We start from the raw sequence: 55,204 nt of genomic DNA, 5'->3' as shown, positions 1-55,204 counted from the left end.
GCCGCCGGCTCGCTGCTGGCGGGCACGACGGCGCTGATTCCGGCCTCGCTGGTGCTCGAGCAGCCCTGGACGCTGTCGCCCTCGCTGAGCTCGGTCCTGGCGCTGCTGGCGCTCGCGGTATTCTCGACGGCAGCCGCCTTCGCGATCTATTTCCGCCTGATCCAGACCCTCGGTTCGGTCGGCACCACCGCCCAGGCTTATTTGCGCGTCCCGATCGGGGTCGCCATCAGCGTCGCCTTCCTCGGCGAAAGCCTGAGCCGGACAGCCTGGATTGGCCTTGCTTGCGTCGTTGTCGGCGTTGCCGCCATGACGATCCCGGCGCGGCGGGCGGCCGTCGCTAAACCATCATGAAAAACAGGCTGTTCCGGCCGGTTGAGGCATGTTCCCCCGGAGGGGCGATACAGCGTATATTGGAGGGGTATGGAGTCCGGTTCCGCCCCTATGACTGTCGAAACGCCACCGAATCCGCCGCCGAAGCGATCATTTTCGCTGTCGATCGGCCAGATGACGTATGGCAGCTTCATTCTCGTCCTGGCGGTGATCATCGTCACCTCGACGGCCAGCGTGATCGCGATCCGGCATATCGACGCCACCTTCGCCGAGCTTCAGCGGCTGCAAAGCGTCGGCGATCTCGCTGAAGATATCGACCGCCGCATGAACGATTTGCGGCTCGCCGCGCGTGATTTCGTCACCGATCCCGGCGCGGGCATCCAGTTCAAGCAGGTCGGCGAGGCCGCCTCGACCCTGAGCGACATCCTCAAGAAGACCCGCATCGAGCTTGCCCCCGAGCAGCAGGACATGATCGACGGCGTCTCCGTGCGGCTCGCGACCTATCGCAGCGGGCTGGATCGGATTTCGACCCTGATCGATCGCCGCGCGCAATTGCTTGCCGGGCTGCCGCCGCTACGCGACCAGTTCGACGCGGCGGTCTCCGAAAGCGGCGACCGTGATCTAGCCGCGCGGCTGTCCGAAGCCCAAAGTCGGATCGCGCTTGGGCTGCTCGCGCGCAATCCCTCCGCGGCCGAACAGGCCGCGCAAGGCATGCGGACGATGATGATTGCCGATGGCAAGCTGAAGACGGCAGTGAACAATTACGCCGATGCCATCATCGCGGTCGCCGTGCGCGAACGGCAGATTGCCGATATCGACCGCGAGGTATTGGGCACCGAGGGCCGGCTGATCGGCCGTGTCACCGAACTGCTGCGCGACGTCAGTGACCGCCGCGGCCATGTGCTGTCGCGCGACTTTGCCCGGACGCTGGCGGAGGCGCGCTGGCAGAGCATCGTGCTCGGCAGCATGGGCGTGTTGATCGGTATTCTCGCCGCCGTCTTCGTGGTCGGGCGGACGGTGCGACCGCTGGCCCAGATCGCACGCTCCATCCGGGCGCTTGCGGCGGGCGAGAAAAGGACCTCGATTCCCTCTGCCGATCTCAACAATGAGATCGGCGACATCGCACGCGCCGCAGAGGTGTTCCGCCGCGCGCTGGAGGAGGCCGACACCGCGCGAGAAGCGGCGGTGCGCGCGCTCACCGAGCAGCGGCTGGCTGAAGAGAGCTACCGCAAGCTGTTCGAGGGTTCGGTCGACGGCATCTACGTGACGACGCCGTCAGGGGATCTCCTCAACGCCAATCCGGCCTTGGCGCGGATGATGGGCTATGACAGCCCGCAGCACCTGATCGACAGCATCAACGACATCGCCCACACGATCTACGTCCATCCCGAGGCGCGCGCGGAATACCAGCGGTTGATGCATCGCGACGGCATGGTGCGCGAGTTCGAGTACCAGGTGCGCCAGCGTAGCGGCAACATCCTCTGGCTCTCCGACAGCGCGACCGGCGTGCGCGACGAGCAGGGTACCATCCTCCGCTACGAAGGCACGTTACGCGACATCACCGACCAGAAGCGGGCGGAAGATGCCATCGCCGAAGGCCGGCGCCTGCTGCAACAGGTCATCGACACCGTGCCCGCCGTCATCAACGTCAAGGATCGCGATCTCCGTTACGTGCTGATGAACCGCTACATGGCGGGCATCTTCGGCATCGAACCCGGCGACGCGCTCGGTCGTACTACCGCCGATCTGATGTCGCGCTATGGCGCCGCCAAGACCGACGAGAACGACAAGCGCGTGCTCAGCCAGCGCAAGGGCCTCGGCTTCTACGAGGAAGAGTACAAGGACGCCTCAGGCCACATGCGGCAATGGCTGGTCAACAAGCTGCCGCTGCTCGATGCCGAGGGCGAGATCGAGCGGATCGTCACCGTGGCGCTCGACATCGGCGAGCGCAAGCGCGGCGAGCAGGAGATGCGGAAGGCCAAGGACGCCGCCGAAACCGCGTTGCGCAATCTGCGCGAGACCCAGGCCTCGCTGATCGAGGCGGAGAAGCTCGCCGCACTCGGACGCCTGGTCGCCGGCGTCGCGCACGAGGTCAACAATCCCGTCGGCATCAGCCTGACGGTCGCCTCTGCGCTGGAGCGCAAGACGGCGATTTTCAGCGCCGAGGTCGAGCGTGGTGAGCTTCGCCGCTCGACGCTCAACGATTATCTCAGCACCAGTCGCGATGCGTCCTCGCAGCTCGTCTCCAACCTGAACCGTGCGGCGGAGCTGATCCAGTCGTTCAAGCAGGTCGCGGCCGACCGCAACTATTCGGACCAGCGCAGCTTCGACCTTGCCGACCTCACCGAGCAGGTGGTGATGAGCCTGCGCCCGGGCCTGCGCAAGCAAAACCTGACGCTCAACGTGGAGTGCCAGCCCAACCTCACCATGAACAGCTATCCCGGTCCGTACGGCCAGGTGCTGACCAATCTGTTCCTGAATTCGGTGGCGCACGCCTTCCCGGACGGACGGCCCGGGATCATCGACATCCAGGTGCGCGAGTCCGGCAAGGACAATGTCGAGGTCATCGTCTCCGACAATGGCTGCGGGATGAGCCTCGACGTGCGGCGCCGCGCCTTCGATCCGTTTTTCACCACGCGGCGCGACCAGGGCGGTACCGGTCTCGGACTGCACATCGTCTACAGCATCGTCACCAACCGGCTCGGCGGCCGGCTCGACCTCGATTCCGAGCCTGGCGGCGGCACGCGGATCCAGATGATCCTGCCGCGCACGGCACCGCTGGAGCAGGCCGCGGAATAGGTCGCGTTAATCGACGTCGACGAGCTTGTGCAGGGTGGCACCGAAGATCAGGCTGGCCTTGCCGACCAGCGCCGTGCCCGTCATCTCCGCGCGGGTATCGGTGTAGGTCCCGCTGACGCCGATGCCGACCGGGGCAGGGCCACCGAATAGCGGGTTGTCATTGCCGCGCGGCGAGGTGTGCCGCTGCACGAGCACCTCGCCCTTGAAGGTGCTGGCGTCCTTCACGACGTAGCTGCCCGTGTAAAACAGGTAGGCATCGCCGCCAAGGATCTTGCCGTCACGAAAAAGAATCACGCCGCTGCCCTTGCCGACTCGACCATCGAGCAGGCTCACGTGAATCGAATAAAGGCCGTTCTTCATAACGTCCCATCGGCCGGCCACCATCGCCCAATGGCGTCACCGGTGGAGCTTTTATGCCAAAGCGCAACCGCTCGCGCAACGCGGCAGTTTTGCCTGCGAGGGTGTCCCGTGCGGGCACGCAGACCGTAGTCGTCCCGGCTTGCCTGTGACGCTGATATGACGGTCTCATCATGCAGCGAGGCCAGTCGCAACGAATCAGAGTTGGCCCGCGAAATGCATAACCATTGTTGCACTGGCCGCGGGGTGCTGGAGCAAGACGAACGTGAGCAACTGGATCGATTCCGGCGGCGACGAGCCGCGTCTGTACAGTGCGCGTCCCACGATTTGCGAAACGCAGCGGCGGCGGATCGGCCGTCCGACACGGTGGCTAAGCGCTGCAAGCCTCGCTTGCGCGCTGACGCTGGTGGCGCTGCTTGCCCCGCTCGGGCACGCGCGCGACCGTGGCCAGTTCGTCAACACCAGCGCCGAGTTGAAGGCCTGGTTCGACGGCTTGCGCAGCGGCAAGGGGCCCTGCTGCTCCGATGCCGACGGCTCGGCGATCTCGGACTCCGATTGGGAGAGCAAGGACGGGCATTATCGCGTCCGCATCCCGCGCCTCGGCTACGTGATCGAGGGCAGGGAGCAGGAACTCGTCTGGGTCGACGTGCCGGAGGAGGCCGTGATCTCAGAGCCCAATCGGGTTGGACGAACCATGGTGTGGCCGATCTACGGCTACATGGGCGTCACCATCCGCTGCTTTATGCCCGGTAGCATGACCTAGCTGGCCGGGCAGCGACTCGCCTGCCGCGTCACGTATATTTCTTGTCGCGCTCGAGCAGCTCAACGGAGATGCCTTCGGGACCGCGGATGAAGCAGATGCGCACGCCGGGCCGGATCGTGGTCGGCTCGCGCGTGAATGTCACGCCCTTGGCCTTGATCTCGGCGGCGACGGCGTCGATGTCCTTCACGGTAAGGCCGAAATGATCGAGGCCCTGGTGGGGATGCGGAGGCGGCGGACTAACGGCGTTCTCGCCTTCCAGCGGCGCAATGAAGATCTTGGCGCCGCCGAGATTCACATCGATTCGTCCCGGTGCGTGCACGATCTCGCCGCCGAGGATGTCGCGCAGCCAAGCCGCGGTCGCTTCCGGATCGGGGCTGCGAAGATGGACGTGATCCCAGGTGACAACAACCGGCATTTCATTCCTCCAGATAGGCGCTTTGAGACGTTGCTGCGCATGTTAGCGATCCCCATGGAGGATCGCCACCATGGCTACGTGAGATTCGCCTGGCTGCGGGAACCTCAATTCGCCTCACGAATTGAAGGAGGAGCGAGCAACGCACCCATGAAATCAGGGTTTGGCCGGATCGGACTGGGACGTTTCGTCGGGATCGGCGAGGGACGGCAACGGGTCCAGCCGGCCGCCGGCGTTTGGTTGAAACGAGGCCTGTTGTGGCTTCTGGCCGCGAGCGTGGTCGGGGTTGCCTCTTGGCTCTTGATCCCTCCCTCCGAAGGCGATGTCGCTCAAACCGAACCGGTGAAATTGGCGCTGGCAAGCGTCGATTCTGCTACGTCAGCGTCAGCATCAGATACCTCCGCGGCGGAGGCCGCCGGGCTCGACCGGATGAAGATCTCGTCCCAGACCTGGCGCCGCGGAGGGCTCGGCTCGAAGGCGCTGGTGACGTTCACCGTGCGAAATGACAATGACTATGCCGTAAAGGATCTCGAGATCGTCTGCGCGTTCATGCGGCGCGACGGCAGTCATTTGACGGACCGCAGCCGCGTGCTGGCCGATACGGTCAGCATGAAGAGCCGCAGGACTTTTGCGCGCGTTCCCGTCGGATTCGTCAACGTGAACGCCGATCAGGCGAAGTGTTCGCTGGTGACGGCGCGGCGGGCTTAAAGGCCCACGCATTCCGCTAGCGGAAAAGTTACCGTCCTTGCCCCTTGGCGAGAAATCTTGGAGTTGCCACTTGAACCAAAGGCTGGGCGCAGGAACCAATTGAGAGATCGCCGGTTGAGGCGAAGGACCCACGCGGGGTGCGGGGGCGGAGCGCGGTCGATGCCCATCTTTCGGTATTTCATGTTTGTCGGTGGAGCACTGCTCGCACTGTTGTTTGCGGCAGATTTTATTTGGCCGACTGCACCGGTTGCGCAGACCGTCGGGGTTGCAAGCTACGACCAGCCGCCGATCCGGATCCGGTCCGACCGTCATTTGCCTGACCGGGTCGTGCTCGATACCAACCAGCCGACCATTGCAGCGCCCGTGGTGAAGACGGCCGCCGTCGCGGCGCCTCAGCCGACCGCGCAGGCAGATCCATTGGCCGACCTGTCGGCCAAATCGCGGGTGCGCGAGACCTTCGCCCAGTTGATGCCGAAGGCTGACGCCAAGGCTCAGGCTCCAGCCCAGCCCAAGCGCAAGGTCGTCCGGGCGCGTCCGGCGCCGCAGCGCGGCCAGCCGATGATGCTGGTGGCACAGCAGCCGCATTTCGGGCTGTTCAATACCACTTGGTGAGAGCCCCTCTGACCCACCTCGAAACGAGGCGGGGAGGGCTTTTTATTCTTCGGCCTCTCTGCTAATTCGAACCCATCCCGAACGCCGTCGGTGTGCTGGCCGGCCAGCATATGACCGCGACGCTTTGGCTGGTGGCCCAATACTCGGGCTCAGGCGCTCGTAGCTCAGCTGGATAGAGCATCGGATTTCGATTCCGAGGGTCGGAGGTTCGAATCCTTCCGAGCGCGCCATTGGTCAGCCTGAAGCCGTCGCGGCAGGCCATCCCAATCGGTAGATCCATCACGCGAGCCCGGGCAGCCGACGTGCGGCGCTCCGGTCAGTTCGCGGAAAGACCAGCCTGCCGGGCCCGCGCCTGCGTATCCGAGGGCGCTTCGTGGAAGGTCGCGCGATAGGCCGCGGCAAACTCGCCGAGGTGATGGAAGCCCTGGGCGCGCGCGCAAGCAGCGACTGAGGCACCCCGGCTTCTGAGGAGTTGGGTGCGGGTGGCCCAAAGCCGCTTGAGGCGGATGTATTGATGCAGGCTCATGCCGCGCACCTTGGCTACCGCACCCCCGAGGGTTCGGATCGAGACGCCGAATTGATCGGCGAGGTCGGCCGTATAGATCGGAGCGGTTGGATAGGCTCGGACGTAGTCGTCGATCTGCTGCACGAGTCTGGCAGAGCGCACGCCCGATATTGGGGCGCAGCGATCTGACAGCGGGTTCATTCGAAACAGGTCATCGAAGGCGAGCAGCAGGCCCTCCTGAAGGTGGGCGGCGACCTCCGTGGTCTCGAACATCTGTGGCTGGACCGACGCGGTCCGCAGGATGTCTTGCACAAGCTGCCGTGCGTAGAGATGTGCGGTGGGGTCCGCAATGCGAACCCACAAGGCATCGGCACGATCGAACCAGCCGCGGTCCCGAAGTGCGGGCGAGAACATGATCAGCGCGTGATGATTGGTCTGGGGCTCGACGAAATGGCAATGGTGGTTGCCGCGCAAGCCGATGAAGAAGCGTGAATCGATATCCATTCCGCTCGAACTGGCGCGCAGATCATCGCTCATTGGCAGGATCACCATGCCGCCCGGCGCGCGGTAGGTGGTCTCGAGGATGCGCGCGAACGACCTTGCGACGATGATCCGGCATGCCGGCAGGTTCACGATTGCTCGCGCTGCGGCGAAATTGGCGACGTCGAGGGGAATGCTCCGGGAATCTTCCAGGGCCTCGGCCGGTCGGAATGCGTCCACGTCGGTAAACCGGGTTACCTGGAGCGCGGAGGAGGGGGCGAGAGCGTCGAAGAGCATGCGTCTGGCCGGATGCTGCAATGTGACAAAAAAATGAACGTTGTTACGTGGCCATCAATGGCGAAACATGGCGATTCAGTAAACTGGATTTCCGGCCGTAGTATTGCGGACATAATGCCACGACGACCCCAGGACCGATGTCGTCAACGGTCGCGGCTCATCGGCTGACCGGTGGCGAGGTCGATGAAATGAAGCCTTGTACAGGCGGGGCAGGTAAAGGATTCAAACCTCCGACCCTCGCTCTCCTGCCGCTTTTCGAGATGGGTCTGCACATTCATGCCCGTTTGCGGGCATCGGAAAACAATCAAATCGGCCATCGATACAAAATGACGGCACGGCAAATTTCATCTTTGATCTAGATCAGTTTTGGAATTGCTCCAGGCTGATGGGCCGCAGCGATCGCGTGGTCTCGCAAAAGCGAAGGGGCCCAGAGGGCCCCTGCAAATCTTACCAGCGGCGATAGCCGTAATAGCCATAGTAGCGTGGTCGATAATAACGCGGGCCGTAATAGCGCGGTCCATAATATCCGTATCCTGGGCCGTAATAGACGTTCGGCTGCCACCAGCAGCGTCCCCAGGCGTTGCAGACCATGCGGACCTGCTGGATGTCCGAGACCTGCGGGGTCGCAGGCGCGGGCGCAACTGGCATGGCCGACGCCGTCGACGATGCCGCAAGGGCGCCGAACAGGGACGCGGCGACGAAGCCGATCTTGAGATTCATGATGTATTCCTCCGCTTACGCACGACAGGATATCGAAGTTTGTTCTGATCAAATTGTGGCAGAGCCGAAATGTAATGCTGATGAACAAATCTCCAGCGCGCCCGCCGCGCGCCTGACCTTCGCTTCGCCCGGGCGACCTCGACGGCTCACTCCGTCATCGCCACCCCCTCGTTGATCCTGCGCAATTCGCCCGTGCCGCTTTGCTCCTAGTCTTGTCATTGTGGGCCGTCCTTCGCCGCATTCGAAGGACAGGCGCACAGATGGCTTGGAGCAGTGCGATGAACAAGATGAGAATCGACAAGGGCGACTGGCTCGTCGTGTGCGACGGACGCAAGGCGCTCATCCTGGAAAATCTAGGCGACGACATGTTTCCGAACCTTCACACCAAGGAGGTTCGCGAGCAGTCCAATCCGTCGACGGCCGCGCAAGGGACCGATGCGCCTGGCAGGCTCCATGCATCGGTCGGCGGTGCCCGCAGCTCGGCGGAGCAGACCGATTGGCACGACGAGGCCGAACGCACCTTCCTGCGCAGTCTTGCCGAACGGCTCGACACCGCGCTCAGCGCCGGCGAGACCTCGGGCCTGACCATGGTGGCTTCGCCGCGCGCGCTGGGCATGATCCGCACCGATTATTCGGACGCGGTGCGCAAGGCGCTCCGGGGCGAGGTCGGCAAGGATCTCGTCAAGTTACCGGTCTATGAGATCGAGAAGCAGTTGCTGCTGTCGGGAGCCGCCGCCGGTTAGGGCGGCTTTGCCAAGAGGACGCGCCCGGCGCCGCCTCAGTAGCAGGGGTGCCGCCGGCGGTCCTGGCCGACATAGGCGGCCGCGCTCTGGTAGCAATGGTTGGTCGACGGGCCGTCGTAGAAGGCGAAGGTGCCGGGATCGATACCGGGGCCGTAATTGTGCAGATAGCTGATCGGGTAGGGCAGCGGGTGGGCGTAATGGCGGTGGTACCGGTGATGCACCCGTGCCTCCGCGAGGCCAGGGGCTAGGACTGCCGCCGACAGGGCAATCGCGGCTACAAGCTTCAACTTGCTCATCTCGATTCTCCGGAACCCGCGCAAATAAGTCAGCCATCTATAGCCATTTCGGGCCGCCGGGGCACCCGTCCGGGAGGCCGAAATCGGGGCTGATCCCGCGGATTCCCTGATGGGTGTGACAGAATTGCCGGGATTGGGGTCAAAGCCTGCCCATTTTTGGCCTTTTCGGGATGCTTAACGAATTCCCCACACAAGTGTGGCCAAAGAGAATCCGGTCAAAGATTTCTCCTGCCGGGCTCCTTTGAGTCTTCACTGGGGTGCTCTTCGGGGCCGGTACGTTTCCTTGCAAGGTTTTCGCCGTCAAGCTGCCATGCGCATCACGCTCCTCAGCCTGCTGTTGCTCCTCGTCGCTGCTGTCGCGCCCGCGCGGGCTCAGCTGCATATCACCCGCGACCACGGCGGCTATGTCGAGGAGTACAAGGCCAAGTACAAGCGCGTCCGCGCCACCGGCGAGCGTGTGATCATCGACGGCATCTGCAATTCGGCATGTACGCTGGTTCTCGGCATCGTGCCGCTAAACAAGATCTGTGTGACCCCCAAGGCGAGCCTCGGCTTCCACCAGGCCTACTACGACAAGGCTTTCACCTTCGGCATCAAGGTCACCAGCTCGGAGGGGACGTCCGACCTGATGTCCTACTACCCTGACACGGTGAAGGACTGGATCCGCCGCAATGGCGGGCTCACCACCGACATGAAGAAGATCAAGAATGGGGTCGAGCTCTGGAAGATCATCGATCCCTGTCCGGAAGAATGGTGATCGTCTGATCCGGGCTACCCGCGTCCGTCGCAGCGCAGCATCGTAAAATTCGCATTGCCGCACCGCCCTTCGCTCGGGCAATGAGGGGGCAATGAATCATAATCAAGATCAATTGGCCGCACGGGCGGCGCCGGTGCTGTTCGTGCTGCTCTGGAGCACCGGTTTCATCGGCACCAAATACGTCATCAACAATGCCGATCCGTTGACCTATCTCGCCATTCGCATGGCGGTGGTGGTCGGCCTGATGGCCATCATCGCAGGCATTGCGCGGCCAAAATGGCCCGACCGCGCCGGCATCGCGCATAGCGCGGTGGCCGGCATCCTGGTCCATGGCTTTTATCTCGGCGGTACGGCGATTGCGATCGCGCATTCAATTCCGGCGGGGCTCTCTGCACTCATTCCGGGCCTGCAACCGATCCTGACCTCGACCATCGCCAACCGCTGGCTCGGCGAGAAGGTGACGCCGCTGCAATGGGGCGGCCTGCTGCTGGGGCTCGGGGGCGTGGCGCTGATCCTGCACAATCGTCCGATGACCGGAGAGGCCGGGCTCGGCTGGATCGCTTCGGTGGTTTCGCTGATCAGCATCACGCTGGGTACGCTGTATCAACGCCGCTACTGCAACCACATCGACTGGCGCGCCGGCAATCTCGTGCAGTACGTGGCGGTGACGATCTTCTTCACATTTGGCGCGTTCCTGTTCGAGGACCGCGTGGTGCACTGGACGCGGGAATTTGTGCTTGCGTTGGCCTGGCTTGCGGTCGCGCTCTCAATCGGGTCGATCGGGCTGCTGTATTGGCTGATCCGCCATGCCGCAGCGACCTCGGTCGCGAGCCTGTTCTACCTGGTGCCTGCCGTGACGGCGCTGATGGCCTATCTGCTGTTTGGCGAGAAGCTCGATGCGGTGGCGATCACCGGAATGGCGATGTGCGCTGGCGCCGTGTTCGTGGTCAACCGACGTTTCGGCACGTAGACGGGCCTGCCGGAATACATCCCTGGCGTGCAGCGTCCTGCGTGGTAGGCTGAGCGCATTTCAGCGGTCCATTCACACGGTGATTGCCATGAAGAAGGCGAAGCGCGCACTGCTCGGCAGGTCGATGAAGCCGGTTCGGATTGCCTGCATCAACTACGCCGGAGAGGCGATCGACGACCGGATGATGCGTAAGCTGACCGCGGCGCTGCAGAAATGCTACGACAAGCACTTCCTTCCGATTTGGGGCTATCCGGTTGATCTCTACGTCACGCGCAAGCCGAAGCGGACGGATTGGCAACTCGTCTATTTCGACGATGCCTCCCACAAGAACATGCTCGGACGCCACGAGCTGACGCATCGGGGGCAGCCGATCTCGAAGATCTTCGTCAAATCGCTCGGCGACGAGCCGGTCAGCGTGGCGGCCTCGCACGAGCTGTTCGAGATGGTGCTCGACCCCATGGCTAATCTCTGGGCTGACGCCAACCGCAACACCCAATATGCCTATGAGGTCTGCGACGCCGTGGAGGAGGACGCCTTCGTCGTCGGCGGCTTCCCCATGTCGAACTTTGTCTATCCGTCCTGGTTCGAGCCGTTCAAGCATCCCCGCGGCACCAAGTTCGACCACAACGGAACGCTGAAGGCGCCGTTCTCGATGACCGAGGGTGGTTACGTCATCAAGAAGGTCAACGGCAGGAAGGTGATCAGGGCGTTCGGCTCACCTGCGAAGCGGCGGCGCTTCAATGCCGAAGATCGGCGCGGCCATCGCAGCGAATTTCGCGATCCGAAAGGACAGCACCATCCGGGTCGGAGCGTCGCGAAGCGGCGCGGATAGAAGAAAAGCCTCCGGGCGCGCCCGCCCCCGGAGGGTGGTTTTGCGCTGCAATCAGCGCTTGGCCTTCTTGGCCTTCTTTTTCGACTTGGCAGCCTTCTTCGCCGTTTTCTTGGCGGCTTTCTTCGCCGACTTCTTGGCCGCTTTCTTAGCTGACTTCTTCGCGGCCTTCTTCTTCGAAGCCTTCTTTGCCTTCTTGGGCGCGGCTTTCTTCGCGACCTTCTTGGCGGCTTTCTTCACCTTCTTGACTGCGGCGACGGCGGCGTCCTTGGTCGCTTCCACGGCACTCGTCATCGTCTCCATCACCTGCTCGGTGATCGGCTTCTCGTCGTCCATATCGTGTCCCCCACGGTTTGCATGGAGTGATGACGATAGCGGGTTTCATAATTGTGTCAAAGCAACGCTCAACCTTTGCGGATCTTTGCGTAACCTGCGAGCGCACGCTCGCGTCCCTTGGCGTGATCGATGAGCGGTTGCGGATAGGTCTTTCCGAGCGTGACGCCTGCGCTCGCAAGCTCGATCGGTGTCGCCTGCCACGGCTGATGGATCAGCTTCGCCGGTACGTCCTTCAGCTCGGGCACCCAGCGCCGGACATAGGTTCCATCGGGATCGAACTTCTCGCCCTGGAGCACCGGGTTGAACACGCGGAAATAAGGTGCGGCGTCGGCGCCGCAGCCGGCGACCCACTGCCAATTGGCCGGATTGCTGCCGGCATCCGCGTCGACCAGCGTGTCCCAGAACCAAGCTTCGCCGTGGCGCCAATCGATCAGCAGGTGCTTGACCAGGAACGAGGCGACCACCATCCGGACCCGGTTGTGCATCACACCGGTGTGCCAGAGCTCGCGCATTCCGGCATCGACGATCGGGTAGCCGGTGCTGCCGCGCTGCCAGGCGGCGAGCGTCTTGTTATCAATCTTCCAAGGGAAGTCGTCGAAGTTGGTTTGCAGGTTCTCGGTGGCGAGGTTCGGGTGATCGTGCAGCAGGTGGCGGCAGAATTCACGCCAGCCGAGCTCGCTCAGGAACTTTTCGGTGCCGGATGCGATCGCCGGATTCTCTTCGGCGGCAAAGCGCGCGGCATGCCAGACTTGGCGCGGGCTGATCTCGCCAAACCGCAAATGCGGCGACAGGCCTGACGTACCCTCGCGGTCGGGCCGGTCGCGGTCGCCGGCATAGCTGTGCGCGGCGTGCTTGAGGAAGTCGCGCAGGCGAGCCCGGGCTGATGCCTCGCCCGGTGTCCAGCTCTCGCGCAGGCCGCCGGCCCAGTCGGGTTTAGCCGGCTCGAGCTGCCAGCTCTGAAGCGTTTCGCTCGCGATCTGCGCCGCCGGACGCAGCTCCTTCGGTGCGGGCAGCGGCTTGGGCGGATCGCCAAGCGACAGCACGCGCCGCCAGAAAGGCGTGAATACGCGCAAGCCGCGGCCTTCCTTGTTGCGGATCGCAGAGGGCGTAACCAGAAGGTCGCCGGGAAACCTTTGCGAATCCACGCCAAGCTTTGCCAGTACAGCTTCGAGCTGCTTCTCCACGGCCTGATGCGGCGCCTGAGCAACCGTATTCCAATAGACGGCGGCAGCGCCGCTTGCGCGCGCCAGCTCAGGGATCACCCTGGCCGCCTGGCCTTTGCGCAAGATGAGCGAGCCGCCGCGCGCTGCGATGTCCGCGCCGAGCGCGCGCAGCGACTGGGCGAGCCACCAGCGCGCCGCCCCACCAGGGGCCCGTCCGGCCGCATCGTCGAGGACGTAAAGGCAAATCACGGGCGCGCCGGATTTGGCGGCGGCGTGCAACGCGGGGTGGTCGGACAGGCGAAGGTCGTCGCGGAACCAGACGATGACAGGCGGTGGGCTTGGCGGGGTCAGGGCGCGTCCTCGTTTACGCTTTGGAGAGCATGTCGCAGGTAGGTGTGAACCGTCGTTAATGGGGCCGTAAGCGAATTGCATGAATATGCAGGAATTCCGGGGGTAGTTCCATTCATGACCAACTCATTAACGGCGAAGTTCGTGCCGCAATTCAAGCTTGGGACCAAGGCTGTCTTGTGTGCCGTCCTGCTGATTGCGATGAATACCGCATTGGTGGTGGGCTCCGGCTACTGGTCGCTCACCTCTGCCTTCAAAGAGCGCGCGCTGCGCGACGTCGAAGTCAATCTGCGCACGCTGGCGCTGGCCTTTGCCGAGATCGTTCCCGACGCGAAGATCTCGATGCGGGATGGCGCGGTGGCGCGGGCCGAGATCGCCAAGATGCCCGATTTCAAGGATCACGCCATCGTTGATCGTGTGACGTCCTATGTCGGGGGGAGTGCCACCCTGTTCGTGTTCGACGATGCGAGTGGGCAGTTTGTCCGCCGCTCGACCAACCTGAAGAAGGAAAATGGCGAGCGTGCCGTCGGCACACAGCTTGCTGCCGATCATCCGGCGCAAGCCGTGCTGCGGCGGGGCGAAGCCTACAAGGGGCCGGCCACGCTGTTCGGCAAGTCCTTCATGACGGCTTATTTCCCGATTCAGGATGGAGCCGGCAAGGTCGTCGGCATCCTCTATGTCGGCATCCCCATGGCGCAGTATGAGGCCATGCTGACCCAGGCGATGTCGAGCATGGCGATTGCGGCCGGCATCGCCGCGCTGCTGGTCCTGGTGCTGACCATGCTGGTCGTCCGCCGCGTCACCCGACCGCTGACTTCGGTCACGCGCTCGCTGACCGCGCTCGCCAATGGCAAGAATGACGTCGCGATCGATTGCGAGGACCGCGCCGACGAGATCGGCGAGATCGCGCGCACCGTTGCGGTGTTCAAGAGTAATTCGCTGGAGCGGTCGCGGATGCGCAGCGAGCAGGCGGAAGCTGCGGCTGCCGCCGTCGAACAACGCAAGGCCGACCTTCGCAACTTCGTGGCCGAATTCCGCAGCGGCGTCGGTGGCATCCTCGACAAGGTGCTGCATTCCTCGGGCGAGTTCGAGCGCGTGGCGCGGCAATTGACTGATACCGCGCGTTCCACCGCCGATCTGTCGGCGAAATCGGCCGGCGCGTCCGAACAGGCCTCCGACCACGTCCGCGCAGCGGCGTCAGCCTCCGACGAATTGTCGCAGTCGATTTCCGAAATCACCCGCAAAGTGCAGGAATCCAACGCGATCTCCGCCGAGGCAGTGCAACAGGCCGAGGCCACCGATCAACGCATCGCGCAGCTCTCGGAAGCAGGCTCCCGGATCGGCGACGTCGTCAAGCTCATCACCTCGATCGCCGAGCAGACCAATCTCCTGGCTCTGAACGCCACCATCGAGGCCGCGCGCGCGGGCGACGCGGGCCGCGGCTTTGCGGTGGTCGCCCAGGAGGTCAAGACGCTCGCCGGCCAGACCGCGAAAGCGACCGACGAGATCTCGACCCAGATCGCGAGCATGCAGCTTGCGACCCAGGAGTCGGTCACTGCCATCAAGGCCATCACCGAGACCATCGAGCGCATCAGCGGCATCGCGGGCTCGATCTCGGCCGCGGTCGAGCAGCAGCGGGGTGCCACCCAGAACATCGCAGCCAGCGTTCGCGCCGCGGCCTCAGGCACCGCCGACGTCGCTGTCAATGTCCGTCACGCGGCCGAAGGTGCGAGCGAGACCGGCGAAACGTCGAGCCGGATGTTTGCCTCCGCCCAGGCCTTGTCGGGCGAGAGCCTGAGCCTGAAGTCCGAGGTCGACAGCTTCCTCGACCGCGTGCAAGCGGCTTGATCTGGGCTGAAACCATCGGTCCGCCGTGACGTAGCTGACGGCATGATGTGACTGCCTGCGTTTTGCGGGCAGGGAGGCCGCCAGTGAACCGCATCGCCGTGCTTTATGTCGCAACCCTTGTCGTCCTGACCGGGCTGGACTTTCTGTTCCTCGGTTTGATCGCCAAGGGCTTTTTCACCGCGGAAGTCGGCGACATGCTGGGCGAGCTGAAGCCGCTGCCGGCTGTGCTGTTCTACCTGCTCTATGTCGGCGGCGTCCTGACCTTCGTCAGCGGAGCGAATGGCGCGACCTGGCAGGCGACGCTGCTGTATGGCGCGCTGTTCGGGCTGTTCTGTTATGCGACGTTCGATCTCACCGCACTGGCGCTCTTGAAGCACTGGAGCTGGCCGGTCGCGTTTCTCGACATCGGCTGGGGTGCGGTGGTGACCGCGGTCTCATCGACCGCGGGTCTGTGGGTGGCGGACCGTGTGACCGGCTAAGCCGCTATTTCGGCTGCGGCACGATGCGGATATAGGGCTTCGGCTCCTTCCAGCCCAGCGGATAGATCGTCTTGGCCTCGTCGTTGGAGACCGAGCCCGCGATGATGACGTCCTCGCCCGGTTTCCAGTCGGAGGGCGTCGCCACGCGATGCTTGGCGGTGAGCTGGAGCGAGTCGATCACGCGCAGGATTTCCTGGAAGTTCCGGCCGGTGGTCATCGGATAGACGAGCACCAGCTTGATCTTCTTGTCCGGCCCGATGATGAAGACATTGCGGACGGTCTGGTTGTCGGCAGCCGTACGGGTGAGGGGATCACCCGAGATCGCAGCCGGCAGCATGCCGTAGAGTTTCGAGACGTTGTAGTCGGTGTCGCCGATCATCGGGTAGTTCGGGGCCGCGCCTTGCGTCTCCTTGATGTCCTCCGACCACTTCGCGTGGCGGTCGACCGGATCGACCGAGAGGCCCATCAGCTTGACGCCGCGCTTGTCGAACTCCGGCTTCAACTTGGCGAGAGCGCCGAGCTCGGTGGTGCAAACCGGCGTGAAATCCTTCGGGTGCGAAAACAGCAGGACCCAGCTGTTGCCGATCCAGTCATGGAACTTGATCTTCCCTTCAGTGGTCTCGGCTTCGAAGTCGGGGGCGGTAGTGCCGATCGGAAGTGTCATGGTTTGACCTCATCGCATTGAATTTGCTTGAGAATTATGTCTGGTCGTCAGAATTAGTATAGGGGCTTGGCGCCCCCAAGTGAACCGGTTGAAGTAAAATGTGAATTCATTCTCTGAAGGTCCGATCTCCTAGCACTTTTCTGTTACAGGGGCACGCCTGCGGCGAACATCTCTACCGGGGCTTCACGGTCTCGATTGCCCCGATATTGCCTTTTATGACCCGCATCACGCCCGCCCGACGCTCTCCGGAACCGAAACGGTCCTCGTAGCGACTAATCGGCAACCATTGAGAAAAGTCGCGATCCCCGTATCGAATCGTTAACCACCCCTTTACGCCCGCATGAAAATGCTGGTCGATCAGAAGAAATCTGGAAGTGAACTATGTCTGCCGCACTGAAGTCCGTTGAGTCGCCGTCCCTCGAACCGTCCTGCCGCGATACCGCAGCCCATGCCCTCAGCGTCGTGCGCGACGGTGTGATCACGGGCGAAGGCCCGACCACCAAGGGCCGCGTGCACTTTTCCCGCTCCATCGATGCCGATGACGCCGCCTGGTGCGCCCGCATCCTGACCGCCGCCGCGGTCAACGACCAGCCGGTGAGCCGCGCCGAAGCCGAGGCGCTGTTCGAAATCAACGAGGCCGCGACCGAGCGTGCCGATGGTGGTCGGTTCGACGAGTTGCTGGCCAAGGCCGTCGCCCATTACGCCGCGAGCGCTTCGGGCCTGAAGGTGCCGCCGCGCAGCGTTGCGCTGGCACAGGAGACCGACATCGAGAGCTGGGCGCCGTCGTATGCCTCGAAGGTCAAGAGCGAGATGCTCGAGTGGATCGCGGGCCAGATGCGCGGCAAGCGCCAGAACAACCGTCGCCTGATGGCGATGGTGGCGACCTTCCTGGGCGCCACGGCGCTGCCTCTGGCGGGCCAGCTGCCGAACGTGTTCGACATTGGAATGTGAAGAATCTGGGCATGTAACGATCAAAACATTCTTGCGCCCCTTGCGAGGCGCGAGAGCAAGCGGCGGGGTTATTTCCCCGCCGTTTTTTGTTTGCCGGTCTCCGGATCCAGGCCCAGCGTGCGGCCGGGGAAGCCGGCGGCGTCGAAATAACGCTGGCTGCCGACGCGCTGTACGTTGAGCACGGTCTCAAGACCGTTCTCGGACTTCTTCTTCGACCTTTCGACGGCCTTGAATGCCTTCGGCACGACGCCGTTGGGCAGGGCCTCGGACATCACCCGGCCGACCAGGCCGCCATTGTGGGAGCCGCGAAGGCCGAGGAGCTGGGCGGAGGTCATGCCGACGTCGGCATTGCTGACCGGCAGCTCGTCGACATAGCCGGCTTTGAAGTCCGGACCGATCGCGGCCATGAAGTTGTAGGTGTCGCCGCGGCTGAAGCTGCCATGCATGCCCTGGCCCTGACGCAGCACGGTGTCGGCCACCTGCACCGAGCAATTGGTCGGGGCCTCGCCGCACTCGCTGGCATAGGAGCGGAAGTTGACCACGATCGCCGGTGTCGGCGTCGCGGCCTTGCCGCGCAGATTGATGCTCGACAGCGGCAGGGTGCCGGGGAAGCGGCCGAGTGAGTCGTCAACGAACAGGCCGGAGACGTAATCCTGCTCCAGCAACGCCTTGATGGTCTTGGCCGTCAACTTCTTGCCCTTGTTCGGTAAATAGACCAGGTCCGAGCCGCCATTGGTGGCGACGACGACGTCGGGCTTGGTCGCGTCCTTCCCGAGCACGCCGTTGCCGGCCTTCGGATGAGCGTTGCCGGTGACGGCTGCGTTCTTGTCGTTGGGGTCGAACAGCGGCAGGTCGAGGGCCTTGGCGAGATCGAGCGCGACGAAGCCCATCGGCAGGAAGTCCTTCGGCGTGTCGCCATAGCTGAGCTTGGCCGAGGGGCTGGTCTTGCTTTCCTTAGAGATGGTCGAGAAGCCGTGGTCGGCCTGGATCATGATGTTGGTGTTCGCGGCAAGCCCGAGCTCGTCCAGCGCCTTGCGGATCTGGGCTAGGTTGTTGTCGACGTTCTTGATGCTCGCCATCGTGCTCGGGCCGTTGATGCCAGGCATGATCTGGTTGAGGCTGTCGCCCTGATTATGTTGGGTGCCATCAGGGTCGCGCGACCAGAACACCAGCACGAACGGGTTGTTACGCGCCTTGAACATCGGCAGCACCACCTTGGTGGCGACGTCGGCGAAATAGGCCTGTTGCGCCACGTTGGCGACCGTGGTGCCGGGCGTCTTTGCATCGCCCGCCTTGGCATTGTCGCCGCGGCTCGGAGTGACGAGGGGCAGGCCGGCCTTGGTCAGGGCGTCCTTCATTTCGTCGGACAAGGCCACGCTAGCCTTGCCGCCGGTCGAATCGTCGATCACGATCGAATGCTGGCCGGGCTTCTCCGGATGATCGGTGTGGTCCCATTGATAGGTCGGGCCGACCTTGCCGATTGCAGCGGTGCTCAGGCCCTTATCGCGGGCCAACTTCAATACGGTCTCTTCGTTGAGATAGTCGCCCTTGAAATGCTCGTCGATGTCGCCAAGCACGGCGTCGTTCTCGATGAAGGGGACCACGGTGTCGCCGGCGGGCACCGAGGTGTAGTTGGTCCAGATCGTGTTCGAGAACACGCCGGTGTCGCCGAGATAATGGCCGGTCGACATCGCCGAGCCATTGGCCATGGTGAAGGTCGGGAACAGCGAATGCGAGTTCTTGAAGTTGACGCCCTTGTCGCGGACCTCGGCCATCGCAGGCGCGGTCTCGGGGGTGATCTTCAGGGCGCGCAGCCCGTCGGGGATGAACAGGATCAGGTTGCGGGGCGTGTTGTTCTCAGCGGAAGCAAATCCGCTGGACAGCAATGTCAGCCCGGCTGACAGCAGCACCAGTGAACGTCGCATCAAAATCTCCTTGCGGTGAGGCAGCTTGGCCGCCGAACCGCGGCCCCCGGCAATCGTTTAGTTTTGCTGTATGACGGTTATGTTACAAGAGCGGGCCGGCATGCAGAAGTGACGGGGAAGCGAGCCGGCGTCCACGGATTTGTCATTGCGGGGCACGAGATCGTGGCTTTGGCGCACGACTGCATCAACACCGTCGCTGCGCTCGCAATGACGCAGTACGTGGTGACTGCATCGCTTTTTCGATTCGACTGTTCCTTTCAGACACACCTTCGCGCCCTCTCGGCTCATCTGGCCCGAGCTTTGACGGCTCACGGTTGCCCGCCCGCAAAACCCTTCGTGCCGACGACGTGATCCACGACAATTCCGGGCGTTCTGCCGCAGCCGGTTCCCCGTTAATCCCGTGCCTTAACCAATAATTAATTATACGTTTGCGGGCGGGGGACAGGGCGGCCTAGCGTGCGGTGGGGAGCCGCAAATTGGCGAAGCCAAACGAGTTGGTGCGTATCATGATGTTCAGATCATATGGGGCGTTGCTCGCCTCGCTCAGCGCAGCCGCGCTGCTGCTTGCCTCCAGCGACAGTTTTGCACGACCGGGCGGCGTTGCGCCGCATGCCATGGTAACAGCCGCGCCGTCCGCTGTGGCACGTGCGCCGATGGTGCCGGGCGCGCGGTTTCACGGCCGCGGCAATCGCTTCAACAATCCCTTCGTCTATTGGCCGGGCGGGGGTGCCTTCGGGTACGACGGCGCTGCTTACAGCGAGCCGTTCGCAGATGCCGGACAGCCCGTCACCAACGACGTTCGCTATACCTACACTTACGACGTTCCCTGGGACTGGGCGCATCGCTTCCCGCCGAATGTCGTGCCGTCGGATCGGCCCTATGTGTCGAGCTGCCCGACCGAGCAGGTGACGGTGCCCGGCCGTGGTGGCGCCGAGCACACCGTCAACATCACGCGCTGCTACTGATCGGCGCCGAGCCAGGCGCAGCGACTACAGAATGCCGGCCGCAGCCGCCTGGTCGCGGTCGGACTGTTTTTGCCTGACATTCGCCAGCTCACGGCTGCAAGCCACAAACGCATTCGTTCCCGGGCGTAGCCCGAACTGACCGCAAACATCCCGATCCTCATCGGCAATGATGCGCGCGAGCTCGGCCTGCGCGGCTTCCCGTATCGCCGGCGCGGAGACGAGTGCGTGAACCCCGAGGGCCGTCACAACGGCCAGCACCAACGCTGCTGCAATGCCGAGGCGCTGCGTGTCATCGGCGGAGTGCTGGGACGAGTCGGCCTTGGTTCTGGCTTCGGTCATGAAATCCTCTCGGATGAAATATCGATGGTCAAAAAAATGTCGTTCGAGCCGTCCGCCAAAATCAGCGGGCGCAATAGGAATACACGCTGCGCCAAAGCCGCGACGTGAACCAGATTACAAATTCCAGGACGGCACGGCCTTATTCGAAATCGGTACTAGCCTAATTCAAAGCTGGTTACGCCGAACACGCGCTCCAGCCGCAGCGACGGGATCGGTCCAGTGTACATTCGCGCCGTTTCGAATGTCGGCTTCAACCTGAGGGATTCCGCAAGCGCAATAGCATCGCGGTTCACAGCGGGGATGTCGAGCACAATCTCGTTGCTGCCCGGGCTCGCCAGCAAACCCTGTACAACGGCCTCCGCCGCGGCGCGGTCATTGGCTACGAGCGGGCCAATTTTGCGGCCAGTCCGGCAGGGCCGGATCACGCCCCACGCGGCAAGCTTGCCGTCGCGCAGCAGTGCGCGGCCAACGTGTCCCGGCGTGTCGATCCAGGCGCGCAAAAAAGCTGCGCGCGGGGCAGGGAAGACGGTGGCGTCGTCGGCCTCTACAAGCGCAAATGGGATCGTGTCGAGCGCAACAATCTCGGCGGGCGGCTTTGGCGGCGCGGCAACGATGCCACTATAGCGGATATTGGCGTAAGCCAGCTGGAAGCCGGACTTCTTGTAATTGCCCTGCTGTGCCACGACGCCGTCGAGCCCGATCACACGCGCGCCCGCATGCGCAATCGCAGCGTTCCAGATTTGCAAGCCGTAGCCTTTGCCGCGAAAACCTGCGCGCACGATATAGAAGCCGAGGAAGGCGAAGCGCTCGTCGTAGGTGACGCAGGAGACGGTCGCGACCGGCTCGCCATCGATCTCGCCGACGAAGAAGCCTCGTGCATCGGGGATGGCGAAGCAGGCGGCATCGGCAAGGCCCGGATTCCAGCCCTCGGCTGCGGCCCACTCGATCGCAACGGAGATGTCACCGGGGCGTAAATTGCGAATCTGCATATCGCTCATGTTGCGTTGTCTCGGGGCAATGGACCTGCGGGCAAAGTCTGGTTTGCGGGCAAGTCTGGCTGTAGAAGGCCTGATGACAGGCTGAGCCGGAACCTTGGCAGACTGAATTTGGGCTCGCCGCAACGCTATCACAGGGATATTTGGTCATGGCAGCAGAGAAGGTCGCGCTCGTCACCGCAGGCGGCAGCGGCATGGGGGCGGGGGCCGCGCGGCGGCTTGCCGCCGACGGCTTTAACGTCGCGATCCTGTCGTCCTCCGGCAAGGGCGAGGCGCTCGCGGCCGAGCTCGGCGGGTTCGGCGTGACCGGCTCCAACAAGTCCAGCGACGATCTGAAGCGCCTCGTCGACGGCGCGCTCTCGAAGTGGGGACGGATCGACGTGCTCGTCAATAGCGCCGGCCACGGTCCGCGCGCGGCGATCACGGAGATCACCGACGAGCAATGGCACACTGGCCTCGACACCTATCTGCTCAACGTGATCCGCCCGACCCGGCTGGTGACGCCGGTGATGCAGGCGCAGAAAGGCGGCGCCATCATCAACATCTCGACCGCCTGGGCGTTCGAGCCGAGTTCTATGTTTCCGACCTCGGCGGTGTTCCGCGCAGGGCTCGCGGCTTTCACAAAGATCTTCACCGACACCCATGCGGCCGACAACATCCGCATGAACAACGTGCTGCCGGGCTGGATCGACAGCCTGCCGCAGACGGATGCGCGCCGCGACAGCGTGCCGCTGAAGCGTTACGGCAAGGTCGAGGAGATCGCGGCGACGATCTCGTTCCTCGCCTCCGACGGCGCCGCCTACATCACCGGCCAGAACATCCGCGTCGACGGCGGCCTGACGCGCTCGGTCTGACCCCTACCTCGCTTGAGCCGTCTGCCGACTTGTGCGAGCTTGTGCTCGTTACGTTGTTGGATGTCCTCGCGAGGGTCGCATGGCCGATTGGGGATCCGGTTACGTCGTCGACACCGCCTATGTGCACGATTTCTGCCGCGTGCAGGTGCCGGCTATGCTCAGCTTCGCCGCGCTCGCCAAGGGCGTGGCGGTCGCCGGGGGACGCGGCGAGCCGCTCAGCTATTGCGATCTCGGCTGCGGGCAAGGGCTGACCGCCACCATCGTCGCCGCCGCCAATCCCAACACTGAGGTCTTCGCGGCTGATTTCAACCCGACCCATATCGCGAGTGCGCGGTCGCTGGCCGATGCTGCGGGGCTCGACAACATCGACTTTCGCGAAGCCGATTTTGCCGAACTCGCCGACGACGCCTCGGTGCCGGAATTCGACGTCATCGCGCTCCACGGGGTCTATAGCTGGATCGGCGCCGAGCATTGCAAGGCGATCGTCGCGCTGATCCGGCGGCGCTTGAGGCCTGGCGGGCTCGTCTACGTCTCCTACGACGCGATGCCGGGCTGGGCAGGAATGGCGCCGCTACGCCGGCTGATGGTGCAGTTGCAGGGCGCGCAACCGCAGGTCTCGTCAAAACGCGCGCTGGACCAGGCGCTCGCGCTTGCCGACGGCCTGAAGGAGGCCGGCGCGCATTTCTACCGCATGTACCCGCAGGCCGCCGTACAGCTCGAGCGGCTGCGCAAGCTTCCTGCGTCCTATCTCGCGCACGAGCTTCTGACGCGCGACTGGCAGGCGTTTAACTTCGGCGATCTCGCCCAGGAGCTCGCGGCCGCGAAGCTGACCTTTCTCGGCTCGGCACATCTCACTGATCATGTCGATCGGGTCAACTTCACGGACAGCCAGCAGGCGCTGCTGGCCGATCTTACCGATCCCTTGATCAATGAGACCACGCGCGACATGATCATCGGCCGCCAGTTTCGCCGGGACATCTTCGCCAAGGGATTTACGCCAATGGCGCCGATGGCGGCGCGGGAACGCTGGCTGGCAACGCGCTTCGTGCTGACGAGCCCGCGCGACGATATCGAGCTCACCTTCGATACGCCGCTTGGCCGCTTCCAGCTGCGCGGCGAGATCTATCAGGGCGTAATCGACGCGTTTGCCGCAGGGCCTCTGAGCTTGCGCGAGGTGGTCGAACGTCTGCCGGAGACGACGCTGGGCTGGGCCTCGCTCACCGATGCCATCAAGGTGCTGGTCGGGCAGGGGCACCTCGCGCCGGCGCTGCCGCCGGAGGACGAGGCGGCGCGGCAGAAATCGGCGCGAGCGTTCAACGCGGCGGTGACGGCGCGCGCCAAGGAGACGGCGGAGCTGAATTATCTCGCCTCGCCTGTCACCGGTGGCGGTATCAGGGTCGATCGTCTCACGCAGCTCTATATGCAGGCGAGGCGCAAGGGCATCGCCGACCCCGCCGCACTGCTGGCGAGCCTCGCCACCGCCAGTGGGGAACGCTTTGGGAAGGACGGCCAAAAGCTCACCCCGGACGAGGTTCGCGCCGAGATCGCGGGCAGGCTTGCCGCGATCGACGAGCGCATCCTGCCGCTGCTTGGACGGCTCGGAATCGCTTAGCTACAGCAGCGAGAAATCGTGCGCGTGTTGCAAGAGCTGATGCAGCGCATCGCTGTCTGAGGTGGTCGTCGTACTGCCGCCTTGACTCCCGCCCTGGCCGTGGCCGGTCAGCGCACCGGCCAGCTTGATATAGTCGTCGCCGAGCGCGCCGACGTCAGTGTTGAGCTTGTGCAGATCCGCGTCCAGCTTGTGAAAATCATCGCCGAATTTCAGCGCGATCTGGTCGATCTTGAGCGTGCCGAAATTGTCCTGGGAACCGGTGATGTCGGTGACGATCTTGAAGAAGTCGTCGCTGACCTTGTGCAGGTCGTCGCTGACCTTCAGGGCGCCGCCGCCGAGCTTGATGAAGGCCTGGTCGATCGTCTCGGAGTTCGAGAGATCGCCAAGCTTGAGGAAGTCCTGACCCACTTTCAGGAAATCGTCGCCGACCTTGTGCAGTCCGGCGCTGAAATCGGAGAGATCGCCGGCCCATTTGATGAAGGACTCATTGGCGCCTTCGCCTGATACGTGCAGCTTGATCGTGTCGAGCCCGAGCTTGATGGCCTCGAAGCTGGCGGCCTGGAAATCAGTGTCGAGCTTGATGAAGTCGTCGGACAGCTTGAGCCCGCCGCCGTCGCTGCTTTCCGCGAAAGTGCTCACGGACGGCGTCTGGTCGGCGTATTTCAGGATGACGTCGTCGAACTTGTGCAGGACGTCGTCGAGCTTCAGCGTATCGAAGCCGAGCTTGATGAAGTCGAAAGCGGCCTGCTCGGTATCGTGCTTGAAGTCGACGGCAACCTTGTGCTCGTCGAATTTCAGGGTGTCGGAAAACAGATCTGTCAGCGCATCGCCGACGCGATCGAAATCATGTCCGAATTTGAGGAAGTCGTGATCGAGCTTGTGTGCGAGGAATTCGTCGACGCCGTCGAACTTGAGGAAAAAATCGGAGGCCATGGCCGAAGCTCCATGTCTCAACAATCTATCGCAGCAATTCGTGGAGTGTAGGCGGCCGGCATCGCAAGTCAACCGCAGGCCTCACACGCAATAGGCAAGCGCCGCTGCCCTATCGCGATGGAACCCGCGAAAGATGTCGTGCTGCTCGTCAGCTGTGCGCCACCAGTCTCGCCAGCGCAGGCAGGATCTTGTAGCGGGCGATCTCGCGCGGATAATCGCCGCGATTGGCAAGCAACACGATGCCGATCCGGTACGCCGGGACGAGGCCAATATAGCCCGATGCGTTGTTGAGCCCGCCCGGCTTGTCGACGATTGTGACGCCGGGGAGGTGGACTGTCTCCCACGCCATGCCCTGCCCGAAGGTTGCCTGTTCGTACCTTTGGTCGACGTGGAAGGCTTCGCGCTGCGTCATGTGCAGCGCCTCCCGCAGACGCGGGTCGATCGTGCGGCCGTCGACGCAGGCCGCGACGAATGTCGCAAGATCGCGCGCTGACGAGAACATCTGGCCGGTGCCGGGGAAGTCGAAATAGCTCTGTTGGCCTCCGATCGAGCCGATCGCGCTGCCCTGGTCGGAATAGCCCTGTACGACGCGTCGCATTGTGGCCTCGTCCATGACCGCGCGGTTGTCAGGTCCGCGTTCGGGAATGGAGGTTGCGTGCATGCCGAGCGGCTTGAGCACGCGGCTCTCGATCAGTCTTGCGATCGGCGCGCGATAGCAGCGCTCGAGCACGAGCTGAAGCAGGACGTAGCCGGCATGGCTGTAGATGCGCTGCTTGCCCGGCGCGACGCCTGCGGACGGCGTGAACGCGTTGAGCATCGCGACGAACTGCGCCTGCGAATAGGAATCGTTCGGCCAGGGCGGGTGATCGGTCGGCAGCAATAGACCTGATGTGTGCGTGGCGAGCTCGCCGATCGTGACGTTGCGGATGTAGTCACCACCTAGCTCAGGCAGATATTTCGGCAGAGGATCGTCGAGCTTGAGCTCGCCGCGGAGCGCGCCCGATGCCAGCAGCGTCGCCTCGAACGGCTTTCGCAACGAAGCGAGGTTGAACAGCGTGTCCGGCGTCACGGACCGCCTGGTGGCGTCGTCGGCAAGGCCGTAGCTGAAGAATTCGAGATGCCGACCGGCATAGAGCGCCGCGGAGAGGCCGCCCGGCTGGTCCGGTGTCGCGGTGGGCGCGAGCGCGGCCGCGACGAGGTCGCGCATTTGCGCGATCATGTCGGAATCGGCCAAGGCAGGGCGCGGGTTGGCCAGCGCGACCGCCAAGGGAACAAGCGCGGCGCGGACGAGGGATCGCCTCGTGATGTGGGGTGAGATGACAACAGGTGGCACGTGCTCGATCTGATCATGCGGTGCGCCCCGAATCCTATTGTAGCGAGGCGGGGACGGCGTCCCAATTCACGATTGCGCGTTATGAGTTCCGCTGGCGCTTCCAAAAAAACTTAGCCTGTCAGCTAACAATCGTTGACGCCGGATCGCGGTGCGATTATAGTTAGCTCTATGGCTAACCAATTATCCCGGCTCGACCAGGTCTTCGCGGCGCTTGCTGATCCGACGCGGCGTGCGATCGTCATGCGGCTTTGCGCCGGCGAAGCCTCGGTCGGCGAGCTCGCCGAGCCGTTCGAGATGGCGCTGCCGAGCTTCATGAAGCACATCCACGTGCTGGAGCTGAGCGGGCTCGTGCAGTCGGAGAAATCAGGCCGCGTGCGCACCTGTCGCCTCAGTCCCGAGGCGCTCGTCGGTGCGGAAGACTGGTTCCAGCACCAGCGCGCGATCTGGGAGGCGCGGCTCGACCGCTTCGAGACATATGTCATGAAGCTCAAGAAGGAGAGGGCGGCGGGCAAGCAGCCGTCCAAAGTGACCGAGAAGACCACCTACAAGCCAAGCAAACGGAAAGGTACTGAGTAATGACGAATCCTGCCAACGCCGCCCTGTCGCAATGGTCGATAGACCGCGAGATCGTGATGTCGCGCGTGATCGACGCGCCGCGCGATCTGGTGTTCGAGGCGTGGTCCGATCCAAAACACTTGCCGCAATGGTTCGGGCCGAAGGGCTTCAAGATCGAGACCTTCGAGATCGACGTGCGCGTCGGCGGCGTCTGGCGCTTCAACATGATCGGGCCCGACGGTACGGTCTATTCGAACCGCATGCGCTTCCGCCGCATCGAGCGGCCGTCTTTCATGGAGATGGATCATGGCGCCGACCAGGACGATGATCCCGGCATGTTCCGCTTCACCATCACCTTTGCCGAGCAGGCCAACGGCAAGACGGTGCTGATGATGCGGCAGCTGGCCTCCAGCACCGAGCAGCGCGACGGCATGATCGGATTCGGCGCCGTCGAATACGGCTATCAGACGCTGGACAAGCTCGCTGCCTATGTCGGTGGGATGAAGAAATAAGAGGCCCGCTTGATTCGGGGGCGCCTTCACACCGGCGCCTCCGGAATAAGCTTGGAAACGCAGGTGCCTTCGCAATTATGACAGCGCGCGCAGGCGAATTATGACAGTGGCGTCACGCAGATTTTTGTCGCCTGGAACGAATGATTTATGACAGAATTGCTACCGTTGAATGTCATGATGACTACGGCGGAGCGGTTCATGTTGCAGTGGCAGGCACGGTCAAATCCCCTGGCGTGGTGGTGGGGGTCTCTGACGCTGGTCAGCGCTGCGAACATTCTCGTCTGGTTCATGCTGTACCGCGAGTTCTATCCGACCGTGGCCGGCAGTGTCGGCGGCGGCTCGGATATCGGGCTGATGTTCCTGCTCTGCGCGGGCTATGTGTTCGGCTGCGCCTTCCGCTCGGTGCTGCCGCGCGCCGACGTGCAGCGCATCTGCCTGTTCGACACCTGGCTGTCGAGCGTGTTTGTCGGCCGCACGGTCGCGACCGTGGCCGAAGTCTGCTTTACCGCGCAATGGGCGATCATCCTGCATCAGCTCGGTCGGATGACGGGCGCCGAGACCGCGGTGAACATCGCGCTCGTGATCGTGCCTGTTATCATCATCGCGGAATGCTTCTCCTGGTACGCGGTGGTGACGACCAATTTCCTCTTCAACGCCATCGAAAACTCGCTGTGGGCGGTGACGTTCTTCCTTGCCGGCATCGCGCTGTGCCGCTTGATGCCGGAATTCCAGGGCGTGGTGCGCTGGGCGTTAATGTCAGGCATCGTCGGTATCGCCTGCTTCCTCGCCTTCCTCGTCACCGTCGATGTGCCCATGTATCTCAGCCGGTGGCGGGCAGGGCATGAAGAGGGCAACAACTTCCTTGGCTTCCTCGAAGGCCTGCATGACGTCGCGACGCGATGGGTGGTGACCCACGACATCGCGCATTGGAAGGGCGAGCTGACCTGGATGTTCCTGTATTTCAGCGCCGCCGTGTGGTCGAGCCTTGCGCTCTGCGCGCTCTATGCCATGGAAGGCTATCTCACGCAGTATCTGGCTTGAGCGTTATTTCCCCACCAGGCTGCATTTGCTGCGGTCAAGCGGGCGGAAGGCCTGGTCGGGCGGGATGGTCGCGACCAGCTTCACGAAGTCCCACGGGCCCTTCGACTCATCCGGCGTCTTGACCTGCACGAGATAGAGATCGTGCACCATGCGCTGGTCCTCACGGATGTGGCCGCTCGTCGTGTAGGCGTCCGACACCGGCGTCGCCTTCATCCTGGCCATCACTGTCGCGCTGTCGTCGGAGTCGGTATCCTTCACGGCCTGCAGATAGTGGCGCACGGCGGAATAGACGCCGGCCTGGATCTGCGAGGGCATTGCCTTTCGGCGGGCATAGAACGCATCGGAGAATTTTCGTGCAGCCGGTGAGACGTCCTCGAAGAAGGAGGTCACGATGAGGTCGCCGCGGGTCGCCTTCAGGCCGACAGCCGCGATGTCGACGTTCTGGAACGACATCGGAACGATCTTGATGCCCTGGTCGGCAAGACCGAATTCCTCCGCCTGCTTGATCGCGGTGGCATTGTCGCCGGCGACGTTGATCGCGAGGATCTTGGCGCCCGATGACTGTGCCTGCAGCAGGAACGAGGAGTAATCGGGCGTGCCGAGCTGGGCCTTGACGCTGCCGGCGACCTTGCCCCCAAGTGCGGCGATACGGTCGCGTGCGGTCGCCTCGATGGAGTGCCCGAAGGCGTAATCGCCTGTGATGAAGAACCACGGCTCCTTGCTGGTCTGCATGACGCCGGAGACGACCGCAGTGGCGGTGGAGTAGGCATCCTGGGTCCACTGGACGCTGGACGGCGCGCAGGCCTCGTCAGTGAGCTGGTTGGCGCCAGCGCCGGAGACCAAAAATATCTTTCCGTTGCCGCGCACCAGTTCCTGCACCGCGAGCGCCGCGCCCGAGCTGCCACCATCGGCGATCGCCTGTACGCCGTCGCTGAACCATTTGCGCGCCAGCGAGGCCGCGAGGTCTGGCTTGTTTTGGTGATCGGCCTGCAAGATCTCGATCGGCTTGCCATTGATCTTGCCGCCGAACTCCTCCGCCGCCATCCGCGCTGCCTCGACCGAGCCAGGGCCCATCGCGGTCGCGAAAATGCCGTTCATGTCGGTGAGGACACCGACGCGGACGGCATCGCCCTTGATCTCGGCGCGCGCGGCGCCTGGCAGCGCCAACGTGATCAGCAGGATGGCGGTTGATGTCGTGCGGGTGATGGCCATGGCGTTTCCTGATTTTATCGTCGATTGATCGGTTGCGGTGGTCAGGCCGCCTCGGCGATGACCTTGTTGCGCAAGATTCCGATGTCGGAGATCTCGACCTCGACGGTGTCGCCGGGGCGCATCCACAACGGCGGCGTGCGCTTGGCGCCGACGCCGCCGGGCGTCCCCGTGACGATGACGTCGCCGGGCGCGAGCGGGCAGATCGTCGAGATGTAGGCGATCAACTCAGGGATGGCGGTGATCAGGCGATCGGTCGTCGTGTCCTGCACCACGGCGCCGTTGAGCCGCGTCTGAAGCGTCAGCTTCGATGGATCGGGAATCTCGTCCGCCGTCACCAGCCATGGTCCAAAGCTGCCGCTCTCGGCAAAAGTCTTGCCGGAGAGGAACTGGCTGGTGTGACGCTGCCAGTCGCGGATGCTACCCTCATTGTAGCAGGCATAGCCGGCGATATGGTCGAGCGCATCGCTCGCGGGGATGTGGCGGCCTTGCTTGCCGATGACGAGTGCGAGCTCACCCTCGTAGTCGAAATCGTCGCTGACTTTGGGCTTCACGATCGACTCGAGATGGCCGACCTGGCTACAGGGAAAGCGGACGAACAGTGCCGGCTTCTCGGTGACTGTGCGCCCCGTTTCGGCGACGTGGTCGCGATAGTTGAGGCCGACGCAGATGATCTTGCCGGGATCGGGAATGACGGGCGCGAAACTGATCGCTTCGAGCTTATGATCAGGCGCGCCGGCCGCCACAAGCTTTGCAGCCTCTGCAACGCGGCCAGCTTCGAGCAACTGCCGCAGGGTGGCGCACCCCGCCATGCGCTTGCCGAGATCGACGACGCCGTTGTCCGTGACGGCCCCGAAGGAAGCGCGGCCTTTGGCGATGAAAGAAAGCAGTTTCATGAGATGCCCTTGAGAGATGGTTGGTCAGGCCGCGGACGGCACATGGGTTGAAGGCCCGATCGTGGCGACGAGCCGGTCGAGCTCGGCATCGTTACGGGCGCCGGCGCGGATGTAGCGGTCGGGGCGAACGAGCGCGGCGATGATGCCGTGCTCGCGCAGCCAAGGGTCGATGCCCTCGGCATCGTCACCGGTGAGGATGTTGATCCCGGCCTGCGAATGAGCGAAGCGCGCGATGCTGTCGACAATCAGCAGGTGGCTGTAGCCGGTCCGGTCGTCGCTGCGGCTGCCGTCCTTCAGCTTGAACTGCGGCGCGAGATGTCCAGCGAGAGGCAGATCACCTGGCACAGGCCTGGGGCCGAGCAGGGGCTTCTTCACCTCGAGCTTCGCGGGCGCATTATCGCGCGCCTCGCCGGCAGCGAGGCCAGCCTCGATCGCCTTGGTGTTGATGACGCCGCCTAGGCGAATAGCGAGCTCGATGAACTCGCGCACATGCGGCTGGCGCTCGTCCTGATAGGTGTCGAGCAGGCAGGCATCAGCGCCGCCGCCGATGACGCTGGCCAGCTTCCACGCAAGATTGGCGGCATCGCGGATGCCGGCGCACATCCCCTGGCCGAGGAAGGGCGGGGTCTGGTGCGCGGAATCGCCAGCGAGCAGCAGCCGGCCGTTCCGCCAATGCTGCGCAATGACGGAATGAAAGGTGTAGACCGCGGCGCGCTCGAGCTCGGCATCCTCAGGCGTGATCCAGCGCGACAGCAACTCCCAGACCTTTGCGGGCTGTGCGACGTCGTTCGAATCTTCCTCGGGAAGGACCGTGATCTCCCAGCGCCTGCGTGCGCCGGTGCCCCGGACATAGGTCGCCGGCCGCCTGACATCACAATGCTGAAGGCTGTAGTCGCCGAGATCGTCGCGCTCGCGCTTGAGCAGCACGTCGATCACCAGCCAGCGCTCGTGAAAGCCGAGATCGTCCATGCCCGAGCCGATGAAGCGGCGCACCAGAGATCGCGCGCCATCGCAGCCGACGACATAGCGGGCGCGCACCTCGCTGAGCTTGCCGTTGGAGAGGTCCTCGTAGCGGACCCGCACGCCGCTCGCATCCTGATCCAGCGCGAAGACGTCGCGACGACTGCGCAAGCTGACGTGCGGCCAGCGCGCAAGGCCGCCGATCAGCACGTCCTCGAGATCGGGCTGGTGGAAGCGGTAGCTGAGATTCCAGCCCATCGGCGTCAGCGTCTGCGGCCGCGACCAGTCGAGCAGCATCTTGCCCTGGCCGTCGAGGAACAGCATGCCGGGGCTGAGGATGACATGCGGCAGGATGGCGTCGGCCAGACCAATGGTCTGGAACACCCGCATGCATTCGTCGTCGAAATGGACCGCGCGCGGCAGATGATAGGTTCGCCCTTCACGCTCCAGCACCAGAGTCCGCACGCCGCAGAGGCCAAGCAGATTGGCGAGCGTGGCGCCGACCGGGCCACGTCCGACAATGACGACGTCAAACTCTTCGGTTGCGGACTTATCTTGCATGGGGCATCTCTTCCCCATCAGGTGCCGTCACTTCAATGGCGCCGGTCGAAGTGTCCGCCCAGCGGACGCCCCTATACCTCGACGGGGATCGCCGCGGCCGTCTCCTGAAGCTGGCTGACGAATTGCGTCACGGCTTGCTCGATTCCCAGCGCTGACCGGATCCAGATGATGGAGATGCAGCCGTAGACCACCCCGTTCCGCACGATGGGCACGGCGATTGATGCCGTCTTCGGATTGTACTCACCTTCACTGCGGATCGCGTAACCTCGCGCTTGCGTCTCGGAGATCATCTGATCGAGCCGGCCCTGGTCCAGGAAGAGACGGTCGTCGGCCTCATCGATGCGGCGCAGATGGCTGACGATGAGATCGCGCTCGCGTGCCGGGGAGGCGGCGAGATAGGCCCGGCCTGCCGACGTTCGCAGCATCGGCAGGCGCTTGCCGATCATGCCGCGATCGATCGAGAGCGGGCTGCGTGAATGCGTGGTCTCCTGCACCACCATCGCGGCGTTCTCGTAGGTCGAGAGGTCGACCGGCCAAACCAGGGTCTTGCTGAGCTCGGCGAGATAAGGCGCGGCCGCCTGGCAGATCACCACGCCGGGGTCGTAGCCATCGCCGAGGCTGAGAGCGAGCCGGGTGACGCGAAAGCGGTCGTCGCTGGCGCTGCGGGCGATATAGCCAAGTTCCTCCAGCGTTTCGAGCAGGCGGTAGACGGTCGGACGGGGCAGGTCGAGCGCGCGGGCGACGTCGCCGGCGCGGATGCCGCCCGAGCGGTTGACCTCCTGCAGCACGTCCAGCCCGCGCTTGAAGGCGCGGACACCCTCCGACTGTCGCGGCTGACTGGTCCGCGTCCGCTCCTTGGACACTTCGTATTTCCTCCCTTGTGGCCGACGGCCGCGCTATTATCGTCTTTGCGAACGCGAAGCGATTGCGGAACGCTACCGTAGGAGCGCGCTCGGCCGGTATCAAGTTCGCCCTACTACGGCGCGCGCGATGCCTTCGGGAGGAAACTCGATGGAAATCACTGCGCTTGGCTATGTCGGGATCAATTCGTCGCAGCTTGACCAGTGGAGCCGGATGGCAACCGGACTGCTGGGCATGCAGCAGGTCGATCGCGGCGGCAAGATGCGCGCCTTCCGTATGGACGATCGCAAGCAGCGCCTGATCGTCGACGGCAGCAGCGATGCCGGGCTCGCGGTGATGGGCTGGGAAGTCCCCTCGACCTCGGAGCTGGATCAATTGGCCGGGCGGCTGGAAAGCCATGGCGTCAAGGTGACGCGCGGCTCGCGCGCGCTGGCTGATGAGCGGCACGTTGCCGAGCTGATTGCATTCACTGACCCCGCAGGCAACCGGCTCGAAGCCTTCTGCAAGCCCGAGCTTGCGGCCGAACCCTTCAAACCCGGTCGACCCATCTCGGGCTTTCGCACCGGCGCGCTCGGCATGGGACACGTGGTGCTCAATGTGGAGGATGTCGAGCCGTTGTTGCCGTTCTACCGCGATGTGCTCGGCTTCCACGTTTCCGATTTCGGACTGAAGCCCTATGGGCTTTATTTCTTCCACGTCAATGGCCGCCACCACTCCTTTGCGATGGTTGGCTCCGGTCGCAAGGCGCTGCATCATTTCATGGTCGAACTCGGCAGCCTCGATGATGTCGGACAGGGCTACGACCTCGCACAGCTCGAAGACGGCCGCGTCGTCTACACGCTGGGCCGTCACACCAACGACCACATGACGTCGTTCTATGTGAACACGCCGTCCGGCTTCTTCATCGAATATGGTTGGGGCGGGCGCATCATCGATCCGGAGACGTGGCAACCGCACGAGACTTTCGATGGTCCGTCGCTATGGGGGCACGAGCGGCTCAACATGCCGGAAGAGCAGCGCAAGCGGCTGCGCGAGATGCGGATGGATGCGGCCGCGCGGGGCGTGCGCGTTCCCGATCCGCGTGTGCCGCCGCTGAACTGCGCGTGGCTGGACTCGGTCATCGCGCGCGAATGATCCGCGTGGGTGATCAGGTCTCGCCGAGATCGGGCTCAGTCAAGATTCCTTGCCGCAGCGCCAGGCGGACCAGCTCGATGTCGGAGCCGACGCCGAGCTTGTCCTTGATCAGCGAGTGCAAATTCGCCACCGTCTTCGGGCTGACGTGCAGCGTCTCGGCGATCTCCTCGGTCGTGTTCTCGGCGAGCAGTAGCCGCAGCACCTCGAACTCGCGGGGGGTCAGGACATCTGCGGCCGAGCTCTCGCCGCTGATCCTGCTCAGCGCCAGCTCGTGGTCGATGTCGGGGCTGATCGCGATCTTGCCGGCGAGCACGTCCATCACCGCGCGCACCAGCGTCTCGGGCGGACTGGTCTTGGTGACGTAGCCTCGCGCGCCCGCGCGGATCGCCTGGACGGCAAAGCCGGCATTCTCGTGCATGGTGAAGACGAGGATCTTTGCCGCCTTGTCCCATTGCCGGATGCGCCTGACGGCTTCGACGCCGCCGATGCCGGGCATGCTGAGATCCATGATGACGAGGTCGGGCGCTTCCGACTTGAACAGGCGATAGGCCTCCGCGCCGTCGCCGGCTTCCGCGATGACGCGCAGGCCCGGCTGCTTCTGGAGCACGGATCGATAGCCTTCGCGGACCACCGAATGGTCGTCGACCAGCAGGATCGTCGCAGTCATGCCGCGTGCTCCAGTGCCGGTGGACCTGCTGATACCAGCGGAATGACGACGCGCAGCGCCGTGCCGCCTTGCGGTCCGGCCTCAAAGCTGAGCCGGCCGCGCAGCGCCGCGACCCGCTCGCGCATGCCGAGCAGACCCATGCCGGATTTCGCGGCCGGGTCGGTCGAGCGTCCGTCATCGTCGATGGCGAGTGTAATCTGGTCGGCATGCATCGTCAGTTCGAGGGTAACCTTGGTGGCGCCCGCGTGCTTGGCGGCGTTGGTAAGCGCTTCCTGCACGATGCGGTAAAGGCTCGCGCTGATCGTGGCCGGCAGCGTCTCGAACGTCCCGTCGAAGCGGATCGCAAAGCGCGTTTCGCCGCGGCTGCGCCCGTTCCAACCGGCAACGAGGCCTTCGAGACTGGCGACCAGGCCAAGCTCTTCGACATCGGGCGGTCGCAGCCGGAACAGCGCGCCGCGGAGCGTCTCCATCATGCCTGATGCGGTCCGTGCGATGCCGTCGCATTCGCCGAGCAAGGACGGACACTCCTGTGCCGCGGTCTGGCGGGCGGAGGAGGCGAGGGCGCGGATGGCGGCGAGCGACTGGCCGAACTCGTCGTGCAGCTCGCGGGCGAGATGGCGGCGTTCTTCGTCCTGCAGCGCGATTAGTTTTCGTGTCAGCTCGGCGCGCTCGGCCAGCGCCGTATCGAGGCTTTCGGCGAGATGATTGAAGACGTCGCGCACCGCTGACAGTTCGGCGAGGTCGAACGGCGGCAGCCGCGCGGTGAGGTCATTGGCGGCAATCCGTTCGAGGCCGGTGCGGATCATGCGGGTGGGGCGCAGGGCACGGGCCAGCGCGGCATAGACCAGCACACATAACAGCGGCAGTGCGATTGCCAGCGCCAGCATCAGGCGGCCGGCCTCGTGCCAGGCCTCGGCCGTCTGCACCGCCGGGTCGACCGAGACTACGGCCTCGCCCAGCTTCGCTCCGCGCAGGATCACCGGCCGTGCCGCCTCGCGGCCGGGGTCGAACAGGCTGTGGTAGAACGCCGTGAAGATCTGCGGCGGTGGGTCGGCAGGGATCGGCGCGCCGCTGCAGAAGCGCTGGATCATGTCGCCGCTTGTGCCACGGAAGGCCAGGCAGAGGCCGGGTGTCATCACATAGGCCGAAACCGGATCGAGGTTGGGAAAGTCTGCGCGCGGACTCGCCGTCCAAAGCACCTTGCCTTGCTGCAGCTCCAACGTCTTCGCGACGATGGCGGCAATATCGTCGATGCGCGCATGTGCGGCGCGGTCGGCCGTAATCAGGAAATAGGCTGAGATCGCGGCGAAGCAGGCGGCCGAAATGGCGGCCACACGCAAGGTCAGGCGGACCTTGAGATCGAATCTTTTGCGGTTCCACATCGGCGGGCACCCGGGGCGAACGAAATGTCGCCCGCGCATTAAAGGGCAGATCGCTGCCTGCGGAAAGCGGCACCCTTGCCGCGGTGCAACGTCGTGAAATTTTCCCGGAACGGCTCGGAATGGCCACGGCTGCTGCGCAGCAAGCGCCCGCTTAAGCTTAGGGCCTTTCGATCATGCGAGGTCCGCGATGCGCCGTACCCTGTCGTTGCTGTGTTTCCTTGTTCTTCTCGTGGCCGGGCTGGACAGCCGGGCCGTCGCCGCCGAGAGCACTGTCGCGCTCGAAGATTTCAGCTACACCGACACCTCGGCCGAGCCTGTCGACCAGAGCGCCGCCCATCAGCTGCGGCTGCAGGCGTTCATGGTCGCGCTCCGGCGCGACATCGCCGCCGACCCGCACTATCGGCTGGCGCCGTCGTTGCAGGAGGGGGCGGCGTTCAAGGTGATCGGCGGCATCCAGAAGACCAGCACGCTGGTGCAATGGGCCAAGGTCGCGGTGATCGACGTCGGCGCCAGGAAGGTCGTGATGGACAGGCTCTACACCTTCCGTGGCGACAACGACGAATCCTGGGAGCGCGCCGAGATGTTCGTTTCCCGCGAGATCATGGCCGCGCTGGCTCAGCCCTGACGCCAACCGCACTCGCCATGTTCGATTTCGAGCTGAAGGACATGACCGCCGACTCGGTGACTGCCTCGGCGACGTCGGATGCGTCGCACCTAGCCGAGGTGACCGGCAGTGTGCGCGACGTACTCGGCCAATCCGGCCGCTACCGCATCGTCGATGTCGCAGGCGCAGGCGGCGGAGCGGTGAGGGCCCATGCCTTGCGGGATTGCAGTGGTTGCGAGGCGCCGATCGCGCACCAGCTCGGCGCGGATCAGTGGCTGATCGGCGTGGTGCGGCGGGTCATCCGCACCGAGTATACGCTCGGCTTCCAGCTCCGTGATGCCGTGACCGGTGCGGTGCTGGCGCGTGGCGACAGCGGTCTGCGCATGGGCGCAGACTATTCCTGGACGCGCGGGGCGGTCCGGCTGGTCAGCGACTGGCTGATCGAGAGCCGATAGGGCGCGTGGACTATGGAACGGTGCTGGCCAATTTTCCTTCCCACGTTCCGGCGCAAGCACCCCCCGTGGTCATTGAGTTGATCGAGGATGGTGTTACCCGCGTTCCGGATCGTCTGCAGAGCAGCGACGTTCATCTCGCGATCGTCCCAGCTGCCGCCGACGGCTAATTACCCGCGATAGGCCCCCGGCTCGGGAGGCACCCTAGTCGACCTTCAACATCGTGACGGTCCTATCCGCGAGCGCACTTGCGAGATACCGCACTCGGCCGGCGCGGGAGCGTTGAAATAGAGCGCCAGCAGCTAAGCGTCCTCGGCCTGGCTGGCTCAGAAAATGCAGCAACAACACCCAGGCTGGCGTCGTTGCTGGAACAGACGGGGGCTCGGCCGCCCCCCACATCGCATCAACCGAGAGACTTTTCTCCGCTGGGCCGCTCGGAGACCTCTGTTTGTCTTCGCGTGGCTTGCTAAGCGATGCAATCACGTCATGCGCAAGAGGCATCGGACTATCTAGAAACCAACGTAGATACTTCAATTCGCCTTGATTCAGTGACCTGATTTTGGTTGCGAGGGTTCGCTTAGCGGCCAACCTATTTCGAACATCTGAAACTACCAAGGAAATCAAGGCAATTCCAAATACTACGATTGCGGAGATAACCATTCCTCCTACGATTGGTGAAGAAGTGGGAGACTTGATCGGCTCAGCCGCAGCAGGTTCTTTCGCAGCGGCCGGTTGTCCCACAGGGGTGGGTTGTGTCACTGGCGATTTCTGTTCTTCAGCGACGGGCAGCGCAACTAGCTTTCCCGCTGGTTCTTCGTGACCTCGCCGCATAATTTCGTCGATCAGCGATCGGCGATTATCCCCAGTCAGTTCCGGCCGAACCATAATGCGAACTGTTGATTCAGCAAATTCACCGATGAACTTTACGGCCACTCCGGATCCGAACACTGCCAGAACCGCGACAGCGAGGACAATCAGGCGCAAAGGATAGCTAGCTGAGCTAAGGGCAACCCCGAGCGTGTGCACCACCTCATGCACATCCGATGATGCCTTGATATCTGTCTCGCGAGCGCTTGGCTCATTATCCGCCATTTGGGTCAAAGCTCCAGGAACGGCTCACCATCAACGCAATGCCGACCGAACCGTTCAACGGCGTAGCAGATCGAATAAATAACGATTGCTCCAACCGTAATTTGCACTCCATACTTGGTTAGGTTTGCATGATCCTCAGGAGTTTTTAGTAGTCCGGCCTCGACGCCAGCATAGATGACCGCGCAGATCACGGTCACAAGGAAACCTGATATCAATATCGCTTGATGGCGCGACACCAATCCAATCGCTGTCACGTAAACCACAGCGGTAACCGCGATAGTCTCTGGCTTGAGACGATCGTCGAGAATGAACTCCAGGAAAAAGGGTACAAGCGGGAAAAAAACTCCCGCGCAAATGCTCACAAAAAAGGCCTGCATAAGCTCCACCCCGAATATGGTTGTAAGTGGAGCTAGTTTCAATCCTCCCGTCAAGTTCCCTTTTGGCAGATTCATCCGATCCGCGCCGCTTGGCGTGGTGCGTACTTCGTCGGCTATTTGGCTGTCAGGATGACCTTCGACGCGGATCGAAAGTCGGACGAATTAAAGCCTTGCGTAGCCTCAGAACGTCAGCTGCACCTTCATCGATTGCGATCGGTCGCTTGCGAGCTCGAACGCGGCGACCGCATTCTCGAACGGCATGGTCGCCGTGATCAACGGCTTGACGTCGATCAGGCCTTCGCCCATCAGCCGTACCGCCAGCTCGAACTCGGGATCGAAGCGGAAGGTGCCGCGAAGCTGCAATTCCTTGGCGACGATGGAATTGATCGGCAGCGTCATCTCGCCACCGAGGCCGAGCTGCACCAGTGTCGCGCCGGGCCTGAGCACGTCCAGCGCGGTGCGCAGGGCCGCCTGATTGCCTGAGGCTTCGAACAGCGTGTCGAACACGCCCTTGCCGACGCGCCAGGGATCGAGCGCTGTGGCATTGGCAGCGACGTTGATGGCGTGCGTGGCGCCGAGCTTTTTGGCGACCCCAAGCGGCGCCTCGGCGACGTCGGTGACGACGATCTCGGAGGCACCGCCGAAGCGCGAGACCAGGATCATCAGCGCGCCGATCGGACCGCAGCCGGTGATCAGCACGCGCTTGCCGAGCAGGGGACCGGCCTGCTTACCGGCGTGGAGGCAGACGGCAAGCGGTTCGGCGACCGCGGCTTCTGCCAGCGACAGCCTGTCGGAGATCGGCACGGCCTGCGTCTCATCGACGGTGATGAATTCGCGAAAGCCGCCCTGCACATGGGGAAAGCGCATTGCGCTGCCGAGGAAGCGCATATCGAGGCACTGGTTGCGTAGGCCTTCCTGGCAATGCAGGCACTTGCCGCACGGCTTGCTCGGATTGACCGCGACGCGCGTGCCGGCCTTGACACTGGTGACGCCGTCACCGACGGCCGCGACGACGCCGGCGATCTCATGACCCAGCGCCATCGGCTGCTGGATGCGAACCACGCCGAAGCCGCCGTGGTGGTAGTAGTGCAGATCCGAGCCGCAGATGCCGCCATGGGCGATCTTGACGCGGACCTCGCCGGGGCCGGGCTCCGTATCAGGGTAGTTGTCGATCCGCAGATCCTTCGGGGCGTGAATGACGACGGCGCGCATGGTCTTGTTCCCTGGTGTTCGCGGGTCACATCGCGGCGATCATGCCGCCATCGACATAGATGATCTGGCCGTTGACGTAAGTGGAGGCGTCCGAGGCGAGGAAGATCGCCGCGCCCACCAGTTCATCCGGCTTGCCCCAGCGCTTGGAGGGGATGCGGCCCATCAGCCAGTTGTTGAAGTCGGTATTGTTGACCAGCGCTTCGTTCATGTCGGTGAGCATGTAGCCGGGGCCGATCGCATTGGCCTGGATGCCGTGCTGGGCCCATTCCACCGCCATCGAGCGGGTCAGGTTCTTGATGCCGCCCTTGGCCGCGGTGTAGGGCGCAATGGTCGGGCGCGCCAGCTCGCTGCCGAGCGAGCCGATATTGATGATCTTGCCGCGCTTGCGCGGGATCATTCGCTTGCCGGCCTCGCGGCCGATCACGAAGGCGCTGGTGAGATCGGTCTCGATCACCTTGCGCCACTCGTCGGTGGTGAACTCGACCAGCGGCTTGCGGTGCTGGATGCCGGCATTGTTGACGAGAATGTCGACGGCGATGCCCTTCTTGTCGAATTCGTTGAACGCCGCGACGATCGCGGGCTCGTCCGTGACGTTGAACGCTGAGCCCTCGGCCTGATGGCCGGCGGCGCGAAATTCGGCGACGGCCTGCTCGACGCGCTTGGGATCGACGCCGTTGATGATGATCCTGGCGCCGGCCTTGGCCATGCCTTCGGCGATGGCGCGGCCGAGGCCGCGCGAGGAGCCGGTCACAAGGGCAGTGCGGCCGGAAAGATCGAAGAGGGCGGTGCTCATCTCGGATAATCCTTAGACGTTGGAGCGGCGCACGATCAGATCGGAGCGCTCGAAGACGGCGGGCAGAAGGTCGACGCCAAGGCCGGGGCCTTCCATCGGGAAGACGTAACCGTCCTTGATCACGGGCATCGTGGTGACGAGCTCATTATACCAGCCCTTGTAGAAGGCGCGCACCGATTCCTGGATCAGCGTGTTGGGCTGGCTGAACGACATGTGGATGGCGGCGATGAAGCCGATCGGGCCGATGCAATCATGCGGCGCAAAGGGACGGTGATAGGTCTCGGCCATGGCCGCGATCTTGCGGCCCTCAGTGAGTCCGCCGGTCCAGCAAAGATCGGCCATCACCACATGCATGGCGTCGCGGTCGAGCATGTCCTTGTAGGGGAAGCGCGACCCTAGCGTCTCGCTCGCGCAGACCCAGACGTCGGTCGAGCGCGCATATTCGGCCAGCGCCTGCGGCGAGTTCATGCGGATCGGGTCTTCGTACCAGGTCGGCTTGTAAGGCTCGAGCGCGCGCGCGATCTGCTTGGCGGTCGGCAGATTCCACAGTGAGTGGAGTTCGACCATGATCTCCATCTTGTCGCCGACTGCCTTGCGGATCTTCTCGAACGGCTCGATCGCCTGCTTCATCTGCGCGGCGGTGATGTAGAGACCCTTGTTCTCCTGCGCCGCAGGATCGAACGGCCAGATCTTCATCGCGGAGATGCCGCTTTCCAGGAGGCTCTCGGCCAGCGCATCGGCGCGGTTCATGAAGCCGTCGAGATCTTCGTATGGGCCCTTGTTGGCCCCGAGATTCCAGTTCGCGACCGGGCTAATATTAGTGGAGCGGACATATTGCGTGCCGGCGCAGGTATTGTAGATGCGCTGCTTGTCGCGACAGAGGCCGCCGAGCATCTGGTGCACCGGCTGATTGCACACCTTGCCGAACAGGTCCCACAGCGCAATGTCGATCGCCGATGCCGCGCGATATTCGACACCGGTGGAGGACTGCGCCATCGGCAGGTTCAGCATGTCGCGATGGATCGCCTCGATGTGCAGGGGATTGCGGCCGAGCAGGCGCCCGGCAAAGGTGTCGTGGATCTGCGCCTCGACAGCGCCCGCGCCATAGAAGGTCTCGCCGAGACCGATCACGCCGCTATCGGTGTGAACCCGCACCCAGATGACGTTGGAGAATTCCTCGGTGCGCAGCGTCTCGATCGACGTGATCTTCACGGCAACTCTCCTCCCGTCAAAGGCGCCTCGCGCCCGTCGTGTTTTCATTTTGCATCGCAGCATAATGCGATGTCGAAGGACGTCTTACGCCCGCTTGTAATATATCACAACATGTTTTAAGGGTACCACAAACAAGGCAGCCGCCCTGCATGCGAGAGCGCAGGTCGACGGGAGGAATTTGATGGCACCGCGCAAGCGCGCGCTCGAGGTGGTGAGATCGGAGGACGGCGAGGGCAAGCCCTCGCGGCGCAACCGTCTCAACTTCTTCGAGCTGGCCTATCAGAAGATCGAGGAGCTGCTCGTTCATTGCGAGCTCAAGCCCGGCCAGTTCATGACCATGCTGGAATTGCAGCAGATCACGGGCTTCGGCCGCACGCCGGTGCATCACGCCGTCAATCGTCTGTCCGCCGACACGCTCATCATCATCCGTCCGCGCCACGGCCTGCACATCGCGCCGATCGATCTGGCGCGTGAGCGCATGCTGCTGGATCTGCGCCGCGACATGGAGCGTTTCGTCATTCGCCTCGCGGCGGATCGCGCCAGCCTGTCCCATCGCAATCAGGCGCTGCACATCGAGCGCCTGCTGCGCGAGCGCCGCGTGACGCTGACTCTCGACGATTTCAACAGCATCGATCGCCGCATCGACGCACTGGTGCTGGAGGCTGCGGGCGAGCCGTTCCTGGTGCACACGCTGCGACCGTTGCACACGCTATATCGCCGCATCGGCTACATCCACCACCGTTTCATGCCGGGGCAGGCCGATCTCTCAGGAACGATCGACCATCACCTCGGTATTCTCAATGCAGTTGCGAACCGCCGTGTCGAGGATGCCGTCAAGGCGAGCGACGCGCTGATCGACTACATGGGCCAGATGTTCACGGGCATGGAAACGGGGATCGATCCGCGCCTGCTCGATTGCAGCATCGAGCCGTTGCTCGGCGCTTGAAATGAACCTGGCGCGAAAAGAGTTTTGAAGAAGGGACCAGACATGTCGACGATGGCTATGCCACAACCGACCGCGAGCGAAGCCGCGGTCCGCTACCTCATCACCAATTACAGCCCCAAGGGCAACAAGGTCGGCTGGCTGATGATGGCCTCGATCCTGGTCGAGGCCTGGGACCTCTATTCGATCGCCTTCGTGCTGATCTTCATCAAGGAGCAGTACAATCCAGATCCGCTGATGCTCGGCCTCGCGGCCGCGGGCACGCAGGGCGGTGCGCTGATCGGTGCGCTGCTCGGTGGCTGGCTCTCCGACAAGATCGGGCGCCGCGTCATGTTCCTCATCACCATGGTGATGTTCATCGTGCTCGCATTGGCGCAGGCCTTCGCGCCGAGCGTCGGCTGGCTGGTCGTGATCCGCTTCCTGCTCGGTGTTCCCCTCGGCTCCGACATCTCGACCGGCTACACCTACATCATGGAATCCATGGCCAAGGGTGAGCGCGAGGTCATGGGCAACCGCTGGCAGTTCATGTTCGCCGTCGGCGAGGTGCTGACCATCGGCGTCATCGTGATCTTCCTGCTGCTCGACATTCATCACGAGACGCTGTGGCGCGTGACGCTCGGCCTCGGAGCGGTGCCGGCCCTGATCATCCTGATCATGCGCCACGACGTGCCGGAGACGGCGGTGTGGCTGGTGCAGAAGGGGCGCTTCCGCGAGGCCAAGCAGGTCGCGCGCGAGATGTTCAACGACGATCTCGCCATGCTGCCGGACCAGGATGTGGTGATGCCGAAGGTCTCGACCCGCGACTTCATCGCCGACCTCCGGAAGGACCCGATCCGCTGGCGTGCCACGATCTACGGCTGGATCGCCTGCTTCGCGCAAGGCAGCGAGTTCTCGACCTTCGCGTTCTACCTCCCGGTGCTGTTCGTGATGGTCGGCGTGTCGAGCGTGCTCGGCAACAATTTGGTGACGATGGGCCTGTTCTGCTTCGCCGCGCTGTCGGGCTGGGTCGGCCCGCTGCTGACGCCGAAGATCGGCCATCGCGGCATCGCGATTGCGGGCTTTTCCATCGTGCTGGCCTCGCTGCTGGTGGCGGCCTTCGCACTTTACACCGACAACAAGATGCTGCTGCCGTTCGCAGCCGCCGCCATGCTCTGGGGCCATTATTGGGACGCGTCGAACTGCATGACGATCCCGACCATGGTCGCCAAGCCGAAGTACCGCGGCACCGCCAGCGGCTTCGCCTACATGTTCGTGAAGCTGCCGTCGTTCCTGGCGATCTTCCTGTTCCCGTCGCTGTTCGCGGCGATCGGGCAGGCCAGTGCGACGCTTTTCGTTGCGATCTTCCCGCTGATCGGACTGCTTGCTGCAATCTTCATCCTGCCGGAAGTCTACGGCTACGAGAACGACTGACGACAAACCATCCGGTCGCGGCCTCATGGCCGCGATCGGTTTTCCTGGAGCCTACGGGCTCAGGAAGACGGGATCGATCGCGCTCGCCGTGTGGCTCAGCAAGCCGATGACCTGAAGCTGGGTGCTATGCAGGTCGATCTGCACGATGGCGAACAGGGCGAGTAGCACCACGGCGCCAAAGAGCAACATCGGATGGGACGCTTCACCCGGTGACGTGACGCCGTGAAGCGAGCGGCGCAGGGAAAAGCTCTGCGGCAGCGCCTTGGATTGAATCTGCATGATGACCTTCCTTGCCGCGCGACATTCGAACTGCGCGACAAGCGAACCATAGCCGCGGGATCGCCGCTGGCTTTGATGCACCGCAAACAAGCTGGTCTTTAATGGATCGCGGCCGCGAGCGCGGCGATGAGAGCCGGCGGTGTCACCAGCATGCCTAGCTTGAGGAACGGCCAGGCGCCGACCTCGATCTTCTCCCGCCGCAACGCGACCAGCCACAGGATGGTGGCGAGCGATCCCGTGACCGACAGATTGGGTCCGAGATCGACACCGATCAGGATGGAACTGACAACGGGCGCGGGCAGATGGTCGCTGGCGGCGACCGAGCCCGCGACAAGTCCGACCGGCAGATTGTTGGCGATGTTGTCGGCGATCCCTGTGGCGATGCCGACGCTCCAGGCGGCTTTCGGGATTGATTGCGCGACTGCTTCATGCAGCAGCGCGCTGAGGTGGCCGATGACGCCGGTCTTGATCAGCGCCTCCACCATGACGAAAAGACCGCCGACCAGCGGCAGGACGCTCCAGGACACGCCCCTGAGCACCGGCAGCGGCGATTGGCGGCTGATCAGCAGCACGATCGCGGCCGTCACCACGCCGCAGATGAAGGTTGGCAAGCCGAGCTGCTTGTCCAGCGCCGAGGCCGTGACCAGCACGACACCGATCGCGACGATGCCCACCGCCGTCAGCTTGCCGCCGCGGCCGAGCGTTGGATGCGGCACGCTACGCGCGATGGTCTCGTCCTTCAGGGCGCGGTGCTGGGTCAGGCGCAGTACGATGTAGGTGAGCAGGATCGAGGCGGCCGAGGGCAGTGCGAACAGGCGCAGCCATTCGGTCAGTTGCGGCATGCGCGCGCCGAACACCACGAGATTGGCGGGGTTGGAGATCGGCAGCACGAAGCTCGCAGCATTGGCGATGAAGGCGCAGACGAACAAATAAGGCAGCGGCTTGGCGCCGGCCGCGCGTGTCGCAGCATAGACGGCCGGCGTCAGCACGATGGCGGTGGCGTCGTTGGATAACAGCACAGTGACGACCGTTCCGACGATGTAAATCAGCAGGAACAGCCGTTGCGGCGAGCCGCCGGCATATTCCACCGCGAGCGCGGCGAGATAGTCGAACAGGCCCTCGAGCCGCGCCAGCTCCGCGATCAGCATCATGCCGATCAGGAAGAGGTAGACGTCGATGCCTTTCTCGATGCCGAGAAGCGCATCCTCCCACGGCAGGAAGCCGAGCAGCACCAGCGCGCCGGCGCCCAACACGGCCCAGATCGCTTCGGGCAGGCGAAACGGGCGAATGATGACGCCGGCGGTGGCGACGACGATGATGCTCCAGGCCCAGACGGCGTGAGACGGCACGTTCAATCCTTGTCGTGGAATGTTTTCATTCGGCAGCGATAGCGGAAGCCGGCGCCGCTGTCTTCCCCTCTCGGCGCGGACCGCCATCTCCGATTTGCCGCGTTTCGGGAAGGGCGATGAGGCAGATGATGGCGCCGATCGCAGCGGTTGCGCCGAGGGTGATGAAGGCTGCGCTATAGCCGGCGCTGACCACCACGAAGCCGGCGAGCGTGGTGGATAGCGCCGCGCCAATGCTTTGGGCGGTGATCACGGCGCCCTGCGCAACATTGAAGCGGCCGGTGTTGCGCATGAGATCGGCGACGATCACAGGGAAGATCGCACCAAAAATGCCGGCGCCGACACCGTCGAGCAGTTGCACACCGACCAGCCAGAACGGATCGTCCGAGAGCGTGTAGAGCGCGCCCCGGATGGGCAGGATCAAAAGCGCGCCGAGGAAGAAGCGCTTGTGGCCCCAGCGGTCGGCTTTGGCGCCGACCAGCATCGCGAAGGGCACCATCACCAATTGGGCCGCGACGATGCAGGCCGACATCAGGCTGGTCCCCATGTTCTTGTCCTGCAGCGCAAGCTTCTGTCCGACCAGCGGCAGCATCGCCGCGTTCGAGAGGTGGAAGAGCAAGACGCAGATGGCGAAGACGAGCAGGGGGCGGCAGGTCAGAAGCACGGTCAGACCTGAGGGCTGTTCAGGGGATGTATTTGTGTCGTCCAGCCCGCGTGCAAGGTCGTGGTCGATGGCCCGTTCGGGGATTGCGACAATGCTGACGAGGCTCGCAACCGCCATGGCGGCAAGAAGATAAAACACCACGGTCGGCCCGAACCAGTAGGCGGAGATACCGGCAAGCCCGGCGGCGACGGCGTTGCCGGCGTGATTGAAAGTCTCGTTGCGACCAATTCGACGGGTGAAGGCGGCATGGCCGAAAATGCCGAGCGAGACGGCCGCGATCGCGGGCGGAAAGATCGCGGCGGCGGCCTGAGCGATGCCTTGCGAGATCGCGACCGGCAGGAATGCGGGGAACAGGGGCAGCGACAGTGACGCCAGCGTCACCATCAGGGCGGCGACCATCATCACCGTCCGCTTTGCCCTGATAGCATCGACGAGCGCGCCGGCCGGTGTCTGCGCCACGATGCCGGCGATGGTGGCGATCGACATCACGAGACCGATCCGCGCCTCGTCCCAATGCTGCTCGGTGAGGAGATAGACCGCGAGATAGGGGCCGAGCCCGTCGCGGACGTCGGCGAGGAAGAAATTGGCGGCGTCCAGCGCGCGGCCCGCCAGCCTTGCCTGATCGGGGTTTTCGTTCGACATCGGTGTCTCGATCGAGGGCAAGGAAAGCGCCCCGGCAGAAACCGATCTCTCATGACCTTTGTTCCCGGCCTAGAACTTCACGGCTAGGAGAACAGCGCCGGCGCCGATCATGGTGATGCCGATCCAGCCCTGCGCGGACGGTCGCTCGCCGAGAAACGCGAATGCGAACAGAGCCACCAGGACGACGCTGAGCTTGTCGATTGGCGCCACCAGCGTCGCCGGCCCGAGCTTCAGGGCGCGGAAGTAACAAAGCCATGACGCCCCGGTCGCGAGCCCCGATAACACCAGGAACAGCCATGTCTTGGACGAGACCGCCGACGGCACCGTGAACTGGCCGGTGAAGAACAGCAGCACCGAGAAGGCGAGCAGCACCACGATGGTGCGGATGAAGGTCGCGAGATCAGGATTGATGTTCTCGACGCCGACCTTGGCGAAGATTGCGGTGAGCGCGGCGAAGCAGGCGGAGAGCAGCGCCCAGGTTTGCCAGGCGGAGAAGAGGGCGGGTTTCATCGGGGTATTCCTTAGCGAGCCACCGACAGCTTCTCCGTGATCGCCTTGCGCAGGATGCGCGAAAGCGACTCCACGGAATACGGCTTCTGGATCAATTCAAAGCCGCGATGGGCGTTCTCGGCGAGCACGTTGCTGTAGCCGGAGGTGAGCACGACCGGTAGGCCCGGATAGCGTTCGCGGATGATACCGGCGAGCTCGACGCCATTCATGCCGGGCATGATGACGTCGGAGAACACCAGATCGACCGCGAACTCGTTCTCGCCGAGAATGGCGAGCGCGGCATTGGCGTTGGCGACGCGGCGGGTGACGTAGCCGAGGTCTTCCAGCAGCTCCGTCGAGAACTGGCCGACATCGTCATTGTCCTCGACCACGAGCACGCGATAGCCGCGCCCGGTGGTGGCGCCCTCGCTGGTCAGCGAGGCCGCTTCCTTCTCGGCGCTTGGGCTCTGCGCCTGCGGCAGATAGATCGTGAAGGTCGCGCCCTGGCCTGGTGCACTGGTCACGGCGATGTCGCCCTCGGACTGTTTCGCAAACCCAAAGGCCTGGCTGAGGCCGAGGCCGGTGCCCTTGCCAACCTCCTTGGTGGTGAAGAAGGGTTCAAAAATGGCGTCGATGTTCTCGGCCGCGATGCCGCTGCCGGTGTCCGCGACGGAGATTGCGACATAGTCGCCGCCGCGCGCGGACTGCGCACGCAGGTTCGGAATGCCCTGGACCTTGCGCACGGAAATGGTGAGCCGGCCTTCATTGTCCATGGCATCGCGGGCATTGATGGCGAGATTGATTAGCGCGGTTTCGAACTGCGCGATGTCCGCCACGGTGAAACAATCGGCATCGTCGATAGCGACGACGATCTCGATGCGGCCGCCGACCAGCGGCCGGACCAACTGCGCCACGCCCTCGACCTGGCTGCCGACATTGAAGATCTGCGGCTTCAGCGGCTGCCTTCGCGCGAACGCCAGCAGTTGCGCGGTCAGTTTCGAGGCGCGCTCGACGGTGTCCGAGATGGCGTCGACATAGCGGCGGCGACGCTCCTCCGGCAACTCGCGCCGGCGCAGGAAGTCTGTCGCCGAGCGGATGATGGTGAGGAGGTTGTTGAAATCGTGCGCGACGCCGCCGGTGAGCTGGCCGATCGCCTCCATCTTCTGCGATTGCCGCAGCGCTTCCTCGCCGCGTCGGCGCTCGGTGATGTCGACGGCCTCGGGCACCGCGCCGGTGATGTTGCCGTGGCGGTCGAGCACCGGGCGCATGCCGAACTCGAAATCGCGCTCGCCGATCGGAAGCCGCAGCCGCATCTCCATCCTGACAGCTTCGCCCTTCAGCACGGTGTCGAAGGCCTCGCGCACCGCGGCGCTCATGCCGTGGGTTCCGGTGAACCAGGGCGTTTCCCAGAACGGCTTGCCGATCACATCCTCACTGCGCGCCTTGATGCCGTCGAGCGCCGTGTTGTTGGCGTAGAGCAGCTCGCCCTTCAGGTTGACCAGGCCCTGGTATTGGTTGCTGGTCGCCAGGATGGCGCGCAGCCGGGATTCATTGGATTCGAGCTCGGCGGTGCGCTGGGCGATGCGCTCTTCCAGCGTCTCGTTGAGCTTGCGCAGCTCGATCTCGGCCTGCTTTGCGACGGTGATGTCGTGGGCGACGCCGATGAAGCCGATATGCTTGCCGGTCGGGTCCCAGCGCGGCTGCGATTCCGAGCGCAGCCAGCGCCATTCGCCTGAAGCATCCTTGTAGCGCGCCTCCAGCACGAACGGCTTGAGCGAGGCTTCGCCCTGGACCGATTGCTGCAACACATGCGGCAGGTCGTCGGGATGCAGCACCTTGCGCCAGTCGAAGGCGATGGCCTGCTCGTAGGGCAGGCCGACGAAATCGACATAGGCTTGGTTGGCGAAAGAGCGCGTGCGGTCGAGCTTCGTCACCCAGATCGGCACCGGCGCGCTGTCGGCAATCAGCCGAAATCGCTCCTCGCTCTCCCGCAGCGTCTCGCGTGCGAGCGCCTGGTCGGTGATGTCGATATGGGCGCCGACGAGGCGGATGGCGCGGCCGTCGCGGTCGCGCTCGATCTTGGCGACGACACGGATCCAGCGCGTCTGGCCGTCGCTGGGACGGATGATGCGATATTCGGCGGTGTAGTCCTCGCCGGTCGCAGCCAGTGCATCGAGGAAATGCTTGACGGTGGCGCCGCGGTCGTCGGGGTGGATGCGGCTGACCCAATCCTCATGCGTCTCGTCGGCGGCCTCGGGCGGCAGCCCGTGGATCATCAGATATTCGGGCGAGCGGCGGTTCTTGAAACCTTCGCGGAAGTCGACCTCAAGGCCGCCGACCTTGCCGATGCGCTGGATCCGCGCCAGCTCCGCCTCGCGCTCCTGGAGCGCATGATAGGCATTGTCGCGCTCGCGCGCGATCTCTTCGAGGTGCTGGCGCAGCCGTTCGGCGGCGATGGTCTCGGGCAAAGGATCGTTCAAGGCGTCGGCCGTTGTGATGCGGGAGCGCACGTGCCGGTCGGATATTCACACAGACAAAGCGCGATAGCCATTGCTCAAAAGGGAATAGATCAGGAAGCGCCCACCGAACGGCGTTTGGCGGGTATGAGCGAACGCGGGGTCTGGCTATTTGTTCCTGAAGTTGGAACGATGGGCCTCAGTGCGCGTATCTGCGTGGCGCCACAATTGATATCTCTAAGACACCCTTTCCCAAGAGGCTCAATCTTGAAGCTCTTTGTTTGCCAGGCCTGCGGCAACGTTCTCTATTTCGAGAACCGCGCCTGTGAACGCTGCGGCCACCGGGTCGCCTTCCTGCCGGAAAAGGAGACGATGTCGGCGATCGAGCCTGACGGAGAGGGTTGGAAGACGCTTGCCGGCGAGGGCGAACGCCGGATGCTCTGCCGCAATGCCGAGTATGACGCCTGCAACTGGCTGACCGAACCAAGCGATACCACCGGCTATTGCCGCGCCTGTCGCCACAACGGCATCGTGCCTGATCTCTCGGACCCGGCGCAGCTCTCCGGCTGGCGCGAGCTGGAGGTGGCGAAGCACCGGCTGTTCTATTCACTGATCCGCTGGAGGTTGCCGCTGCAAACCCGGCAGGACAATCCCGAGCATGGCCTGATCTTCAACTTCCTCGCCGATGATCCCAACACCGGGCAAAGGATCATGACCGGCCATGACAACGGTCTGATTACGATCGCGCTGACCGAGACCGATACCATCGAGCGCGAGCGGCGCAGGCTGGAGATGGGCGAGCCCTACCGTACGCTGCTCGGGCATTTCCGCCACGAAGTCGGGCACTATTTCTGGGATGTGCTGGTGCGCGACGGCGGCAGGCTGGAGGAATTCCGCGCCGCATTCGGCGACGATTTCGTCGACTACGGCGAGGCCCTGCAACGGCACTATGCAGAAGGGGCGCCGCCGGATTGGCAGCAGAACTACGTCTCGGCCTATGCGACGATGCACCCTTGGGAAGATTTCGCCGAGACCTGGGCGCACTACCTCCACATCGTCGATACGCTGGAGATGGCCGGCGAGTTCGGCTTGGAGGTGCGCCCGAAGGTCGACCGCGACGGGGAGCTGTCGACGCGGATCCGCTTCAACCCTTACGAGGCGCGGGACATTCAGGCGATCGTCGACGCATGGCTGCCCTTCACCTTCGCCATGAACAGCGTCAACCGCGCCATGGGCCTGCACGACCTCTATCCCTTCATCCTGTCGCGGGCCGTGGTGACGAAACTCGGCTTCATCCACAGCCTGGTCCGCGGCGTGGCCAAAGCCGCAAAGCAATAAGGCGTCCGGGCCTCAGGCCGGGACCGGTCTTGCGCTGGTACGCCAGAGCGGGCCGGATTTTGCCCGTTGCCTCCGGCCCATTTTGCTGTACCACGACAGGATACGGCCCCGTCCCACTGGCCCGCCAAGGCGTGGGGTAGGGTCCCGCCCAAGGGACGAAACTCAAGACAAACAATGTTCAAACGCATCCTGATTGCCAACCGCGGCGAAATCGCCTGCAGGGTCATCAAGACCGCCCGCAAGATGGGAATTCGGACGGTTGCCGTCTATTCCGAGGCCGACCGCGACGCCCTCCATGTCGAGATGGCGGACGAGGCCGTCCTGATCGGTCCGCCGGCCGCGGCCGAGAGCTACCTGGTGATCGAGAAGATCGTCGAGGCATGCAAAAAGACCGGCGCCGAGGCCGTGCATCCCGGCTACGGCTTTTTGTCCGAGCGCGAGGCGTTTCCGCGGGCGCTGGAAGCGGCCGGCATCGTCTTCATCGGCCCGAACCCCGGCGCGATCGCCGCAATGGGCGACAAGATCGAATCCAAGAAAGCGGCCGCCAAAGCCAAGGTCTCGACCGTGCCGGGCCATCTCGGAGTCATCGAGGACGACAAGCACGCGGTCCGGATTGCCGATGAGATCGGCTATCCCGTGATGATCAAGGCCTCCGCCGGCGGTGGCGGCAAGGGCATGCGCATCGCGCATTCCAAGGCCGAGGTCGCCGAAGGCTTCAACCTCGCCAAGGCCGAGGCCAAGGCCTCGTTCGGCGACGACCGCGTCTTCGTCGAAAAGTTCATCGTCGATCCCCGCCACATCGAGATCCAGGTGCTGGGCGACAAGCACGGCAACGTCATTTATCTCGGCGAGCGCGAATGCTCGATCCAGCGCCGCAACCAGAAGGTCATCGAGGAGGCGCCGTCGCCGTTGCTCGACGAGGCCACGCGCCGCAAGATGGGCGAGCAGGCGGTCGCACTGGCGAAGGCCGTGAACTATGATTCCGCCGGCACGGTCGAATTCGTCGCCGGGCAAGACAAGAGCTTCTACTTCCTGGAGATGAACACGCGCCTTCAGGTCGAGCATCCCGTCACCGAGCTCGTCACCGGCGTCGACCTCGTCGAGCAGATGATCCGGGTCGCCGCCGGCGAAAAGCTCGCTATTGCGCAGAAGGACGTCACCCTGACGGGGTGGGCAGTGGAATCGCGCCTCTACGCCGAAGACCCGTTCCGCAACTTCCTGCCCTCGATCGGTCGCCTAGTGAAGTACCGTCCGCCGGCGGAATTGAGCAAGGACGGCATCACGGTGCGCAACGACACCGGCGTGCAGGAAGGCGGCGAGATCTCGATCCATTACGATCCGATGATCGCAAAGCTCGTCACCCATGCGCCGTCGCGCGCGGCCGCGATCGAGGCGCAGGCGACCGCGCTGGATTCGTTCTACGTCGACGGTATCAGGCACAACATCCCGTTCCTGTCCGCGCTGATGCATCATCCGCGCTGGCGCGAAGGCAATCTGTCGACCGGCTTCATCGCGGAAGAATTCCCCAAGGGCTTTTCCGTGCGCGTGCCCGAGGGCGAGGTTGCGCGTCGCATCGCCGCGGTCGGCGCCGCCATCGACCACGTGCTGGGTGAGCGCAAGCGGCAGATCTCCGGCCAGATGGGCGGACGCGTCGTGCAGCGCGAACGCCGCCGCGCAGTCTGGCTCGACCGCCAGGAGATCCCGCTCGAGATTGCCCGCGAGGGCGATGCGATCGCGATCCGCTTCGTCGATGCCGACGGCAAGGCCGGCAAGGCGCATCTGTTGCAGTCGTCGTGGAAGCCGGGTGAGCCGGTCTGGCAGGGCGCCATCGACGGCCACTTCGTTGCGGTGCAGGCGCGCCCGATCGCCAACGGTATCCGCCTCGCGCATCAGGGCGTCGAGGTGCCGGTCTATGTCTGGACCGAAGCTGAGGCTGCTTCCGCCCGGCTGATGCCGGTGACGACCGCTTCCGACACTGGCAAGAAGCTGCTCTGCCCGATGCCGGGCCTCATCGTCTCGATCGCGGTGACCGAAGGGCAGGAGGTCAAGGCCGGCGAGACGCTGGCCGTGGTCGAAGCCATGAAAATGCAGAACGTGCTGCGCGCCGAGCAGGACGGCACCGTGAAGAAGATCCACGCCAGCGCCGGCGCGACGCTCGCGGTGGACGCGCTGATCCTGGAGTTTGCGTAAGCGTGCAGGTGGGGCGGGCCAGTTTGCCCGCACCCACCGTCATTGCGAGCGCAGCGAAGCAATCCAGACTGTCTCCTGCGAAAAGAGTCTGGATTGCTTCGCTGCGCTCGCAATGACGGAGGTGGGGGAGCCACTTTCGTCCGCAGAGAGAGACAGCACCATGGCCTTTCGTTCCCGCCGCGAGACACTGCGATCCACCCTGTCGTGTCAGGCTTGCGTCCATCCTGGCTCGGTCTATGACGCGATCTCGATCCGCATTGCCGAGGATCTCGGCTTTCCACTCGGCATGTTCGGCGGCTCGGTGGCTTCGCTTGCCGTGCTTGGCGATCCCGATGTCACGCTGATCACACTCACTGAGCTTGCCGAGCAGATGCGGCGGATGTCGCGCGCCGCAAGCCTGCCGGTGCTGGTCGATGCCGATCACGGCTATGGCAATGCGCTCAATGTGCGCCGCACGGTGCAGGAGCTGGAGACCGCGGGCGCCGCGGGCCTCACCATCGAGGACACGCTGTTGCCGGCGGCCTTTGGCGAAGCCAAGGCGCAGCTGATCTCGCTGGAGGAGGGTGTCGGTAAGATGAAGGCGGCGCTCGATGCGCGCGGCGATTCCTCGCTCGTCATCATGGGCCGCACCGGTGCGGTCTCGATCACCTCGATCGAGGATGCTGTCCGCCGCGCCAGGGCGTATGAGGCGACCGGCGTCGATGCGCTGTTCTTCACAGGCATCAAGTCGCGTGCCGAGCTCGAGGCCATAGTGGCCGCGACGCGCCTGCCGATCGTGCTCGGCGGCGCACCTGACGAATTGAACGCGATCGACTATCTTGCCAGTCAGCGCGTGCGCATCGCGCTTCAGGGCCACGCCCCGATCGCAGCGGCGACACAGGCAGTCTACGAGGTGCAGAAGGCGTTGCGTGAGGGCACGTCGCCGAAGGTGCTGAAGGGGTTGCCGCCAGCTGAGCTGACCAACCGAGTCACGCGCGAGATTGAAGTCAAAACGCGCAGCGCCGATTTTCTCGGACTGAAGAAATGAGCCGCGCGATCCTCCAGGTGATGATCCGCGGGCGCGTTCAGGGCGTCGGCTATCGGGCCTGGGTCGAATACCAGGCAACCGCAAGCGGTCTTGAAGGCTGGGTCCGCAACCGCCGCGACGGCAGTGTCGAAGCGTTGTTCGCGGGAGCGCCGAAGCATGTCGCCGACATGGTTGCGCTGTGCCGTCACGGCCCGCCGTCATCGCGCGTGGACAGCGTGACCAGCGAGACGGCGAGTGTGGACGAACTGAACCTGCGCCGGGCAGGGGAGGCGTTCTCGGTGTTGCCGACAGTGTAGGGCGCTGCTTCTCAGGAGAATCCGTCGTGCCCGGGCTTGTCCCGGGCATCCACGTTCTTTGAGCTATGCAGTTAGCCGTGGATGGCCGGGACAAGCCTGGCCATGACGCTGCGGAGGCCTTGGTGCCTCAAGTTCGCAAGGTGCGGAAACCATCACCGCGGCAGCTTCGAGATCGCCTCGCTCAGCTCGTGGATTTCATACGGCTTGCGCAGGATCGGGAAGTCGCCGCGGACGCCGGCGGCGGCTTCGCTGTAGCCGCTGGCGAGCAGGATCGGCAGGGC

General features: G+C 63.9%; 54 protein-coding genes, 1 tRNA gene and 1 pseudogene (1 of these 56 cut by a window edge). 28 read left to right on the top strand and 28 right to left on the bottom strand.

Annotation, left to right across the window (positions count from 1 at the left end; all coding sequences use genetic code 11):
- Both Q0687_RS06700 and Q0687_RS06695 read left to right on the top strand, forming a co-directional pair.
- Positions 1-351, top strand: the final stretch of a protein-coding gene (locus tag Q0687_RS06700) for an EamA family transporter (protein ID WP_298873689.1). Its footprint begins 564 nt before the window's first position; 351 of the gene's 915 nt are visible here — the last part of the coding sequence; the start codon falls outside the window, past its left edge; its stop codon occupies positions 349-351.
- A 90-nt stretch (positions 352-441) separates the two neighbouring features.
- The gene (locus tag Q0687_RS06695; protein WP_298873687.1) at positions 442-3,129 is read left to right on the top strand and encodes a PAS domain S-box protein; all 2,688 of its coding nucleotides are present in this window, start codon (positions 442-444) and stop codon (positions 3,127-3,129) included.
- A gap of 6 nt (positions 3,130-3,135) precedes the next feature.
- On the opposite strand, the gene Q0687_RS06690 is transcribed toward Q0687_RS06695, so the two are convergent.
- Entirely contained in the window at positions 3,136-3,489 is a 354-nt protein-coding gene (locus Q0687_RS06690; protein WP_298873685.1) for a GrlR family regulatory protein, read from the bottom strand.
- A 262-nt stretch (positions 3,490-3,751) separates the two neighbouring features.
- Between Q0687_RS06690 and Q0687_RS06685 the strand changes: the two genes are divergently transcribed.
- Positions 3,752-4,249, top strand: a complete 498-nt coding sequence (locus Q0687_RS06685; RefSeq protein ID WP_298873683.1) for a hypothetical protein — start codon at positions 3,752-3,754, stop codon at positions 4,247-4,249.
- Positions 4,250-4,277: 28 nt separating this feature from the next.
- Here the strand turns inward: Q0687_RS06685 and Q0687_RS06680 are convergent, their stop codons facing one another.
- Positions 4,278-4,664: a VOC family protein gene (locus Q0687_RS06680; protein ID WP_298873681.1), complete on the bottom strand. Its 387-nt coding sequence runs from the start codon at positions 4,662-4,664 to the stop codon at positions 4,278-4,280.
- A gap of 147 nt (positions 4,665-4,811) precedes the next feature.
- Between Q0687_RS06680 and Q0687_RS06675 the strand changes: the two genes are divergently transcribed.
- From Q0687_RS06675 to Q0687_RS06665, 3 genes are all read left to right on the top strand, one after another.
- On the top strand, positions 4,812-5,369 hold the full coding sequence (locus Q0687_RS06675) for a hypothetical protein (RefSeq protein ID WP_298873760.1): 558 nt from the start codon (positions 4,812-4,814) through the stop codon (positions 5,367-5,369).
- Between the two features lie 159 nt (positions 5,370-5,528).
- Entirely contained in the window at positions 5,529-5,981 is a 453-nt protein-coding gene (locus Q0687_RS06670; protein ID WP_298873679.1) for a hypothetical protein, read from the top strand.
- 153 nt (positions 5,982-6,134) lie between these two features.
- Positions 6,135-6,211: transfer RNA gene (locus Q0687_RS06665), tRNA-Arg, on the top strand.
- An 86-nt stretch (positions 6,212-6,297) separates the two neighbouring features.
- Here the strand turns inward: Q0687_RS06665 and Q0687_RS06660 are convergent.
- The gene (locus Q0687_RS06660) at positions 6,298-7,263 is read right to left on the bottom strand and encodes a helix-turn-helix domain-containing protein (RefSeq protein WP_298873759.1); all 966 of its coding nucleotides are present in this window, start codon (positions 7,261-7,263) and stop codon (positions 6,298-6,300) included.
- A gap of 137 nt (positions 7,264-7,400) precedes the next feature.
- On the opposite strand from Q0687_RS06660, the gene Q0687_RS06655 reads away from it, so the two are divergent.
- Entirely contained in the window at positions 7,401-7,622 is a 222-nt protein-coding gene (locus tag Q0687_RS06655) for a hypothetical protein (protein ID WP_298873762.1), read from the top strand.
- 88 nt (positions 7,623-7,710) lie between these two features.
- On the opposite strand, the gene Q0687_RS06650 is transcribed toward Q0687_RS06655, so the two are convergent.
- A complete protein-coding gene (locus tag Q0687_RS06650; RefSeq protein ID WP_298873678.1) occupies positions 7,711-7,983 on the bottom strand; it encodes a hypothetical protein in 273 nt (90 codons plus the stop codon).
- Between the two features lie 278 nt (positions 7,984-8,261).
- On the opposite strand from Q0687_RS06650, the gene Q0687_RS06645 reads away from it, so the two are divergent.
- Positions 8,262-8,726 carry a host attachment protein gene (locus tag Q0687_RS06645; RefSeq protein WP_298873676.1) on the top strand — a complete coding sequence of 155 codons (465 nt, stop codon included), beginning with the start codon at positions 8,262-8,264 and terminating at the stop codon, positions 8,724-8,726.
- A 35-nt stretch (positions 8,727-8,761) separates the two neighbouring features.
- Here Q0687_RS06645 and Q0687_RS06640 read toward each other — a convergent pair whose 3' ends face one another.
- A complete protein-coding gene (locus Q0687_RS06640) occupies positions 8,762-9,022 on the bottom strand; it encodes a hypothetical protein (protein WP_298873674.1) in 261 nt (86 codons plus the stop codon).
- Positions 9,023-9,332: 310 nt separating this feature from the next.
- Between Q0687_RS06640 and Q0687_RS06635 the strand changes: the two genes are divergently transcribed.
- The 3 genes from Q0687_RS06635 (at position 9,333) to Q0687_RS06625 (ending at position 11,581) form a co-directional block, all read left to right on the top strand.
- On the top strand, positions 9,333-9,779 hold the full coding sequence (locus Q0687_RS06635) for a hypothetical protein (protein WP_298873672.1): 447 nt from the start codon (positions 9,333-9,335) through the stop codon (positions 9,777-9,779).
- A gap of 91 nt (positions 9,780-9,870) precedes the next feature.
- Entirely contained in the window at positions 9,871-10,749 is an 879-nt protein-coding gene (locus tag Q0687_RS06630) for a DMT family transporter (RefSeq protein ID WP_298873670.1), read from the top strand.
- A gap of 88 nt (positions 10,750-10,837) precedes the next feature.
- Positions 10,838-11,581 (top strand): hypothetical protein, encoded by a 744-nt coding sequence (locus tag Q0687_RS06625; RefSeq protein WP_298873668.1) that lies wholly within the window; start codon positions 10,838-10,840, stop codon positions 11,579-11,581.
- 51 nt (positions 11,582-11,632) lie between these two features.
- Here the strand turns inward: Q0687_RS06625 and Q0687_RS06620 are convergent, their stop codons facing one another.
- Together Q0687_RS06620 and Q0687_RS06615 are read right to left on the bottom strand one after the other, a co-directional pair.
- Entirely contained in the window at positions 11,633-11,914 is a 282-nt protein-coding gene (locus Q0687_RS06620) for a histone (protein ID WP_298873666.1), read from the bottom strand.
- A 68-nt stretch (positions 11,915-11,982) separates the two neighbouring features.
- The gene (locus Q0687_RS06615; protein ID WP_298873758.1) at positions 11,983-13,428 is read right to left on the bottom strand and encodes a deoxyribodipyrimidine photo-lyase; all 1,446 of its coding nucleotides are present in this window, start codon (positions 13,426-13,428) and stop codon (positions 11,983-11,985) included.
- Positions 13,429-13,542: 114 nt separating this feature from the next.
- Here Q0687_RS06615 and Q0687_RS06610 point away from each other — a divergent pair, with 114 nt between their 5' ends.
- Both Q0687_RS06610 and Q0687_RS06605 read left to right on the top strand, forming a co-directional pair.
- On the top strand, positions 13,543-15,273 hold the full coding sequence (locus Q0687_RS06610) for a Cache 3/Cache 2 fusion domain-containing protein (RefSeq protein WP_298873664.1): 1,731 nt from the start codon (positions 13,543-13,545) through the stop codon (positions 15,271-15,273).
- An 83-nt stretch (positions 15,274-15,356) separates the two neighbouring features.
- Entirely contained in the window at positions 15,357-15,752 is a 396-nt protein-coding gene (locus Q0687_RS06605; protein WP_298873662.1) for a DUF2177 family protein, read from the top strand.
- A 4-nt stretch (positions 15,753-15,756) separates the two neighbouring features.
- Here Q0687_RS06605 and Q0687_RS06600 read toward each other — a convergent pair whose 3' ends face one another.
- Positions 15,757-16,416 carry a peroxiredoxin gene (locus tag Q0687_RS06600; RefSeq protein WP_298873660.1) on the bottom strand — a complete coding sequence of 220 codons (660 nt, stop codon included), beginning with the start codon at positions 16,414-16,416 and terminating at the stop codon, positions 15,757-15,759.
- Positions 16,417-16,797: 381 nt separating this feature from the next.
- On the opposite strand from Q0687_RS06600, the gene Q0687_RS06595 reads away from it, so the two are divergent.
- The gene (locus Q0687_RS06595) at positions 16,798-17,367 is read left to right on the top strand and encodes a hypothetical protein (RefSeq protein ID WP_298873658.1); all 570 of its coding nucleotides are present in this window, start codon (positions 16,798-16,800) and stop codon (positions 17,365-17,367) included.
- A gap of 68 nt (positions 17,368-17,435) precedes the next feature.
- Here the strand turns inward: Q0687_RS06595 and Q0687_RS06590 are convergent, their stop codons facing one another.
- Entirely contained in the window at positions 17,436-19,292 is a 1,857-nt protein-coding gene (locus Q0687_RS06590; RefSeq protein ID WP_298873657.1) for an alkaline phosphatase family protein, read from the bottom strand.
- A gap of 506 nt (positions 19,293-19,798) precedes the next feature.
- Here Q0687_RS06590 and Q0687_RS06585 point away from each other — a divergent pair.
- A complete protein-coding gene (locus Q0687_RS06585; protein ID WP_298873655.1) occupies positions 19,799-20,257 on the top strand; it encodes a hypothetical protein in 459 nt (152 codons plus the stop codon).
- Positions 20,258-20,281: 24 nt separating this feature from the next.
- Here Q0687_RS06585 and Q0687_RS06580 read toward each other — a convergent pair whose 3' ends face one another.
- Both Q0687_RS06580 and Q0687_RS06575 read right to left on the bottom strand, forming a co-directional pair.
- Positions 20,282-20,596: a hypothetical protein gene (locus Q0687_RS06580; RefSeq protein ID WP_298873653.1), complete on the bottom strand. Its 315-nt coding sequence runs from the start codon at positions 20,594-20,596 to the stop codon at positions 20,282-20,284.
- 155 nt (positions 20,597-20,751) lie between these two features.
- The gene (locus Q0687_RS06575) at positions 20,752-21,594 is read right to left on the bottom strand and encodes a GNAT family N-acetyltransferase (RefSeq protein ID WP_298873651.1); all 843 of its coding nucleotides are present in this window, start codon (positions 21,592-21,594) and stop codon (positions 20,752-20,754) included.
- 146 nt (positions 21,595-21,740) lie between these two features.
- On the opposite strand from Q0687_RS06575, the gene Q0687_RS06570 reads away from it, so the two are divergent.
- Positions 21,741-22,445, top strand: coding sequence for an SDR family oxidoreductase (locus tag Q0687_RS06570; protein WP_298873649.1), 705 nt, complete (start codon positions 21,741-21,743; stop codon positions 22,443-22,445).
- Positions 22,446-22,524: 79 nt separating this feature from the next.
- Complete coding sequence (locus tag Q0687_RS06565; RefSeq protein ID WP_298873647.1) at positions 22,525-24,057, top strand: class I SAM-dependent methyltransferase; 1,533 nt, start codon at positions 22,525-22,527, stop codon at positions 24,055-24,057.
- Here Q0687_RS06565 and Q0687_RS06560 read toward each other — a convergent pair whose 3' ends face one another.
- Together Q0687_RS06560 and Q0687_RS06555 are read right to left on the bottom strand one after the other, a co-directional pair.
- Positions 24,058-24,990: a hypothetical protein gene (locus Q0687_RS06560; RefSeq protein ID WP_298873645.1), complete on the bottom strand. Its 933-nt coding sequence runs from the start codon at positions 24,988-24,990 to the stop codon at positions 24,058-24,060.
- 148 nt (positions 24,991-25,138) lie between these two features.
- Positions 25,139-26,209 (bottom strand): serine hydrolase, encoded by a 1,071-nt coding sequence (locus Q0687_RS06555; protein ID WP_298873643.1) that lies wholly within the window; start codon positions 26,207-26,209, stop codon positions 25,139-25,141.
- A gap of 282 nt (positions 26,210-26,491) precedes the next feature.
- On the opposite strand from Q0687_RS06555, the gene Q0687_RS06550 reads away from it, so the two are divergent.
- From Q0687_RS06550 to Q0687_RS06540, 3 genes are all read left to right on the top strand, one after another.
- A complete protein-coding gene (locus Q0687_RS06550; RefSeq protein WP_298873641.1) occupies positions 26,492-26,899 on the top strand; it encodes a metalloregulator ArsR/SmtB family transcription factor in 408 nt (135 codons plus the stop codon).
- Positions 26,899-27,390, top strand: coding sequence for an SRPBCC family protein (locus Q0687_RS06545; protein ID WP_298873639.1), 492 nt, complete (start codon positions 26,899-26,901; stop codon positions 27,388-27,390). The genes Q0687_RS06550 and Q0687_RS06545 overlap by 1 nt, the downstream gene beginning before the upstream one ends.
- A 198-nt stretch (positions 27,391-27,588) precedes the next feature.
- Complete coding sequence (locus tag Q0687_RS06540; RefSeq protein WP_298873636.1) at positions 27,589-28,431, top strand: hypothetical protein; 843 nt, start codon at positions 27,589-27,591, stop codon at positions 28,429-28,431.
- A gap of 3 nt (positions 28,432-28,434) precedes the next feature.
- Here the strand turns inward: Q0687_RS06540 and Q0687_RS06535 are convergent, their stop codons facing one another.
- The 4 genes from Q0687_RS06535 to Q0687_RS06520 form a co-directional block, all read right to left on the bottom strand.
- Positions 28,435-29,643 (bottom strand): ABC transporter substrate-binding protein, encoded by a 1,209-nt coding sequence (locus tag Q0687_RS06535; RefSeq protein WP_298873634.1) that lies wholly within the window; start codon positions 29,641-29,643, stop codon positions 28,435-28,437.
- Positions 29,644-29,684: 41 nt separating this feature from the next.
- On the bottom strand, positions 29,685-30,536 hold the full coding sequence (locus Q0687_RS06530) for a fumarylacetoacetate hydrolase family protein (RefSeq protein WP_298873632.1): 852 nt from the start codon (positions 30,534-30,536) through the stop codon (positions 29,685-29,687).
- Between the two features lie 24 nt (positions 30,537-30,560).
- The gene (locus Q0687_RS06525; RefSeq protein ID WP_298873630.1) at positions 30,561-32,057 is read right to left on the bottom strand and encodes a bifunctional 3-(3-hydroxy-phenyl)propionate/3-hydroxycinnamic acid hydroxylase; all 1,497 of its coding nucleotides are present in this window, start codon (positions 32,055-32,057) and stop codon (positions 30,561-30,563) included.
- 71 nt (positions 32,058-32,128) lie between these two features.
- Entirely contained in the window at positions 32,129-32,920 is a 792-nt protein-coding gene (locus Q0687_RS06520; protein WP_298873628.1) for a DNA-binding transcriptional regulator, read from the bottom strand.
- A 148-nt stretch (positions 32,921-33,068) separates the two neighbouring features.
- On the opposite strand from Q0687_RS06520, the gene Q0687_RS06515 reads away from it, so the two are divergent.
- On the top strand, positions 33,069-34,052 hold the full coding sequence (locus Q0687_RS06515; protein WP_298873626.1) for a VOC family protein: 984 nt from the start codon (positions 33,069-33,071) through the stop codon (positions 34,050-34,052).
- A 13-nt stretch (positions 34,053-34,065) separates the two neighbouring features.
- Here the strand turns inward: Q0687_RS06515 and Q0687_RS06510 are convergent, their stop codons facing one another.
- Complete coding sequence (locus Q0687_RS06510) at positions 34,066-34,719, bottom strand: response regulator transcription factor (protein ID WP_298873624.1); 654 nt, start codon at positions 34,717-34,719, stop codon at positions 34,066-34,068.
- On the bottom strand, positions 34,716-36,101 hold the full coding sequence (locus Q0687_RS06505; protein WP_298873622.1) for a HAMP domain-containing sensor histidine kinase: 1,386 nt from the start codon (positions 36,099-36,101) through the stop codon (positions 34,716-34,718). Before Q0687_RS06505 ends, Q0687_RS06510 begins: the two co-directional genes overlap by 4 nt.
- A gap of 187 nt (positions 36,102-36,288) precedes the next feature.
- Here Q0687_RS06505 and Q0687_RS06500 point away from each other — a divergent pair.
- A pseudogene (locus tag Q0687_RS06500) lies at positions 36,289-37,160 on the top strand (DUF2380 domain-containing protein).
- A 1,094-nt stretch (positions 37,161-38,254) separates the two neighbouring features.
- Here Q0687_RS06500 and Q0687_RS06495 read toward each other — a convergent pair.
- From Q0687_RS06495 to Q0687_RS06480, 4 genes are all read right to left on the bottom strand, one after another.
- Positions 38,255-38,626 (bottom strand): hypothetical protein, encoded by a 372-nt coding sequence (locus tag Q0687_RS06495; RefSeq protein WP_298873620.1) that lies wholly within the window; start codon positions 38,624-38,626, stop codon positions 38,255-38,257.
- Between the two features lie 180 nt (positions 38,627-38,806).
- Positions 38,807-39,838: an L-idonate 5-dehydrogenase gene (locus Q0687_RS06490; RefSeq protein ID WP_298873618.1), complete on the bottom strand. Its 1,032-nt coding sequence runs from the start codon at positions 39,836-39,838 to the stop codon at positions 38,807-38,809.
- A 25-nt stretch (positions 39,839-39,863) separates the two neighbouring features.
- Positions 39,864-40,631 carry an SDR family oxidoreductase gene (locus Q0687_RS06485; protein WP_298873616.1) on the bottom strand — a complete coding sequence of 256 codons (768 nt, stop codon included), beginning with the start codon at positions 40,629-40,631 and terminating at the stop codon, positions 39,864-39,866.
- Positions 40,632-40,643: 12 nt separating this feature from the next.
- On the bottom strand, positions 40,644-41,843 hold the full coding sequence (locus Q0687_RS06480) for a mandelate racemase/muconate lactonizing enzyme family protein (RefSeq protein WP_298873614.1): 1,200 nt from the start codon (positions 41,841-41,843) through the stop codon (positions 40,644-40,646).
- 181 nt (positions 41,844-42,024) lie between these two features.
- Here Q0687_RS06480 and Q0687_RS06475 point away from each other — a divergent pair, with 181 nt between their 5' ends.
- A complete protein-coding gene (locus tag Q0687_RS06475) occupies positions 42,025-42,789 on the top strand; it encodes a GntR family transcriptional regulator (RefSeq protein WP_298873612.1) in 765 nt (254 codons plus the stop codon).
- Between the two features lie 42 nt (positions 42,790-42,831).
- Positions 42,832-44,196 carry an MFS transporter gene (locus Q0687_RS06470; protein ID WP_298873610.1) on the top strand — a complete coding sequence of 455 codons (1,365 nt, stop codon included), beginning with the start codon at positions 42,832-42,834 and terminating at the stop codon, positions 44,194-44,196.
- A 51-nt stretch (positions 44,197-44,247) separates the two neighbouring features.
- On the opposite strand, the gene Q0687_RS06465 is transcribed toward Q0687_RS06470, so the two are convergent.
- The 5 genes from Q0687_RS06465 to Q0687_RS06445 all read right to left on the bottom strand — a co-directional run bounded on the left by Q0687_RS06465 (position 44,248) and on the right by Q0687_RS06445 (position 50,126).
- Entirely contained in the window at positions 44,248-44,475 is a 228-nt protein-coding gene (locus tag Q0687_RS06465) for a hypothetical protein (protein WP_298873608.1), read from the bottom strand.
- Between the two features lie 98 nt (positions 44,476-44,573).
- Positions 44,574-45,824 (bottom strand): arsenic transporter, encoded by a 1,251-nt coding sequence (locus tag Q0687_RS06460; RefSeq protein WP_298873606.1) that lies wholly within the window; start codon positions 45,822-45,824, stop codon positions 44,574-44,576.
- A 25-nt stretch (positions 45,825-45,849) separates the two neighbouring features.
- Positions 45,850-47,127, bottom strand: a complete 1,278-nt coding sequence (locus Q0687_RS06455) for an MFS transporter (protein WP_298873604.1) — start codon at positions 47,125-47,127, stop codon at positions 45,850-45,852.
- 69 nt (positions 47,128-47,196) lie between these two features.
- Positions 47,197-47,637 (bottom strand): EamA family transporter, encoded by a 441-nt coding sequence (locus Q0687_RS06450; protein WP_298873602.1) that lies wholly within the window; start codon positions 47,635-47,637, stop codon positions 47,197-47,199.
- An 11-nt stretch (positions 47,638-47,648) separates the two neighbouring features.
- Positions 47,649-50,126: a PAS domain S-box protein gene (locus Q0687_RS06445; RefSeq protein ID WP_298873600.1), complete on the bottom strand. Its 2,478-nt coding sequence runs from the start codon at positions 50,124-50,126 to the stop codon at positions 47,649-47,651.
- A 213-nt stretch (positions 50,127-50,339) separates the two neighbouring features.
- Between Q0687_RS06445 and Q0687_RS06440 the strand changes: the two genes are divergently transcribed.
- The 4 genes from Q0687_RS06440 (at position 50,340) to Q0687_RS06425 (ending at position 54,923) form a co-directional block, all read left to right on the top strand.
- On the top strand, positions 50,340-51,410 hold the full coding sequence (locus Q0687_RS06440) for a putative zinc-binding peptidase (RefSeq protein WP_298873599.1): 1,071 nt from the start codon (positions 50,340-50,342) through the stop codon (positions 51,408-51,410).
- A 174-nt stretch (positions 51,411-51,584) separates the two neighbouring features.
- Positions 51,585-53,600: an acetyl/propionyl/methylcrotonyl-CoA carboxylase subunit alpha gene (locus tag Q0687_RS06435; protein WP_298873597.1), complete on the top strand. Its 2,016-nt coding sequence runs from the start codon at positions 51,585-51,587 to the stop codon at positions 53,598-53,600.
- 160 nt (positions 53,601-53,760) lie between these two features.
- Positions 53,761-54,627 carry an isocitrate lyase/PEP mutase family protein gene (locus Q0687_RS06430; RefSeq protein WP_298873595.1) on the top strand — a complete coding sequence of 289 codons (867 nt, stop codon included), beginning with the start codon at positions 53,761-53,763 and terminating at the stop codon, positions 54,625-54,627.
- Positions 54,624-54,923 (top strand): acylphosphatase, encoded by a 300-nt coding sequence (locus Q0687_RS06425; RefSeq protein WP_057751581.1) that lies wholly within the window; start codon positions 54,624-54,626, stop codon positions 54,921-54,923. The genes Q0687_RS06430 and Q0687_RS06425 overlap by 4 nt, the downstream gene beginning before the upstream one ends.
- Positions 54,924-55,204: the final 281 nt, after the last annotated feature.

It is taken from the genome of uncultured Bradyrhizobium sp. (genome assembly GCF_936928535.1).
In the GTDB taxonomy this organism is placed as follows: Bacteria; Pseudomonadota; Alphaproteobacteria; order Rhizobiales; family Xanthobacteraceae; genus Bradyrhizobium.
The sequence above is the reverse complement of the archived record's forward strand: the minus strand, read 5'-3'. Positions and strand labels throughout refer to the sequence as shown.

What these genes read in the sequence shown, in the direction of transcription:
- Q0687_RS06695 (WP_298873687.1), top strand. Translation starts at nt 442, where the DNA reads ATGACTGTCGAAACGCCACCGAATCCGCCGCCGAAGCGATCATTTTCG.
- Q0687_RS06690 (WP_298873685.1), bottom strand. Translation starts at nt 3,489, where the DNA reads ATGAAGAACGGCCTTTATTCGATTCACGTGAGCCTGCTCGATGGTCGA.
- Q0687_RS06680 (WP_298873681.1), bottom strand. Translation starts at nt 4,664, where the DNA reads ATGCCGGTTGTTGTCACCTGGGATCACGTCCATCTTCGCAGCCCCGAT.
- Q0687_RS06675 (WP_298873760.1), top strand. Translation starts at nt 4,812, where the DNA reads ATGAAATCAGGGTTTGGCCGGATCGGACTGGGACGTTTCGTCGGGATC.
- Q0687_RS06670 (WP_298873679.1), top strand. Translation starts at nt 5,529, where the DNA reads ATGCCCATCTTTCGGTATTTCATGTTTGTCGGTGGAGCACTGCTCGCA.
- Q0687_RS06660 (WP_298873759.1), bottom strand. Translation starts at nt 7,263, where the DNA reads ATGCTCTTCGACGCTCTCGCCCCCTCCTCCGCGCTCCAGGTAACCCGG.
- Q0687_RS06655 (WP_298873762.1), top strand. Translation starts at nt 7,401, where the DNA reads ATGTCGTCAACGGTCGCGGCTCATCGGCTGACCGGTGGCGAGGTCGAT.
- Q0687_RS06650 (WP_298873678.1), bottom strand. Translation starts at nt 7,983, where the DNA reads ATGAATCTCAAGATCGGCTTCGTCGCCGCGTCCCTGTTCGGCGCCCTT.
- Q0687_RS06645 (WP_298873676.1), top strand. Translation starts at nt 8,262, where the DNA reads ATGAACAAGATGAGAATCGACAAGGGCGACTGGCTCGTCGTGTGCGAC.
- Q0687_RS06640 (WP_298873674.1), bottom strand. Translation starts at nt 9,022, where the DNA reads ATGAGCAAGTTGAAGCTTGTAGCCGCGATTGCCCTGTCGGCGGCAGTC.
- Q0687_RS06635 (WP_298873672.1), top strand. Translation starts at nt 9,333, where the DNA reads ATGCGCATCACGCTCCTCAGCCTGCTGTTGCTCCTCGTCGCTGCTGTC.
- Q0687_RS06630 (WP_298873670.1), top strand. Translation starts at nt 9,871, where the DNA reads ATGAATCATAATCAAGATCAATTGGCCGCACGGGCGGCGCCGGTGCTG.
- Q0687_RS06625 (WP_298873668.1), top strand. Translation starts at nt 10,838, where the DNA reads ATGAAGAAGGCGAAGCGCGCACTGCTCGGCAGGTCGATGAAGCCGGTT.
- Q0687_RS06620 (WP_298873666.1), bottom strand. Translation starts at nt 11,914, where the DNA reads ATGGACGACGAGAAGCCGATCACCGAGCAGGTGATGGAGACGATGACG.
- Q0687_RS06610 (WP_298873664.1), top strand. Translation starts at nt 13,543, where the DNA reads ATGACCAACTCATTAACGGCGAAGTTCGTGCCGCAATTCAAGCTTGGG.
- Q0687_RS06600 (WP_298873660.1), bottom strand. Translation starts at nt 16,416, where the DNA reads ATGACACTTCCGATCGGCACTACCGCCCCCGACTTCGAAGCCGAGACC.
- Q0687_RS06595 (WP_298873658.1), top strand. Translation starts at nt 16,798, where the DNA reads ATGTCTGCCGCACTGAAGTCCGTTGAGTCGCCGTCCCTCGAACCGTCC.
- Q0687_RS06590 (WP_298873657.1), bottom strand. Translation starts at nt 19,292, where the DNA reads ATGCGACGTTCACTGGTGCTGCTGTCAGCCGGGCTGACATTGCTGTCC.
- Q0687_RS06585 (WP_298873655.1), top strand. Translation starts at nt 19,799, where the DNA reads ATGATGTTCAGATCATATGGGGCGTTGCTCGCCTCGCTCAGCGCAGCC.
- Q0687_RS06580 (WP_298873653.1), bottom strand. Translation starts at nt 20,596, where the DNA reads ATGACCGAAGCCAGAACCAAGGCCGACTCGTCCCAGCACTCCGCCGAT.
- Q0687_RS06575 (WP_298873651.1), bottom strand. Translation starts at nt 21,594, where the DNA reads ATGAGCGATATGCAGATTCGCAATTTACGCCCCGGTGACATCTCCGTT.
- Q0687_RS06570 (WP_298873649.1), top strand. Translation starts at nt 21,741, where the DNA reads ATGGCAGCAGAGAAGGTCGCGCTCGTCACCGCAGGCGGCAGCGGCATG.
- Q0687_RS06565 (WP_298873647.1), top strand. Translation starts at nt 22,525, where the DNA reads ATGGCCGATTGGGGATCCGGTTACGTCGTCGACACCGCCTATGTGCAC.
- Q0687_RS06560 (WP_298873645.1), bottom strand. Translation starts at nt 24,990, where the DNA reads ATGGCCTCCGATTTTTTCCTCAAGTTCGACGGCGTCGACGAATTCCTC.
- Q0687_RS06555 (WP_298873643.1), bottom strand. Translation starts at nt 26,209, where the DNA reads ATGATCGCGCAAATGCGCGACCTCGTCGCGGCCGCGCTCGCGCCCACC.
- Q0687_RS06550 (WP_298873641.1), top strand. Translation starts at nt 26,492, where the DNA reads ATGGCTAACCAATTATCCCGGCTCGACCAGGTCTTCGCGGCGCTTGCT.
- Q0687_RS06545 (WP_298873639.1), top strand. Translation starts at nt 26,899, where the DNA reads ATGACGAATCCTGCCAACGCCGCCCTGTCGCAATGGTCGATAGACCGC.
- Q0687_RS06540 (WP_298873636.1), top strand. Translation starts at nt 27,589, where the DNA reads ATGTTGCAGTGGCAGGCACGGTCAAATCCCCTGGCGTGGTGGTGGGGG.
- Q0687_RS06535 (WP_298873634.1), bottom strand. Translation starts at nt 29,643, where the DNA reads ATGGCCATCACCCGCACGACATCAACCGCCATCCTGCTGATCACGTTG.
- Q0687_RS06530 (WP_298873632.1), bottom strand. Translation starts at nt 30,536, where the DNA reads ATGAAACTGCTTTCTTTCATCGCCAAAGGCCGCGCTTCCTTCGGGGCC.
- Q0687_RS06525 (WP_298873630.1), bottom strand. Translation starts at nt 32,057, where the DNA reads ATGCAAGATAAGTCCGCAACCGAAGAGTTTGACGTCGTCATTGTCGGA.
- Q0687_RS06515 (WP_298873626.1), top strand. Translation starts at nt 33,069, where the DNA reads ATGGAAATCACTGCGCTTGGCTATGTCGGGATCAATTCGTCGCAGCTT.
- Q0687_RS06510 (WP_298873624.1), bottom strand. Translation starts at nt 34,719, where the DNA reads ATGACTGCGACGATCCTGCTGGTCGACGACCATTCGGTGGTCCGCGAA.
- Q0687_RS06505 (WP_298873622.1), bottom strand. Translation starts at nt 36,101, where the DNA reads ATGTGGAACCGCAAAAGATTCGATCTCAAGGTCCGCCTGACCTTGCGT.
- Q0687_RS06495 (WP_298873620.1), bottom strand. Translation starts at nt 38,626, where the DNA reads ATGCAGGCCTTTTTTGTGAGCATTTGCGCGGGAGTTTTTTTCCCGCTT.
- Q0687_RS06490 (WP_298873618.1), bottom strand. Translation starts at nt 39,838, where the DNA reads ATGCGCGCCGTCGTCATTCACGCCCCGAAGGATCTGCGGATCGACAAC.
- Q0687_RS06485 (WP_298873616.1), bottom strand. Translation starts at nt 40,631, where the DNA reads ATGAGCACCGCCCTCTTCGATCTTTCCGGCCGCACTGCCCTTGTGACC.
- Q0687_RS06475 (WP_298873612.1), top strand. Translation starts at nt 42,025, where the DNA reads ATGGCACCGCGCAAGCGCGCGCTCGAGGTGGTGAGATCGGAGGACGGC.
- Q0687_RS06470 (WP_298873610.1), top strand. Translation starts at nt 42,832, where the DNA reads ATGTCGACGATGGCTATGCCACAACCGACCGCGAGCGAAGCCGCGGTC.
- Q0687_RS06465 (WP_298873608.1), bottom strand. Translation starts at nt 44,475, where the DNA reads ATGCAGATTCAATCCAAGGCGCTGCCGCAGAGCTTTTCCCTGCGCCGC.
- Q0687_RS06455 (WP_298873604.1), bottom strand. Translation starts at nt 47,127, where the DNA reads ATGTCGAACGAAAACCCCGATCAGGCAAGGCTGGCGGGCCGCGCGCTG.
- Q0687_RS06450 (WP_298873602.1), bottom strand. Translation starts at nt 47,637, where the DNA reads ATGAAACCCGCCCTCTTCTCCGCCTGGCAAACCTGGGCGCTGCTCTCC.
- Q0687_RS06435 (WP_298873597.1), top strand. Translation starts at nt 51,585, where the DNA reads ATGTTCAAACGCATCCTGATTGCCAACCGCGGCGAAATCGCCTGCAGG.
- Q0687_RS06430 (WP_298873595.1), top strand. Translation starts at nt 53,761, where the DNA reads ATGGCCTTTCGTTCCCGCCGCGAGACACTGCGATCCACCCTGTCGTGT.
- Q0687_RS06425 (WP_057751581.1), top strand. Translation starts at nt 54,624, where the DNA reads ATGAGCCGCGCGATCCTCCAGGTGATGATCCGCGGGCGCGTTCAGGGC.